Origin of the sequence: Virgibacillus siamensis, from assembly GCF_039522605.1 — a bacterium.
Lineage (GTDB): Bacteria > Bacillota > Bacilli > Bacillales > Amphibacillaceae > Lentibacillus > Lentibacillus siamensis.
In genome coordinates this window covers 545,886-603,556 of record NZ_BAAADS010000001.1, presented here as the reverse complement: position 1 = coordinate 603,556, position 57,671 = coordinate 545,886, and the positions used below count along the sequence as shown (strand labels likewise).

At 42.0% G+C, this 57,671-nt stretch carries 54 protein-coding genes and 1 pseudogene (1 of these 55 only partly in view); 47 read left to right on the top strand and 8 right to left on the bottom strand.

Translation table 11 applies throughout. From position 1 onward, the window contains the following. Positions 1 to 1,392, top strand: partial view of an arylsulfatase gene (locus ABD010_RS02810; RefSeq protein ID WP_343810088.1) — the 3' portion only. The gene continues 162 nt to the left of window position 1, outside the view; only the last 1,392 of its 1,554 coding nucleotides appear in the window; the start codon falls outside the window, past its left edge; its stop codon occupies positions 1,390 to 1,392. A 454-nt stretch (positions 1,393 to 1,846) separates the two neighbouring features. On the opposite strand, the gene ABD010_RS02805 is transcribed toward ABD010_RS02810, so the two are convergent. Together ABD010_RS02805 and ABD010_RS02800 are read right to left on the bottom strand one after the other, a co-directional pair. Beyond that, entirely contained in the window at positions 1,847 to 3,865 is a 2,019-nt protein-coding gene (locus tag ABD010_RS02805) for a fructose-specific PTS transporter subunit EIIC (protein ID WP_343810086.1), read from the bottom strand. A 95-nt stretch (positions 3,866 to 3,960) separates the two neighbouring features. Beyond that, on the bottom strand, positions 3,961 to 5,892 hold the full coding sequence (locus tag ABD010_RS02800; RefSeq protein ID WP_343810084.1) for a BglG family transcription antiterminator: 1,932 nt from the start codon (positions 5,890 to 5,892) through the stop codon (positions 3,961 to 3,963). Positions 5,893 to 6,091: 199 nt separating this feature from the next. Here ABD010_RS02800 and ABD010_RS02795 point away from each other — a divergent pair, with 199 nt between their 5' ends. From ABD010_RS02795 to ABD010_RS02680, 24 genes are all read left to right on the top strand, one after another. Further along, complete coding sequence (locus ABD010_RS02795) at positions 6,092 to 7,081, top strand: sugar-binding protein (RefSeq protein WP_343810082.1); 990 nt, start codon at positions 6,092 to 6,094, stop codon at positions 7,079 to 7,081. After that, positions 7,078 to 8,505, top strand: a complete 1,428-nt coding sequence (locus tag ABD010_RS02790; RefSeq protein WP_343810080.1) for a sensor histidine kinase — start codon at positions 7,078 to 7,080, stop codon at positions 8,503 to 8,505. Before ABD010_RS02795 ends, ABD010_RS02790 begins: the two co-directional genes overlap by 4 nt. After that, positions 8,502 to 9,923: a response regulator transcription factor gene (locus ABD010_RS02785; RefSeq protein WP_343810078.1), complete on the top strand. Its 1,422-nt coding sequence runs from the start codon at positions 8,502 to 8,504 to the stop codon at positions 9,921 to 9,923. The genes ABD010_RS02790 and ABD010_RS02785 overlap by 4 nt, the downstream gene beginning before the upstream one ends. A gap of 125 nt (positions 9,924 to 10,048) precedes the next feature. Next, on the top strand, positions 10,049 to 11,302 hold the full coding sequence (locus tag ABD010_RS02780) for an ABC transporter substrate-binding protein (RefSeq protein WP_343810177.1): 1,254 nt from the start codon (positions 10,049 to 10,051) through the stop codon (positions 11,300 to 11,302). 82 nt (positions 11,303 to 11,384) lie between these two features. Continuing rightward, positions 11,385 to 12,326, top strand: coding sequence for a carbohydrate ABC transporter permease (locus ABD010_RS02775; protein WP_343810076.1), 942 nt, complete (start codon positions 11,385 to 11,387; stop codon positions 12,324 to 12,326). Then, a complete protein-coding gene (locus ABD010_RS02770; RefSeq protein ID WP_343810074.1) occupies positions 12,326 to 13,147 on the top strand; it encodes a carbohydrate ABC transporter permease in 822 nt (273 codons plus the stop codon). Before ABD010_RS02775 ends, ABD010_RS02770 begins: the two co-directional genes overlap by 1 nt. Positions 13,148 to 13,431: 284 nt before the next feature. Beyond that, complete coding sequence (gene manA / locus ABD010_RS02765) at positions 13,432 to 14,388, top strand: mannose-6-phosphate isomerase, class I (protein ID WP_343810175.1); 957 nt, start codon at positions 13,432 to 13,434, stop codon at positions 14,386 to 14,388. A gap of 41 nt (positions 14,389 to 14,429) precedes the next feature. Further along, on the top strand, positions 14,430 to 15,362 hold the full coding sequence (locus ABD010_RS02760) for a Gfo/Idh/MocA family protein (protein ID WP_343810072.1): 933 nt from the start codon (positions 14,430 to 14,432) through the stop codon (positions 15,360 to 15,362). Positions 15,363 to 15,633: 271 nt separating this feature from the next. Beyond that, positions 15,634 to 15,942 carry a PTS sugar transporter subunit IIB gene (locus ABD010_RS02755; protein WP_343810070.1) on the top strand — a complete coding sequence of 103 codons (309 nt, stop codon included), beginning with the start codon at positions 15,634 to 15,636 and terminating at the stop codon, positions 15,940 to 15,942. A 22-nt stretch (positions 15,943 to 15,964) separates the two neighbouring features. Further along, positions 15,965 to 17,263: a PTS cellobiose transporter subunit IIC gene (gene celB / locus ABD010_RS02750; RefSeq protein ID WP_343810068.1), complete on the top strand. Its 1,299-nt coding sequence runs from the start codon at positions 15,965 to 15,967 to the stop codon at positions 17,261 to 17,263. An 86-nt stretch (positions 17,264 to 17,349) separates the two neighbouring features. Further along, on the top strand, positions 17,350 to 17,679 hold the full coding sequence (locus tag ABD010_RS02745) for a PTS lactose/cellobiose transporter subunit IIA (RefSeq protein ID WP_343810066.1): 330 nt from the start codon (positions 17,350 to 17,352) through the stop codon (positions 17,677 to 17,679). A 6-nt stretch (positions 17,680 to 17,685) separates the two neighbouring features. After that, positions 17,686 to 19,074: a glycoside hydrolase family 1 protein gene (locus ABD010_RS02740; RefSeq protein ID WP_343810064.1), complete on the top strand. Its 1,389-nt coding sequence runs from the start codon at positions 17,686 to 17,688 to the stop codon at positions 19,072 to 19,074. A 60-nt stretch (positions 19,075 to 19,134) separates the two neighbouring features. Continuing rightward, a complete protein-coding gene (locus ABD010_RS02735; RefSeq protein ID WP_343810062.1) occupies positions 19,135 to 21,075 on the top strand; it encodes a BglG family transcription antiterminator in 1,941 nt (646 codons plus the stop codon). 85 nt (positions 21,076 to 21,160) lie between these two features. Further along, positions 21,161 to 22,021, top strand: coding sequence for an ROK family protein (locus tag ABD010_RS02730; RefSeq protein WP_390350898.1), 861 nt, complete (start codon positions 21,161 to 21,163; stop codon positions 22,019 to 22,021). A 155-nt stretch (positions 22,022 to 22,176) separates the two neighbouring features. Next, complete coding sequence (locus ABD010_RS02725) at positions 22,177 to 24,132, top strand: BglG family transcription antiterminator (protein ID WP_343810058.1); 1,956 nt, start codon at positions 22,177 to 22,179, stop codon at positions 24,130 to 24,132. A 23-nt stretch (positions 24,133 to 24,155) separates the two neighbouring features. Then, on the top strand, positions 24,156 to 24,608 hold the full coding sequence (locus tag ABD010_RS02720; RefSeq protein ID WP_343810056.1) for a PTS sugar transporter subunit IIA: 453 nt from the start codon (positions 24,156 to 24,158) through the stop codon (positions 24,606 to 24,608). Beyond that, positions 24,609 to 24,893, top strand: coding sequence for a PTS sugar transporter subunit IIB (locus ABD010_RS02715; RefSeq protein ID WP_343810054.1), 285 nt, complete (start codon positions 24,609 to 24,611; stop codon positions 24,891 to 24,893). A gap of 16 nt (positions 24,894 to 24,909) precedes the next feature. Then, entirely contained in the window at positions 24,910 to 26,262 is a 1,353-nt protein-coding gene (ulaA, locus tag ABD010_RS02710; protein WP_343810052.1) for a PTS ascorbate transporter subunit IIC, read from the top strand. Positions 26,263 to 26,371: 109 nt separating this feature from the next. Further along, positions 26,372 to 28,369 carry a transketolase gene (tkt, locus tag ABD010_RS02705; protein ID WP_343810050.1) on the top strand — a complete coding sequence of 666 codons (1,998 nt, stop codon included), beginning with the start codon at positions 26,372 to 26,374 and terminating at the stop codon, positions 28,367 to 28,369. Between the two features lie 73 nt (positions 28,370 to 28,442). Further along, a complete protein-coding gene (locus ABD010_RS02700) occupies positions 28,443 to 28,715 on the top strand; it encodes a hypothetical protein (RefSeq protein WP_343810048.1) in 273 nt (90 codons plus the stop codon). A gap of 67 nt (positions 28,716 to 28,782) precedes the next feature. Continuing rightward, positions 28,783 to 29,049 carry a hypothetical protein gene (locus tag ABD010_RS02695; RefSeq protein WP_343810046.1) on the top strand — a complete coding sequence of 89 codons (267 nt, stop codon included), beginning with the start codon at positions 28,783 to 28,785 and terminating at the stop codon, positions 29,047 to 29,049. A gap of 396 nt (positions 29,050 to 29,445) precedes the next feature. Then, positions 29,446 to 30,195, top strand: a complete 750-nt coding sequence (locus ABD010_RS02690; RefSeq protein WP_343810044.1) for an SDR family NAD(P)-dependent oxidoreductase — start codon at positions 29,446 to 29,448, stop codon at positions 30,193 to 30,195. A 12-nt stretch (positions 30,196 to 30,207) separates the two neighbouring features. Then, positions 30,208 to 30,942 (top strand): SDR family NAD(P)-dependent oxidoreductase, encoded by a 735-nt coding sequence (locus tag ABD010_RS02685; protein ID WP_343810042.1) that lies wholly within the window; start codon positions 30,208 to 30,210, stop codon positions 30,940 to 30,942. A gap of 68 nt (positions 30,943 to 31,010) precedes the next feature. Continuing rightward, positions 31,011 to 31,430 carry a MarR family winged helix-turn-helix transcriptional regulator gene (locus ABD010_RS02680; RefSeq protein ID WP_343810040.1) on the top strand — a complete coding sequence of 140 codons (420 nt, stop codon included), beginning with the start codon at positions 31,011 to 31,013 and terminating at the stop codon, positions 31,428 to 31,430. Positions 31,431 to 31,489: 59 nt separating this feature from the next. Here the strand turns inward: ABD010_RS02680 and ABD010_RS02675 are convergent, their stop codons facing one another. Continuing rightward, positions 31,490 to 32,284: a DeoR/GlpR family DNA-binding transcription regulator gene (locus ABD010_RS02675; protein WP_343810038.1), complete on the bottom strand. Its 795-nt coding sequence runs from the start codon at positions 32,282 to 32,284 to the stop codon at positions 31,490 to 31,492. Between the two features lie 246 nt (positions 32,285 to 32,530). Between ABD010_RS02675 and ABD010_RS02670 the strand changes: the two genes are divergently transcribed. From ABD010_RS02670 to glpX, 6 genes are all read left to right on the top strand, one after another. Next, positions 32,531 to 33,640 (top strand): MDR/zinc-dependent alcohol dehydrogenase-like family protein, encoded by a 1,110-nt coding sequence (locus tag ABD010_RS02670; protein WP_343810036.1) that lies wholly within the window; start codon positions 32,531 to 32,533, stop codon positions 33,638 to 33,640. 31 nt (positions 33,641 to 33,671) lie between these two features. Beyond that, entirely contained in the window at positions 33,672 to 34,961 is a 1,290-nt protein-coding gene (locus ABD010_RS02665) for an MFS transporter (protein ID WP_343810035.1), read from the top strand. A 152-nt stretch (positions 34,962 to 35,113) separates the two neighbouring features. Further along, positions 35,114 to 36,118, top strand: coding sequence for a dihydroxyacetone kinase subunit DhaK (locus ABD010_RS02660; RefSeq protein ID WP_343810033.1), 1,005 nt, complete (start codon positions 35,114 to 35,116; stop codon positions 36,116 to 36,118). Between the two features lie 13 nt (positions 36,119 to 36,131). Further along, the gene (gene dhaL, locus ABD010_RS02655; RefSeq protein WP_343810031.1) at positions 36,132 to 36,788 is read left to right on the top strand and encodes a dihydroxyacetone kinase subunit DhaL; all 657 of its coding nucleotides are present in this window, start codon (positions 36,132 to 36,134) and stop codon (positions 36,786 to 36,788) included. A gap of 183 nt (positions 36,789 to 36,971) precedes the next feature. Next, on the top strand, positions 36,972 to 37,427 hold the full coding sequence (gene rpiB, locus ABD010_RS02650; RefSeq protein ID WP_343810029.1) for a ribose 5-phosphate isomerase B: 456 nt from the start codon (positions 36,972 to 36,974) through the stop codon (positions 37,425 to 37,427). 47 nt (positions 37,428 to 37,474) lie between these two features. Further along, a complete protein-coding gene (glpX, locus tag ABD010_RS02645; protein ID WP_343810027.1) occupies positions 37,475 to 38,422 on the top strand; it encodes a class II fructose-bisphosphatase in 948 nt (315 codons plus the stop codon). A 420-nt stretch (positions 38,423 to 38,842) separates the two neighbouring features. Here the strand turns inward: glpX and ABD010_RS02640 are convergent, their stop codons facing one another. Further along, positions 38,843 to 40,297 carry an NADP-dependent glyceraldehyde-3-phosphate dehydrogenase gene (locus ABD010_RS02640; RefSeq protein WP_343810025.1) on the bottom strand — a complete coding sequence of 485 codons (1,455 nt, stop codon included), beginning with the start codon at positions 40,295 to 40,297 and terminating at the stop codon, positions 38,843 to 38,845. A 226-nt stretch (positions 40,298 to 40,523) separates the two neighbouring features. Here ABD010_RS02640 and ABD010_RS02635 point away from each other — a divergent pair, with 226 nt between their 5' ends. Beyond that, entirely contained in the window at positions 40,524 to 41,168 is a 645-nt protein-coding gene (locus tag ABD010_RS02635) for an SDR family oxidoreductase (protein ID WP_343810023.1), read from the top strand. Positions 41,169 to 41,455: 287 nt separating this feature from the next. Here ABD010_RS02635 and ABD010_RS02630 read toward each other — a convergent pair whose 3' ends face one another. Then, positions 41,456 to 41,812 (bottom strand): SpoIIAA family protein, encoded by a 357-nt coding sequence (locus tag ABD010_RS02630; protein ID WP_343810021.1) that lies wholly within the window; start codon positions 41,810 to 41,812, stop codon positions 41,456 to 41,458. 289 nt (positions 41,813 to 42,101) lie between these two features. On the opposite strand from ABD010_RS02630, the gene ABD010_RS02625 reads away from it, so the two are divergent. Continuing rightward, a complete protein-coding gene (locus ABD010_RS02625; protein WP_343810019.1) occupies positions 42,102 to 43,034 on the top strand; it encodes an LCP family glycopolymer transferase in 933 nt (310 codons plus the stop codon). A 232-nt stretch (positions 43,035 to 43,266) separates the two neighbouring features. Here the strand turns inward: ABD010_RS02625 and ABD010_RS02620 are convergent, their stop codons facing one another. Continuing rightward, complete coding sequence (locus ABD010_RS02620; protein WP_343810173.1) at positions 43,267 to 43,629, bottom strand: SpoIIAA family protein; 363 nt, start codon at positions 43,627 to 43,629, stop codon at positions 43,267 to 43,269. A 479-nt stretch (positions 43,630 to 44,108) separates the two neighbouring features. On the opposite strand from ABD010_RS02620, the gene ABD010_RS02615 reads away from it, so the two are divergent. From ABD010_RS02615 to ABD010_RS02570, 10 genes are all read left to right on the top strand, one after another. Further along, positions 44,109 to 44,576: a hypothetical protein gene (locus ABD010_RS02615; protein ID WP_343810017.1), complete on the top strand. Its 468-nt coding sequence runs from the start codon at positions 44,109 to 44,111 to the stop codon at positions 44,574 to 44,576. Positions 44,577 to 44,685: 109 nt separating this feature from the next. Continuing rightward, positions 44,686 to 45,183, top strand: coding sequence for an SEC-C metal-binding domain-containing protein (locus ABD010_RS02610; RefSeq protein ID WP_343810015.1), 498 nt, complete (start codon positions 44,686 to 44,688; stop codon positions 45,181 to 45,183). A gap of 408 nt (positions 45,184 to 45,591) precedes the next feature. Beyond that, positions 45,592 to 45,720: an IS1096 element passenger TnpR family protein gene (locus ABD010_RS02605; protein WP_343810013.1), complete on the top strand. Its 129-nt coding sequence runs from the start codon at positions 45,592 to 45,594 to the stop codon at positions 45,718 to 45,720. After that, positions 45,717 to 45,953, top strand: a complete 237-nt coding sequence (locus tag ABD010_RS02600; RefSeq protein WP_343810011.1) for a Uma2 family endonuclease — start codon at positions 45,717 to 45,719, stop codon at positions 45,951 to 45,953. Before ABD010_RS02605 ends, ABD010_RS02600 begins: the two co-directional genes overlap by 4 nt. Before the next feature lie 84 nt (positions 45,954 to 46,037). Beyond that, positions 46,038 to 46,184, top strand: a complete 147-nt coding sequence (locus ABD010_RS02595) for a zinc-ribbon domain containing protein (RefSeq protein ID WP_343810009.1) — start codon at positions 46,038 to 46,040, stop codon at positions 46,182 to 46,184. An 84-nt stretch (positions 46,185 to 46,268) separates the two neighbouring features. Beyond that, positions 46,269 to 46,829 (top strand): Uma2 family endonuclease, encoded by a 561-nt coding sequence (locus ABD010_RS02590; RefSeq protein WP_343810007.1) that lies wholly within the window; start codon positions 46,269 to 46,271, stop codon positions 46,827 to 46,829. 609 nt (positions 46,830 to 47,438) lie between these two features. Continuing rightward, the gene (locus ABD010_RS02585; RefSeq protein WP_343810005.1) at positions 47,439 to 48,383 is read left to right on the top strand and encodes a DMT family transporter; all 945 of its coding nucleotides are present in this window, start codon (positions 47,439 to 47,441) and stop codon (positions 48,381 to 48,383) included. Between the two features lie 87 nt (positions 48,384 to 48,470). Further along, positions 48,471 to 48,752, top strand: coding sequence for a hypothetical protein (locus ABD010_RS02580; protein WP_343810003.1), 282 nt, complete (start codon positions 48,471 to 48,473; stop codon positions 48,750 to 48,752). Between the two features lie 80 nt (positions 48,753 to 48,832). Then, the gene (locus tag ABD010_RS02575; protein ID WP_343810001.1) at positions 48,833 to 49,972 is read left to right on the top strand and encodes a plasmid pRiA4b ORF-3 family protein; all 1,140 of its coding nucleotides are present in this window, start codon (positions 48,833 to 48,835) and stop codon (positions 49,970 to 49,972) included. Between the two features lie 459 nt (positions 49,973 to 50,431). Continuing rightward, the gene (locus ABD010_RS02570; RefSeq protein WP_343809999.1) at positions 50,432 to 51,970 is read left to right on the top strand and encodes a BCCT family transporter; all 1,539 of its coding nucleotides are present in this window, start codon (positions 50,432 to 50,434) and stop codon (positions 51,968 to 51,970) included. 110 nt (positions 51,971 to 52,080) lie between these two features. On the opposite strand, the gene chbG is transcribed toward ABD010_RS02570, so the two are convergent. Next, positions 52,081 to 52,785, bottom strand: coding sequence for a chitin disaccharide deacetylase (chbG, locus tag ABD010_RS02565; protein WP_343809997.1), 705 nt, complete (start codon positions 52,783 to 52,785; stop codon positions 52,081 to 52,083). Next, entirely contained in the window at positions 52,782 to 53,519 is a 738-nt protein-coding gene (locus ABD010_RS02560) for a GntR family transcriptional regulator (protein WP_343809995.1), read from the bottom strand. Before ABD010_RS02560 ends, chbG begins: the two co-directional genes overlap by 4 nt. Before the next feature lie 192 nt (positions 53,520 to 53,711). On the opposite strand from ABD010_RS02560, the gene ABD010_RS02555 reads away from it, so the two are divergent. From ABD010_RS02555 to ABD010_RS02540, 4 genes and pseudogenes are all read left to right on the top strand, one after another. Then, on the top strand, positions 53,712 to 55,049 hold the full coding sequence (locus tag ABD010_RS02555) for a 6-phospho-beta-glucosidase (RefSeq protein ID WP_343809993.1): 1,338 nt from the start codon (positions 53,712 to 53,714) through the stop codon (positions 55,047 to 55,049). Continuing rightward, a complete protein-coding gene (locus ABD010_RS02550) occupies positions 55,046 to 55,357 on the top strand; it encodes a PTS sugar transporter subunit IIB (RefSeq protein WP_343809991.1) in 312 nt (103 codons plus the stop codon). Before ABD010_RS02555 ends, ABD010_RS02550 begins: the two co-directional genes overlap by 4 nt. A gap of 16 nt (positions 55,358 to 55,373) precedes the next feature. Next, positions 55,374 to 56,678: pseudogene (locus tag ABD010_RS02545) on the top strand (PTS sugar transporter subunit IIC). Positions 56,679 to 56,696: 18 nt separating this feature from the next. Beyond that, positions 56,697 to 56,999: a PTS sugar transporter subunit IIA gene (locus ABD010_RS02540; RefSeq protein ID WP_343809989.1), complete on the top strand. Its 303-nt coding sequence runs from the start codon at positions 56,697 to 56,699 to the stop codon at positions 56,997 to 56,999. Positions 57,000 to 57,671 lie beyond the last annotated feature (672 nt).

Here is a 57,671-nt window from a genome sequence, read left to right as displayed (position 1 = left end):
GCCCGCTGCTGCCCGAGCCGTGCTTCCCTGTTGACGGGGGTTTATCCGCATCAAGCCGGTGTCGGGGAAATGACAGAGGATAAGGAACATCCCGGCTACCGTGGTTATTTGAAAGACGAATCCGTCACGCTGGCAGAAGTTCTGGGCAATGGGGGGTACCATACGTATTTGGCGGGCAAATGGCACGTGGGGAAACGTGGCCCGATTGACCGCGGGTTTGATGATTTTTATGGAATGCTTGGTGGATTTGGGAGTTTTTGGGACGAGAAAAATTATGTTCGCCTACCAGAGGATCGTCCTAAAAGAAATTATTCAGATGGCGAATTTTACGCAACGGATGCAATTACAGATCATGCACTGGACTTTATTGAGGAGTCACGCGGCGATGACAATCCATATTTTCTCTATCTTTCCTATAATGCCCCGCATTTTCCTTTGCAGGCACCGAAAGAGGAAATTGCCAAATATGAAAAGTACTATGAAAGAGGATGGGACCAAATTCGTGAAGAGCGTTTGGCTCGAATGAAAGAATTACAGTTGGTGGATGAACAAATGCCGCTTTCTCCGCGAGCGGAATACTGGGATCGCGATCGCGACATTCAAGGGACTAATCCTGCATGGGAAACCATTGACCCGGATCGTCAAAAGGATTTGGTGCGACGTATGGCGATTTATGCGGCGATGGTGGACCGGATGGATCAAAACATTGGCCGTGTAATTGAAAATCTTCGGGAGCGTGATGAACTGGACGATACCCTTATTCTGTTTTGCTCCGATAATGGTGCTTGTGCGGAATGGGATCCGTGGGGATTTGATGACTGGATTACGACCTCAAATTTTTTACATCGAAAAGAAGACCTTGACCGTATGGGGGGACCGGACTCTTATCACAGTTACGGATCGGGATGGGCGAATGCCTGCAGCACCCCGCTTCGAATGTATAAGCACTACGGCCATGAAGGAGGAATCAGTACGCCCCTGATTGTACACTGGCCGGAAGAGATGAAGAGAAAGGGCCAAATTGATCATCGCCCTGGGCATTTTATTGATTTTATGGCGACCTTCGTTGATATAGCAGGTGTATCCTATCCAGACGAATTTCAAGGAAATGAGATTCTTCCTATGGAGGGGACAAGTTTAGGAGGTGCATTTCAGGGTGATCCACCGCAATCACGAACATTATGCTTCGAACACGAAGGACATTGTGCCATACGCCGGGACAAATGGAAGCTCGTTAAAATAAAGGAGCGGGATTGGGAGCTTTACGATATGGACACCGATCGTACAGAGTTATTCAACATTGCCGCCGATTTTCCCAAATTGGTTGATGAATTGCGGAATGAATGGGAGGACTGGGCGAAGCGGACGAATGTGGATTGGTGGTCGGATTAAGGTTTTGGATAAAGCATGGATCTGGGATTGAGTTGTTATATTGGGTACTAAGAAGATGGACGAAGGGCCGGGCCCTTCGTCCATCGAGCGACCCAGAGTGAAAATCGAGCGACCCAGAGTGAAAATCGAGCGACCCAGAGTGAAAATCGAGCGACCCAGAGTGAAAATCGAGCGACCCAGAGTGAAAATCGAGCGACCCAGAGTGAAAATCGAGCGACCCAGAGTGAAAATCGAGCGACCCATGATTCTGGGTGCATGTCACTCCTCAAAATTTGTCAAATTATGTCGGAACAGAAAAATAATAGTTTATACTCCCCTAATGAAGGGTTGTAACGATAGTAGTTATGAGAAGGAGCTTTTACTAATCCAGATAGCCCAATTTGAAAACAATATTAGGGGAACACCACAAATATAGAAACTCCCGAATTATTCTCGTAATCCGGGAGTTTCTAATTTATTCAACACTTTCCAGCAATTTATAGGCTTCCCCTTTTGTCGTTACATTAAGCAGTTCTTCACGATAGGATTCGTCCATTAATTTTCGGGACAACATCTGCAGTATTTTTAGATGATCGTCTGCTGCTCTTTCTTCGGGAACGGCAATCATGAAAATCAGTTTTGCCTTACTTCCGTCCATGCTGTTCCAATCAATGCCTTCTGAGCTGATGCCGAATGCAACGGCAGGGGTTTCTACGGCTTTCGATTTTGCATGCGGAATGGCGATGCTCATGCCGAGGCCGGTTGTGCTTTCGTTTTCGCGTGCATAGATTGCTTGTTTGAATATTTCATTGGATGAAATAATCCCTTGTGCATCGAGCATGGCGGTTAGTTCATCGATTGCTTCGTCTTGTGTTTTGCTTGTTAACGTAGTGTTGATTAAGTCTTTCGTCAGGATATCCGTCAATTTTGTAATGGTGATTTCTTTTTGGTCATTCACTGCTTTTTCTTCCTGTTTGTTTTTACCAGCGTCCGGTTCTTTTGCCACAGTGTTATCTGTCGGATGACCAGGTTCTGCTGCTGCATTTCCCTCATCATTCACAGCAATACTTTCTTCATCCCCCTTTGCCGCGCTTGGAACTGGGATTACATCTTTTTTCAGGAAATTGACAAGGAATGCGGTGACGATAGCACCAACAGCTGCTGCGACAAAGAACATCAGGACATTGTCAATAGCACCCAGTACGGCAACAATTGGTCCGCCATGGGCAACATGATCCCCGACACCGCCAAGCATGGCAATGACTGAACCTGTCATGGAACCGACCATAATGCTTGGGATGACACGCAATGGATCCTGGGCAGCAAATGGTATTGCTCCTTCTGTAATACCAAATAATCCCATGGTAAATGAAGCTTTTCCGGTTTCTTTTTCTGCTGGGTTGAATTTACGTTTGTTCATGAAAGTAGCAAGCCCCAACCCGAGCGGCGGAATACAGATAGCCGCTGCAATTGCTCCCATGATTTGATAGTTGCCTTCTGCAATCATGGCCGCTCCAAACAGGAAGGCCACCTTGTTAAATGGTCCACCCATATCAACGGCAATCATTGCTCCCAGAATTAATGCCAGCATAATCGAACTTGCTCCCTGCATTCCTTCCAGCCAGCCTGTCAGTCCTTCAAATATACTGGCAACTGGTGCTCCGATGACAAATATCAGGAGTGCGCCGACAATCAAGGTTGCAATAATCGGAATGAAAATAATCGGCATAACAGGCTGTACCGATTTTGGCACTTTCACTTTTTTAATAGCGAGTGCAATATAACCGGCCAGAAATCCAGCGATAATTCCGCCGATAAAGCCTGCACCTGCTTCACTTCCATAAAAACTTCCATTCGCTGCAATATAGCCGCCGACCATACCAGGAACCAATCCGGGACGATCTGCTATACTTACTGCAATGAAGCCGGCTAAAATTGGCACCATAAAACTGAATGAAGCTGCTCCAATTGCTTCAATATGTTTCCAGAATGAATCATCCGGGATGACGATGCCGCCTTCTGTCTGATTTCCTCCGAGAGCCAGTGATATCGCGATTAACAGCCCTCCGACAACGATAAATGGAATCATGTAGGAGACACCATTCATCAAATGGCGATAAATTTGGTTTTCATTCTTTTTCTTTTCTTTTTTAACTTGTTCAGTTGATTTCAAATCACCCTGGTGAACAGGCACATCGCCGCTGTGAACTTTTTCAATCAGTTGTTTCGGATTGCGGATACCTTCCTGCACACCGACAACGAGTAGTTTTTTGCCGGCAAAACGCTCTTTCGAAATATCTTTATCGCTTGCAATAATGATGCCGTCCGCGTCTTCAATGTCCTGTTCGGTCAGTTCATTTTCAGCGCCGATCGAGCCTTGCGTTTCAACTTTTATGTCGATGCCCATTTCTTCGGCGGCTTGTTGCAGGTTCTCTGCTGCCATATACGTATGGGCGATGCCGACCGGGCAAGCGGTTACAGCTAAAATACGCATCGTTTATTCCTCCTATGATTGATTTTCTTCTATTATAATCCCGATTTTTAGCAAAAAAATAATTCATTTTTACCGGAACGATTGGTAAAAATGAATTATTTATCAAAAATAGCCAGGACATCCGTGGCGTTTTCAACCTGTTTTAACTGCTGAATGATATCCGGTTTTTGGCTGATGGAGGCAATTGTCTGCATGAGCGATCTGGCTTTGTGCTGATCTGTTTTGGATATGGCAAGGAGAAACACAATGGACACGAACTGCTCGCCCCATTCAATCGGCTCCTTTAGGATAGCAATCGATATGACGGATTGCTTTACTGATTCCGGGTTGGCGTGGGGAATGGCAATACCACCGCCAATTTCAGTTGAAGCTGACCTTTCCCTGACAAGCGAACTGTGGATGAATGATTTGTTGACATATCCTTTGTCATAGAGGTTGTGGGCAAGCAGTTCGACAATTTCAAACCGGTGTTCCAAATCAACGTTAATGTAAATCGCTTCTTCATCCAGCAGCTGTTCAATCGCTGTGAGTGCATGTTGCTCCGTAACTGTTTCATCGTCCATCGATTGCAAAAAACGGTTCAACTGTCGTTTGTCCTTTTCTTTTAACAATGGGGAAATCTGAATGACCGGAACCATGGAATTCGGCAAATCCGTTGTAGCAATCACAAAATCCGGTTTGTTTTTGACAAGATAAGCGTTTGTTTCGGCCTTATTCAGGCATGCTTCGATTTCAATGTTCTGATAGGTTTGCTCAAGTTTTGCCTGCAGCAGATGGGACATGCCGATCCCAAATTCACAGACAAGAATAGCGTGCTTCGCGGCGACTGTTTCCTTTCGCATTCGCTCGACTGCTGCCTGGAAATGCAATACCAGGTAAGCGGCCTCATCTTCCGGGATATTTAAATCATATGATTTATTAACTTCTTCCAATGCAAAGACCACCATGCTGAACATGTATGGATACGTCTGCTTGATGTCTGTTAACATGGGATTCGAAATTACCAGACCATGGCGGATCCGGTTGAACGTTGACTCTAAATGTGTGTAGAGCCCTTTCAATAAGATGTCGTCGCTTGAAAAATCCTTCATCACCATCAGTTGCATTTGTGTTGTCAGATGCCTGACCATTTCCATGATTTGTTTCGTTTCCGCTGTGTTTTCCGTACGATTCATGTGCTGGCAGCTTTGTAAATGCCAGGTAAAATAAATATGTTCATTATTCGAGAAGGTGATTCGGAGCGTATCCCCAAGCCGTTTTAACAACCACTCCGTTAACCGGGAAGATTCTGAATCCATCCCCCGCTTTATGGTTGAATTATCCATTGTCAACTGTGAACGATTTCTCGTTCGCTGCACCATAACCAGCGCATGGATAAGTAAGCTCTCCGTTTCCCCTTGTGTCAAGTGTAAGGAAAAGATGTTTTGCAAATCCTTCAGCGCTTTTCGAACAGTACCAATTTCATGGGCGGGGAAAAGTTGCAATACATGGTTTCGATCCGGTGCAGTGACCTTGGCGGAAATTAATTCAGTCAGATGAGCAAGCGCATTCCGTTTATTCAATTCACTTCCCTCGATATGATTGCCGATACGCTGTTTGGACACAAGTTTCAGGTCGTACTGTTGGAGCCAGCGGGCAATCGTGTTCAGGTGATTCCGGACAGTCATTTTGTTGGTATACAATGCTTCGGAAAGTGCGGATAATGTTTCCGGTTTTTCACTGACCAGCAATTGATAGGCAATCAGCAGGACTTGTTCGTTTTCGGATGTGCCGGCAGTTTCTGTTTGGTACATGTGTTTCATTAGCTCATCGAGATCTTCTTTGTCGATTATCAAGCCAACACCAATCCCAGGTTTCCGGCTAATTTCAGCAGATGGATATTTTTTTAAAAGAACATCCAATTGCTTTAAATCATTGCGCACCGTCTTTTCGGAACAATTCAATTTAGAAGTCAATGCTTGAATCCTGATTGGCTCGCCCGGGCTTGCCAGTAATAATTGCATTAATGTTTGTTGTCGTTTGTTCATGTTATTCCACCATCCGTCTATTATGATAGCGGAGAATGGGGTGTAGGACAAATGATTGATGGTGGTGTGTTGGTTGTTGCAAGCAGCTGTTTGTTTAAAAACGAAGACAGATAATTCCTAACCCTCTCCTCACGAAAGCGATATCATGGTAAACTGTATATTACACTTTAGGTCTGTTCCGTATGTGGGGGATTAAATAATGAGCAATTCCAGATTGTTTCTGTATACATTATGCGGGGTTATTTTTTGTATAAGTTTTATAGGTATGATTATTTATGGCTATAAAACGTTTTTTATTGAAACGAAAAAGGTGGAATCGGAAAATTATACTTATCATTTTGCATTGATAGCTGAAGAGGCGGATAACGCGTACTGGCGTTTAATTGAGAAGGGCGCTGAAAAGGCTGCTTCTAAACATGATATTTACCTGGAGTATCTTGCACCGACAAGGGCGGATAATGATAAACTGCTAAAACTTCTGGACCGGATGATATCGGCTAAGGTGGACGGGATCATCGTTCAAGGTGTTGAAGGCGAGCGGTTTGTCGACCTTGTTCATAAAGGTGTGGAACGGGAAATACCGATTATTACAGTGGATACGGATGTCCCGGGCAGTGAGCGTAAGGCATATGTTGGAACAGACAATTATCGGGCGGGAAAGTTAGCTGGTAAAGCTGTTATCCAACATACGACTGGGGAGCAGTATGTTGGCATTGTCATGGGAAGATTTGATGCCATTAACCAGAAAAGGCGATTGGAAGGTTTTAAACAGGCAATCAAAGATGTTCCCCGTATCCATATTGCCGCAATGAATGAATCCAATATTACATCCATTGGTGCTGCGCAGGCGGCATATTCCCTGTTGAAAGAAAATCCATCCATCACTGCCTTTGTGGGGATGAGTGCACTGGATGGAATTGGCATTGTGGAGGGGGTACAGGAGATCGCGCCGGAAAAAAACGTCACCATCATTTCCTTTGATCTCATGCCGGAAACACGCAAATTAATTCGGGAAGGAAAAATTGATGCCACGATCGCTCAATATCCCAGGAAGATGGGAACGAAGGCGGTAAACGTTTTAATGGAGCTGCAGAAACATGATCTGCTTGATAACGAGATGTTCACGGGTACGAAAGTGATTGAAAAAGAGGACTTACATTCTATAAAAAATGATGGTGAGTCAAAATGAGAACAATACGAGGCAAGTTGATTGTTTACTTTTTTGTGTTTATTTTTCTATTTCAGATAACTGCTGTTTCCATTTTTGTCAGCTCCACTGCGTTAACCAATACATATAATGATAGTTTTCAGCGTTTTTTGCTGTTGAATAAACTATCAAACCATGCATCTGAACTCTATTCAACGACAAAATCATTTGTGAATGAACCAAACTCCCAACATTCCAAGGCTTATTTTCAAACAAAATCGAAGCTGGAGGATAATATTGATCAGCTGACCGAATCCTTTTACTATATCGACACGATTGAAATGAAAAATTACATAAATTTGATTGAGACATTTATCCATGAAACCGATCTGACAGTTGGGTTTGTATTACGGGATGATACGGAACAGTACATGAATCACCTGGAAGAAGCAGGACACGCTTCGGACTATATTGCAGAATCAACGCTGGAAATTATTAAGTTGGAGTTGACTGCCTATCAGTCTTTTTATGAAGATTTGCAGTTACGCAATCAAAACTTCCTGTTGTTTATTTTATTTCTGTTCCTGACAACGATTATGCTCGCAATCTTTTTTGCCATGTGGTTTTCAAAAGGAATTACCCGGCCATTGGGGAAGCTTTCTGCAGCGGCGGAGGAAGTCTCCAGAGGTGAACTGCAGGGTGAGCCGGTGAGTATACGAACAAATGATGAGCTGCGGCTGCTTGGTGATACGTTCAACCAGATGCGTTCCAATATTCATCAACTGTTTGAAGAAGTGCAGGATCAGTCAGAGCTTGATCGCCTTGTAAAGGAAATGGAACTTAAACACCTGCAGAATCAGGTGAACCCGCATTTTCTGTTTAATACGTTGAACACCATTTCGAAAATGGCCTATTTGGAGGATGCCAAATCCACTTCCGGTTTAATAGATTCAGCTGCAGCACTATTGCGGCACAGTCTTGGCGAAATTGACCGTAGCATTTCACTGAAAAATGAGGTGAAAATTGTGCAAGATTATTTTCATATCCAACAAGTACGGTTTTCTGAACGGGTCACGTTCCAACTAGAAGTGGACGAATCTTGTCTTGACATTGAAATACCCCAGTTGACATTACAGCCATTGGTTGAAAATGCCTTCATTCATGGAATTGAGGAACAAGAGGAAGGCGGTACAATTTCGCTTGTTATTTTTCAAAGAGAAGCAACTGTTGTTGTGGAAATTCGCGATGATGGTGCTGGGATGGATGAGGACAAAATAGATCAAATCATTTCGCTGACGAAGCAAGAGGATCATATTGGCCATTCCACCGGCATTGGACTGGCTAACGTGATTAGAAGACTGCAGTTGTTTTACCAGACAGACCATATTATCGAAATGGAATCGGAACCGGGTCGTGGAACCGTAATCAGGCTGTTGCTGCCAATGGAGATGGAGGGCTGGAAATGAAGATTCTGATTGCTGAGGATGAATTGCTGGAACGTAAAGCAATGCGTAAATTTCTGGAAGATAACTTTAATGAGCTGGAAGAAATCAGTGAGGCGGCGAATGGCAGAGAAGCGATTGAGCAGGCAGCAATTTTTGAGCCTGATATTATTTTTATGGATATTAAAATGCCTGGAATTAATGGGCTGGAGGCAATTGAAAAGATACAGAACACCCTGCCGTCCATTAAGTTTATCTTAGTATCTGCCTATGATTCGTTTGATTTTGCAAAACAGGCGATGCATTACGGGGTGAAAGAATATATTTTAAAGCCGGGTAAAAAGACGGAAATTGTCGCGTCGATTTTACGGGTGAAAAAAGAACTTGCGTATGAGGCAAAGGAAATGGCCGAAAAAAGAAGTCTGATTGAAGAAAGGTTTATTTCCAAATTGATGCAGCACCAGTCCTTTGATAAAGAGGGATATCATCTGTTGAAGGAATACTTTCCGACGTTTCAATGCGGTTATTTTCTGGTGCTTCAACAGGGTGACCCTGTTGATGAGGCTGACGTGCGAACGAAACTGGACAAGCATATTGAACACCCGTTTATTGTGAACCCCGCTGATGGGAGGGTTACGTGTTGTGTTTTGGCAAGTTCAGCGTTAAACAAGTCGGAAATATTGATGCAGGCACGCAAGATTCAATTGGAATTCGGTGATTGTTTTCTTGGATTAGGTTATGCCTATTCAACGATGGAAAGCCTTTCGAAATCTTACCATGAGGCGCTTACTGCTATGTATCAGCTGACAAGGCAACATAACCGAAAATATGGCTTCGTTGAGGTTACGGAGGAAAAGGATAATCGAATGGATGTCATTGTTCAGCTTCTGGATGAAATGGAAAAAGGCAATGAGCATGAATCTGCACGGTGTTTTACGGAGAACCGGGAGTTATTTTCCCCGGATGATCTTGAAGAACTGTATTTTAATGTGAAGCAATTAATGGAGGAACATCATCTTTCACTGCCGGATTCGTCGATTACGGAATTGAAATCAGACGAATCATGGCAGCAGTTCATTACGCTTTGCTGTCTGACGTTTCAGGAATATTATCAATCCAATCAATTGATGGAAAAGGTAAAGGATTATATTGACGAACATTACAAGGATGGAATTACGCTGGAGGAGATGGCAGAACATGTGGGGTTAAGCCCGAATTATTTTTCAAACGTATTCAAGAAGGCGTTTGGGAATACATTTGTCGAATATGTAACAGAGAAGCGAATGAAAGAGGCCAAATATTTGCTGATGGAAAATGACTATTCGTTAAAGGAAATATGCTACATGCTCGGCTATCATGACCCGAATTATTTCAGCAGGGTATTTAAAAAGCATTACAGCATGTCTCCGAAAAAATACCAGCAGGAAATCTTTAAAAAATGAAGACAATCATAAAAAAGTACAGATTTTGAAGACCTGCCATTATTCTGAAAATTATATAATGTTAATTGACAGCGTTACCAATAAACGAGGGGGTAGGTTTTTTGAAGAAATCATATGGTTTTCTAATGTTGGTAGCATTAGCACTGGTACTTGCTGCATGCAGCGGTTCAGACGATGCAAAAGGAAGTTCGGATGGGGGAGAAAAATCAAACACTGTTGAGATTTTCAGCTGGTGGACTGGTGCTGGTGAAGAAGCTGGGCTGCTTGCGTTAATTGATGCGTTTGAGAAAAAGTATCCGGAAATTAAAGTGGAGAATGCAGCGGTTGCCGGAGGGGCTGGTACCAATGCGAAAGCAGTACTTGCTACCCGGATGCAGGGTAATGATCCGCCATCCACATTTCAGGTACATGGCGGGGATGAATTGAACGAAGGCTGGGTGGCAGCCGGCAAAATGGAGCCGCTGAATGATCTGTATGAAAAGAATGGGTGGAAAGATAAGTTTCCTGAAGAATTAATTGATTTGGTAAGTAAAGATGGAAAGATTTATTCCGTACCGGTAAATATCCATCGCGGAAATGTTATTTTCTACAATAAGAAAGTGTTTGAGGAACATAACATTAAAGAACCAACGACTTTGGATGAGTTCTTTGCTGCAGCTGAAAAGTTAAAAGAAGCAGGCGTTACCCCAATGGCGTTGGGTGACAAAAACTCCTGGCCGGCAACGCAAATTTTTGAAAATACGCTGTTAAGTGTTCTTGGTCCGGATGATTACAAGAAATTGTTTGAAGGGGAAATACCTTGGGATGATGAACGTGTCGTGAAAGCGGCAGAGAAGTTTGGAAAAATCCTTGATTATGTGAATGAAGATCATTCTGCCCGTAACTGGCAGGACTCCGCGCAGCTTGTTGCCGACGGGGAAGCTGCCATGCTGAATATGGGTGACTGGGCAAAAGGGTACTTTTCAAACGACCTGAAGATGAAAACGAATAAAGACTTTGGTTATTTTGAATTCCCTGGAACGAAAGGCGAATTTGCCGTTATTACCGATACATTTGGGCTGCCAAAAGGGATAGAAAATAAAAAAGATGTCAAGAAGTTCCTGACATTTCTTGGTTCCACCAAGGCACAGGATATTTTCAATCCGCTTAAAGGATCGATTCCGGCCCGTACAGATGCGGATGAATCAAAATATGATGCATATGGAAAAGAAGCAATGAAAGATTTTAAAGATTCACGATTGGTACCAAGTCTGGCGCACGGTTCTGCCGCAGCTGCAGGATTCCTGACAAAGGCCAATCAGGCAGTGAATATTTTTGTGACACAGCGTGATGTTGATACGTTTATTAAAGCATTAAAAGCTGCATCATCTGAAATGTAAGTGATTGAACCCTGAGGCTGCCTGAAATTGGGGGCAGCCTTTTAATTTTTTATAAAAGCCTCTCGGAAAAGGGGAATGTTATGTGAGTGAGGCAGTCGGTAAACGAAAAAACAGAAAGAAATTTACAAAAGACCAATGGACGGCATTTGCATTTTTGTTGCCATCCATTATTCTGATACTTGTTTTTGTATATGGTTTTATCGCATGGACCGGATATGTTTCTGTTAGTAACTGGAACACGTTGACACCGGACTTTTCTTTTGCCGGATTGAAAAATTATCTCTTTTTATTCCAGGATTTCCGGTTTCAGGCTGATTTACGGAATACCATATTTTTCACGATTTTCTTCATTGGACTAGTAATTGTCATGGGACTTGGACTCGGGATATTGATCGATCAAAAATTGAAGGGTGAATCGTTTTTCCGCAATATCTTTTTGTTCCCGATGGCGTTGTCGTTTATTGTTACGGGTGTTGTCTGGCAATGGCTGCTGAATCCATCGACAGGGTTTAACCAGTTCCTGAAGTTTTTCGGCATTACCCCGAAATGGTATACGGATACCAATATTCTGGCCGGCTTTGAATGGGGAAGCATCGAATTCGGGGTGCCGGTGGCAATTATCGCTGTCGTCATTGCCGCTGTTTGGCAGATGACGGGCTTTTCACTTGCGATGTATTTGGCAGGTTTGCGTGGCATCCCGGATGAACTGCGTGAAGCAGCAAGAATGGATGGCGCCAGTGAGTTTCAGATATATCGGAAAGTGGTTATTCCGATGCTGATGCCGATTACGGTAAGTGTCATTATTATTATGGCGCATATTTCCTTGAAAATTTTTGACCTGATTTATGCAATGACCGGTTCCGGTGCTAATTTTGTTACGGATGTTCCTGCTGTCTACATGTTTGAAACAACGTTTAAAGGACATTATTATGCAAACGGTGCTGCGATTGCCATTATCATGCTGCTTTTAGTAGCCGTATTTATTGTTCCTTATTTATGGAACAGCAGAAGGGGTGGTCAATAATGACGGCATTCCCGGTTTGGAAAACGATAAAATATGTAGTGTTAATCTTTTTTGCCATTTTGTTCCTGATGCCTGTTTACGTCATTATTGTAACGAGCTTAAAACCACTGGATGAAGTATCATTGGAACATATGTGGGCCCTGCCGACGTCCATCAATTTTAACTCGTATATTCAGGCAATTAAGGAACTGGCACCCAATTTTATGAACAGTGTTTACTTGGTCATTCCGGCAACACTGTTATCTGCATTACTGGGTGCAATGAATGGGTATGTGTTATCAAAGTGGAAGTTTAAGGGATCGGAAACGCTTTTTACGATAATATTATTTGGCATGTTTATTCCGTATCAGAGTATTCTGATTCCGCTGATTCAGTTTTTGCGTACCATCGGGCTGTACGATACGATTGCCGGGCTTGTGCTTGTGCACGTTGTGTATGGGCTGCCGATTACAACGTTAATGTTCCGTAACTTTTATGCAAGCATCCCGGATCAGATGATTGAGGCGGCTAAAATTGATGGTGCCAGTTTTCTTGGTGTGTTCAGACATATCATGGTTCCACTGTCGATTACCGGATTTGTCGTTGTGGCCATCTGGCAGTTTACGAACATCTGGAATGAGTTTTTATTTGCTGTAACGGTGACAACAAATGAAAATCAGCCGGTGATGGTCGCACTGCAGAATTTATCCGGCAGCCAGATTGTACAGTGGAATGTGCAAATGGCCGGTGCGGTTGTTGCGGCATTGCCGACGCTGCTTGTATATATTATACTCGGTAAATATTTTGTTCGAGGGCTGCTGGCTGGTTCGGTGAAGGGGTAGTTTTTTGGGCAGCTAAGAAAGTATAAAATCCTTTCTTACTGCATAAGTGCAACTATGGCTGTCACCTAAAGGCTTGGTGACAACCAAGTTTTCTAAGCGGAATACTGATAGAAAGGTGGAAGTTGCTGATAGATTGATAAAAACCGCATGTTTGGCGCCGATGGAACTGCCGCAAGCCATAAAACTCCGATCTCCGTATGAAGGATCGGAGTTTGGTGTGCTTATGCAGCTTGTTATGATACTATAATTTTAGACATTTACTACAGAATGGTGGCGATCAGATGATATACAATGAACCGATTTTTTTACAGCCGGTATTACAGGAACGTATATGGGGCGGAAGCAAATTGAAGACGGACTATAACTATGACATCCCTTCCAATCAAACCGGCGAGGCGTGGGTCATTTCCGCGCATCCCAATGGTCCTAGTGTCATTGAAAATGGTCCGTTGCAAGGGCAGACACTGGCAGATGCATGGAACGAGCATGGCGAACTATTTAATAAAGCAGCGGACAACCTTGAAGCATATCCGCTGCTTGTTAAATTACTGGATGCCAATGCAGATTTATCTGTGCAAGTACATCCGGATGATGCCTATGCGCGTGAGGTGGAAGGGCAGCCGTATGGAAAAACAGAATGCTGGTACGTGCTGGATGCGGAGCCCGGCGCGGAACTTGTGTTAGGCCATCATGCGTCAAACGATGAGGAATTGAAGCAAATGATCGATAGTGGAGAATGGGACAAGCTGCTAAGACGTATAAAGGTTGAACCGGGAGATTTTGTTTATGTGCCAAGTGGTACGATTCATGCGATTGGCAAGGGAATTGTTATTCTGGAAACCCAGCAGAGTTCGGACATTACGTATCGTGTGTATGATTATGACCGGATGGATGCGGAAGGTCGGAAGCGGGAATTGCATTTGGAGAAGGCGAAAGAGGTGACTTCGGTTCCGCACCGGGATTTTCCTAGCATGTCTGAGGAAGTCGTCACGGGGGATATGAACATAAAGAAATTGGTTGAAAACGATTATTTTGCGGTAAGCCACTGGAATTTGGACGGGCATGCACATGTTGAGTTAACAGAGGATTTTTTGCAGGTCAGTGTGATTACAGGCAGTGCGGAGATAACGGTTGACGGACAAGCTTATCCTATTGAAAAGGGAAATCATTTTATTTTACCGAATGGGGTAAAGGAATATGAGCTTAATGGTGAGGCGGAGCTTATTGTGTCGCATGTGTGATTTCAATGGTGACAAATTTAGGGTAGTGGGGGATGATTAATTTGGTGAAACCCAGAATCGGTATGGTAGGACTGGGTGGTATTGCTCAGAAAGCGTATTTGCCTATTCTTTCAAACGAAACAGATTGGACGTTTACAGGTGCATTTTCGCCCAATGAAAAAAAGAGAAAGGCAATCTGCGGCCAGTATCGCATCCAGGACTTTGGCAGTTTACAGGCATTGGCCCAGGTGTGTGATGCTGTGTTTGTACACAGTTCCACTGTATCACATTATGAAGTGGTTTCGGAACTGCTTCATAAAGGACTGGATGTATATGTTGATAAACCACTGGCTGCATCCATCCAAGACGCGGAAAAATTGGTCGAGTTAAGTGAAAAAAAGGGACGAAAGCTTATGGTTGGATTCAATCGTCGTTTTGCGCCAATGTATGTGCAGGCAAAGGAAAAAGCGAATAATACAGCATGGGTACGTGTTGAAAAACATAGAACGGATAGTGTCGGCCCTTATTCTTATGGGTTTACCATGTTGGATGATTATCTTCACTTAGTTGATACAGCGCGTTGGCTGGGGGACGGGAATCTTCGTTTGCTTTCTGGAAAAATTCATACGAACGATGAAAATCAACTTCTATATACACATCATACATATGAAACATCCCAAAACTTGGCTTTTACAACAGCTATGCATCGAAAAGCGGGAACGAGTTTGGAACAACTGGAACTGGTAACAAACGGAAGAATTATCCGTGTAAAGAACATGAATACAACGGAAATTGAACAAGATAATGCCATATCAACAACATTTTCCGCTTCATGGGACTCCTCCGTAAAGCAGCGGGGTTTTGAAGGGGCAGTCCAGCATTTCATAGATTGTATCCAAAATGATAAGCAACCCGTTGTTGATGGAATGGAAGGGTTAAAGTCACAGTTAGTTGTTGAGCAAATGTTAAGCAGTAATGAGATAAATGTATATTAGTTGATGCATATAATCCGCTCCGGAAATATACTTCGCTTTCACTTTCGAGCATAAGTGCGACATCAGCTCAATAAATTATTTTCCTATAAGCAGCCGCTGGTTTACAAAAACCGGCGGCTATTTACATGTCGAAAGTGCATGTCCACCTTATCATTATTTTATATAGTAACTATTTCCTATAATCAACGGAAATACATTGTGTCTTCATGAAAGCGTTTTTAATTTATAATGAAATTAGTCTTAGATAAACAAACCAAAGGGAGGAACTATTATGAAGCAAATTTTATTGGCATGTTCATCAGGAATGTCTACAAGTCTATTAGTTAAAAAAATGGAGGAGGAAGCTGAAAACAGAGGGATTGAAGCGAAAATTTGGGCAGTCGCGCAGGACAAGGCCGTTAAAGAACTTGAAAATGCGGATGTGCTTCTGATCGGACCACAAATGCGATTTATGAAGAAAAAATACGCCAAAACGGCTGATGAAATGGGTACACCACTTGATGTGATTGATCCTGTTGCGTATGGGCGTGTTGATGGAAAAGCAGTTCTCGATCATGCCCTCAAACTGATTGACGGTTAAACTTTAATAGGGGGAGAGTATAATGAACAACAAGTTCATGGAGTTTCTTGAAAATATGTTGATGCCAATTGCGGATAAAATGAACAACAATCGGTATTTGACCGCATTGCGTGACGGCTTTATGGTAGCATTGCCGTTAATTATTTTTGGTTCTATTTTTGTTGTCCTGGCAAATTTGCCATTTTTGGATAAATTGATTGGTGAAGATGCCTTTGCCGCCTATCAGAGTGCACTAGGTCCGGCATCTGCTGCAACACTTAGTATAATGGGTGCTTTTGTTATTATAGGAATAGGCAGCAAACTTACTGAATCGTATGATATAGAGGGGATCTATGGAGGTGTTGCGGCTTTAGCGGCATTTCTTATTCTGACACCACAGCAATTTGAAGGTGTTTCTGGTGTCATTCCAACCTTTGTACTTGGGGCAGAAGGGATGTTTCTTGGTATTTTCACAGCTTTCATTGCTGCGGAACTTTACCGGTTTTTTGTACAGAAAAATTGGACGATAAAAATGCCTGCTGGTGTCCCTGATGCAGTCTCCAGGTCATTTAGCGCTTTGATACCCATTACAATGACGCTTATCGTGTTCTTAATCATTCGGATTATTTTCAGTTTCACATCATTCGAAACGGTTCAAAATTTTATTTATACCATCATCCAGGAGCCATTGACTGCCTTGGGGAGCAGTTTGCCGGCGACCATTTTGGCGGTTCTCCTGATACAGGTGTTCTGGTTCTTTGGATTGCACGGACAAATCCTTATCAATTCGGTGTTTGACCCGATCTGGTATGCTTTGAATGACCAGAACCTTCAAGCATTCCAGGCTGGTACGGAATTGCCGAATATCGTGACGAAACAGTTTATCGATACGTTTATTGTCGGCATGGGCGGATCAGGTATGACGCTGGCAGTTATCATTGGTATCTTTCTGATTGGACGAAGCCGTCAACTGAAGGAACTGGGCAAGCTCGGTGGACCTCCGGGGATCTTTAATGTGAATGAGCCGGTTATTTTCGGTTTACCGATTATCATGAATCCGCTGGCATTGATTCCATGGCTTTTGGCACCGGTTGTTATCACACTTATAACGTACTTTTCAATGGCGACAGGCCTGGTGCCGAAACCAGCTGGAATTATTGTTCCCTGGACGACCCCGGTTGGATTGAGTGGATATCTGGCTACCGGAAATGCCTGGCAGGGGGCTGTATTGCAGTTTTTTAATATGTGTGTTGTATTTGCGATATGGTGGCCATTCCTGAAAATACTTGATAAAAATTATTATGAATCTGAGAAAAAAGAAGGGAACAGTGAAGCGAGCTAACCATCATCACATAATGGTCTTGTTTTCTGCAGCAGGGCCTTGAAAGCTGGTATCGGAAAATTTATCGTCTTCAGGGGTGAAAACATATGGAAACGAACACGAACACTATAACAGAAACCGCATTCCAAATAATCTTATATGCTGGCAACGGAAAATCCAGTGCAATGGAAGCGATACAGGAAGCAAAAGAAGGGAACTTCAAGAAGTCGGATCAACTGATGGAGAATGCAGGTAATGAGCTTAATAAAGCCCATGAATTTCAGACGACGTTATTACAGGGGGAGGCCAATGGCGATGAATCATCATTAAACCTGATGCTCGTTCATTCGCAGGATCATTTGATGACGTCCATGACCGTTCGCGATCTTGCGGTTGAAATTATTGAAATCTATCGAAATAAAATCGAAAGGCGGTAATTGTGAATGACAAACACGTATTCATTTCCAAACGGATTCTGGTGGGGAAGTGCTACATCCGCCACTCAAATTGAAGGTGCTGCAGGCGAGGGTGGCAAAGGAAAAAATATATGGGATTATTGGTATGAAACTGAGTCGAATCGATTTTTTGATCATGTCGGACCGGAGACGACCTCGGATTTTTACCATCGCTATAAAGAAGATATAAGACGAATGAAGGAAATCGGTCATAATACATTCCGGTTGTCGATTTCATGGGCACGTCTGATTCCCGGCGGCAGTGGTGAGATTAATCAGGAAGCTGTGACATTTTACAATCATGTGATCGATGAGTTGCTGGAAAATGATATTGAACCGTTCGTCAATCTGTTTCACTTTGATATGCCGCTGGAATTGCAGGAAAAAGGCGGATGGGAAAACAGGGAAGTTGTGGAAGCGTACGCCAACTATGCAGGTGAATGTTTCCGTCTGTTTGGTGACCGGGTAACGAAATGGTTCACGTTCAATGAGCCAATTGTACCTGTTGAAGGCGGTTATTTATATGATTTTCATTATCCAAATGTTGTCGATGCAAAACGGGCATTTCAGGTTGCCTACAATACAATGGTTGCGCATGCCAAGGCGGTTGACGTTTTCCGCAAACATGAGGTGCAGGATGGTCAAATCGGGATTATTCTTAATCTGACCCCATCCTATCCAAGGAGTAATAATCCTGCAGATTTGAGGGCATCACGGATAGCTGACCTGTTTTTCAATCGGAGTTTTCTGGATCCGGCTGTTTTGGGGGAATACCCGCAGGAACTGATGGATATTTTGCATGAACACGGGCATTTGCCGCAAACGGAACCAGGTGATTCGGAATTGTTGAGGGCAAATACGTCAGATATGTTAGGTGTCAACTACTACCAGCCGCGCCGTGTGAAGGCAAAGGAGAATTTGCCGAATCCGTATGGACCGTTTATGCCGGACTGGTTTTTCGACATTTATGAGATGCCGGGCAGAAAAATGAATCCATATCGCGGTTGGGAAATCTATGAAAAAGGTATTTATGACATTATGATCAATTTAAAAGAGAATTACGGTAATATTCCATCATTTATTTCGGAAAATGGTATGGGCGTGCAAGATGAAGAACGGTTTATCGAGAATGGAGAAATTCAGGATGATTACCGTATTGATTTCATCCGCGAACATCTTAAATGGCTGCATCAGGCAATTGAAGAAGGCTGCAATGCCAAGGGCTATCATCTTTGGTCGTTTATGGATAACTGGTCCTGGATGAATGCCTATAAAAATCGCTATGGCTTTTTCTCGGTTGATTTGGAAACAAAAGAACGGACAGCCAAGAAAAGTGCATATTGGTTCAAATCCGTTTCTGAGAACAATGGGTTTTAGGAAAGGATATCACGAAAGCCAGCTTAGGAATTAAAACGTTTCGATGATAAGGGGAAAAACATGATGCTGAATGCCAGAATGAAACATATATTGCAGAAATTAATGGCAATAGAATCGCCAATAACGGGTGCGTATCTGGCTAATGTTAATCAAGTTACCGCACGGACGACCAGGAATGATGTGAAGCATTTGAACGCGATTGTATCGGAATATGGTGCTGAAATCCATACGGTTATGGGGAAGGGCTATCAGCTGGAAATCATAGATGAAGAATTGTTCCGGCATTTTCTCAGGGATATTTTTAATGAAGAAGCGCCATATGACAGCCTTGTTCCCAGTATGCCGGAAGAACGGATGGCATATTTGATTAAACGATTTTTACTCAGTAACAGTTATTTAAAAATGGATGATTTGGCTGACGAAATTTATGTCAGCAAATCAACCATTCAAAACGATTTGAAGTATGTTAAGGAAGTATTTGCTGATTACGACATCTATTTGGAGTCCAGGCCCAATCATGGTTTGAAAGTTATTGGTGATGAACTGAAACTGAGGTTTTGCATGTCGGAGTACGTCTTTGACCGGAGTGATGAAATAAGCGACAAACTGCCGGCTGATCTCTTTCCTTCTTTTCATAAAAAAGATATGGATCATGTGCTTGGCATCATTGTAGATGAAATCAAAACACATGACATTACATTATCCGATATTGCGATTAACAATCTATTGATTCATATTCTTATTGCGTATAAACGGATTAAGGATGGGTACCATATTTCCCTGTATTATGCGGATTTTGAGGAAATTGCAGAACAGAAGGAATTTCAGGTGGCCGGACGGATTGTGAAGAAGGTTGAACATGTATTACATGTAACATTTCCGGAAGAGGAAATTGCGTACGTGGCGATTCACTTACTTGGAACAAAAATGGTATCCGTAACGGGCATGCGTGATGAAAAAAGCATCGACAAAGTCATCAATCCTGATACCTATCAGCTGGTCGGCGCTATCCTGGATAAAATAGAAGAGAAAATGAATTTGAAAATAAAACGTGATAAAGAATTGACCATTGCGCTCGGTTTGCACTTGAAGCCTGCCATTAATCGTCATAAATATGGAATGAATATCCGGAATCCGATGCTGGAGGAAATCAAACGGAATTATCCGCTGTCCTATGAAGCTGGGATAATCGCTGGACTGGCGATTGAAGAACATACCGGATCCGGAATCAATGAAAATGAAATTGGTTATTTAGCGCTGCATATCGGGGCCGCCATGGAGCGGCGTAAAATGGAGACAGCCCCGAAGCGCTGCCTGATTGTCTGTGCATCCGGATTAGGAAGCGCCCGCCTGCTGTATTATAGGATTAAGTCTAAATTTGAAGGAAAACTTGAAGTCGTCGGTACTACGGAATATTATAAATTGAAACAATGTGATGTAACTAAAATTGATATGATCATCAGTTCCGTTCCGATACCTGAGGAATTTTCCGTACCGGTTCTGGAAGTGAATTCGGTTCTTGGCAATCAGGATATCGAGCATATTGAAGCGTTTATTATTGAAAATGAACGATCTATTTATGATTATTTTCAGCCGGAATTGCTCCATTTAAGAAAGGATTTCAACTCCAAAGAAGCTGTACTGCGTTTTATGTGTGACTATTTGGAGGAAAAATCAATGGTTGATCCAACTTTCCTGGATAACCTTTATGAACGGGAAAAGTTTGCCACAACCGCGTATGGGAATTTAGTAGCTATCCCCCATCCGATTTCACCCGATTCGGATGAAACCTTTTTATCTGTCTGTACATTGAAAAACCCAATTAGCTGGGGAGATAAACCAGTTCAATTCGTATGTGTATTGAGTGTCAAACGAAACAGTACGGAAGATTTGCAGTCCATGTATGATCTTCTTGGAAAAATCATTGATAGCCCATCCATTGTGCAGAAACTGATTAAAACAGAATCGTATGAGGAATTTGTCAACGTGTTATTGCGGTGAGGGCAAGCTGTCAGGTTTGATATATATGGGCCGGCAGCTTGTTTTTGGTATAATGAAAACGATTAGGGTGGAGGGGTGACAAATGCTGATAGGCGGTATCGAAGCAGGCGGAACGAAATTCGTTTGCGCTGTCGGTGATGATCATGGAAAAATTGTTGATAAAATCACGATTCCTACAGAAGGACCTGATGAAACATTTCAGGAAGTGAAGAAGTTTTTTAAAACGTATCCGATCGAGGCATTGGGGGTTGGCAGTTTCGGCCCGATTGACCTGAACACAAAACATGAAACATATGGAACCATTTTGAACACACCAAAGACTGAATGGAAACACTATGATTTGCTGGGGCGTTTGAAGGCCGATTTCCCGATTCCGGTTTATTTGGATACGGATGTAAATGCGGCGTGTCTGGGAGAATACTTATATGGCGCAGGAAAGAATGCCGACAGCACTTTATACATAACTGTTGGTACAGGAATTGGCGCCGGATTTGTTTATCAGGGAAGCACGTATCAGGGAACAAGCCATCCCGAGATGGGGCACATATTCATTGAGAAGCGTGGCGATGACCGGTTTACAGGAAGCTGCCCCTACCATGGCAGCTGTTTGGAAGGATTGGCTTCAGGAACGGCGATTGAAGAGCGGTATCAAGTACGAGGCGATTTGCTGCAGGAGAATGAGACTGTCTGGGAACTTGAAGCACATTATCTGGCCCAGGCGATTGTGAATTATATTATGGTTTTATCCCCTGAACGCATTATTCTCGGCGGTGGTGTTATGAAGCAGGAGAAATTGTATGGAATGATCCGGGAAAAAGTTCGGGAGATGGTCAATGATTATGTTGCGATTGATGATGTTGAAGAATTGATTGTGGCACCGGAGTTGGATGATGAGCAGGGGGTTAAGGGTGCTATTGGATTGGTTTTTAGAGATGAAGATGTATAAGGTTACGGGATGACTCCAGTATATTATTACTGGAGTTGTTTTATTTAGGTTGAAATTATAAAGGTGTGAAATAATTCCGATTTGAAAACGAAGGAAGTTACATATCCACTACCTTTTGATAGCGGTTACAATAAAGATGTAGCGAGGTGAAGGTAATGCTGAGTCCCCGGCAACGGAATATCATCAATCATATGCTGCAGGACAAAGGATTTATCACAATTAAAAAGCTTGCAGGTATTTTTCAAGTTAGTGAACGTAGTATTCAATACGATCTTGAGACTATTGAGTACTATGCTGAATCACTTGAGGCCCAGGTGATTCGGAATAAACGGTTAGGTGTGCGATTAATTGCTTCACCAGCACTTGAACAGCAATTTTCAGATGACAATGAAGACAGTTCACTACACGTTCATTTATCGCCTGAAGAGCGCAGAGAAAAAATCCTTATCACTTTATTTGAGACGCTGAAACCTGTGAGTTCCAATCAATTTGCAACGTTATTGTCTGTTTCGCGTCGCACAATAGTGGATGATCTGAAGGAAGTGCAGAGCTGGTTATTCGAGCATGGGCTGGATCTGGAATATTTACAGAATAAAGGATTCCGAATCAAAGGAAGTGAGAAAAGCTTTCGGGAATCGTATGTGGAAGTATTGACCCAGCATTATCAGTCAGGAGTTTTTCCTTCTGAACTGCAATTTTTAAGTTCCAGTGAGATTGCCTTGATTAATCGTTCAATTGATCGTGCATTGGATGGAAAGCAGCACAACATTGTGCAGACAGCAAGGGATGGATTGGTCTTTCATTTAGCGATTACCATTCACCGGATTCGGAACAATTTTCAAATAAACATGCCTGAACAGGAATTGGCAAAAATGCGTCGTGAACCTGAATTTGGGGTTGCAAAACGTATTCAGCAGGCGGTGGAAGAAAAGTTTTCATTGGAATTTCCAGAATCTGAAACCGGGTATATTACACTGCATTTGCTCGGGGCTAAACCGGCTGACCTGGAACCTTCTGAGGATATACAGGAGCACAATACGCTTACGGATACGTTGAAAACCTTTATAAGGCATGTCAGTGGTTATATGGGTGTAGATTTGAATAATGATTTACAACTGTTAAAAGGCTTAACGGTTCATTTAAAACCTGCTATTTACCGATTGCGATTTAATATGCGCAATGAAAATCCTTTAAAACAGGAAGTGCAGAAAAGCTACCCTAATATAATTGCTGCGGTTCAATCAAATGTAACCCTGCTGGAAAATGCTTTTGGCGTTCACTTTAATGAAGATGAGCTGGCTTACATTGCCATGCATGTTGGTTCGGCGATTGAGCGTAAATTTGAGAAAACCCGGTATGAGTTGAGAGTTGTGCTTGTTTGTGCAAGTGGAGTGGGGACATCACAGTTATTAAAAAGTAAAATTGAGAACTACTATCCTGAACTAAACGTGTACGATTCATTTTCCGTTTATGATATTGAGAACGATTATTTTGCAGCGAATAAGATTGATTTGGTCATCTCAACGATACCGACGCCTGAATTTCCTGTACCAGTAGTCAAAGTATCACCTTTTTTGACGAAAGAAGACCGTAATAAATTGAATTCTATATTGAATTCGGAGCGTGAAAAAGCAATTGAAAAAGGCTTGTCAAGTGGACCTGCATTAAATGAATTATTATTGGCAGATTCCGTAAAGTGGAATATCGAAGCATCAAATGTGGAGGAAGCACTCCGGCAAAGTGTTAAGCCACTAATTGCGAAAGGGATTGTCACTGACGAATATGAAACGGCCATTATCGAGCAGTTCCGTGTTAATGGGCCATATATGGTTATCGATAAAGGAGTTGCACTTCCACACGCAAAACCGTCCACTGGTGTGCGTGAACCGGGATTCAGCTTTATTCGACTTAAACATCCAGTGACATTCGGGCATTCTGTAAATGATCCAGTCTTATTTGTGATTTGTCTGGCTACAACCGATGCGCATATCCATTTGAATGCTCTCCGCCAACTTACCATCATGTTACAGGATCATGATGGGATGGAACGATTATTAAATGGAGATGAACATATGCTTCTTGAACAGGTGAATCAGGTAAGTCAACTATGAGATAAGAAGAGGTGAAAGAACTTTTGCTTAACAATGTATTAACGGAAGACAAGATTCTGCTTCAAAATAACGTGAAAAATTGGGAGGAAGCTATCCAAATAGCTGCCAAACCACTGGTGCCTGAATTTATCAAACAAGACTATGTGCAGGCAATGATTGAGAATGTAAAGGAACTCGGACCATATATCGTTATTGCGCCTGATATAGCGATTGCACATGCCAGACCCGATGGCAACGTTCATAAGGTAGGGTTAAGTTTATTAAAGCTTGATGAAAGTATTAATTTTGGAGAAGACAGTCATTATGCAGCGCTGGTGTTTGTGTTGGCGGCTGTTGATAATGAACAGCACTTGGATTTGTTATCCGAATTGGCAAATGTATTAAATGACAGTGAGAAAGTGAGCCAAATTAAACATTGCTCATCTTCAAAGAAAATTGTGAATATTATTAGTAAAACTCATAAGGAGGAATTTTAAATGAAATTTTTAGTAGTGTGTGGTCACGGATTGGGAAGCAGTTTTATGGTTGAAATGAATGCAGAACAGGCTTTAAAAGAACTAGGTGCTCCAGACAATGTAGAGGTCGATCACAGTGATTTAGGTTCAGCGGCTTCCGACATGGCAGACATTTTTATTACAGGAAAAGATCTGGAGGATAATGTAGCCAGTCTAGGAGAACTGATTGTGCTGAGTAATATCTTGGACAAAGATGAATTGAAAGGTAAGCTTAAAGCGAAATTGGAAGAAAAAAATATTATTTAAAAGGGAGTGACAAGTTATGGATGCACTATTATCCATTTTAGTTGATATTCTCAGTCAGCCTGCTGTATTGGTTGCCATCATTGCTTTTATTGGACTTGTTATGCAGCAGAAGTCAGCGGCTGACGTAACGAAAGGGACAACGAAAACGCTCCTCGGTTTTATCGTGTTAAGTGCTGGTGCGGGAGTTGTATCAACTTCATTAACCCCATTTGGAAAGATGTTTCAGGAGGCTTTCGGTGTACAGGGAGTTGTTCCAAACAATGAGGCAATTATTTCAATTGCACTGGAGAATTATGGGTCAACTGCTGCATTGATCATGGTTTTTGGCATGCTTATAAACATTTTTATAGCACGTGTTACGAATCTGAAATATATTTTTCTGACAGGTCATCACACCTTTTATATGGCTGCTTTCTTAGCAATTATTCTAACAGTGGCCGATTTAAATGGCACGATGCTGATTGTAGTTGGATCAATTGCTTTAGGGCTGATTATGTCAATGTTTCCTGCTATGGCTCAGCCGGCAATGCGTCGGATTACCGGAAATAATCAGGTTGGACTGGGGCATTTCGGAACAATCAGTTATATTTCATCAGCTGGAATCGGAATGCTTTTTAAAAAAGGATCGAAATCTACCGAGGATATTAATTTCCCTAAAGGATTGAGTTTTCTTAGAGACAGTTCTGTAAGTATTTCTCTTACAATGGTAGTTATTTATATTATTGCAGCGTTATTTGCTGGTCACACATTCGTTGAAGAAAATCTAAGTGGTGGTACGAACTATATCGTGTATTCGCTTATCCAGGGTGTGACATTTGCTGCCGGGGTGTTTATTATCCTTTCCGGTGTACGGTTAATCTTGGCCGAGATAGTACCGGCATTTAAAGGGATTTCCGAAAGACTGGTTCCAAATTCCAGTCCGGCACTGGATTGTCCAATTGTTTTTCCGTATGCACCTAACGCAGTATTAATTGGATTCTTTTCCAGTTTTATAGCTGGTGTTATCGGAATGTTTGTCCTGTTTATTACGGGCGGTGTTGTCATACTGCCAGGAGTTGTACCGCATTTCTTCCTGGGTGCTACATCGGGGGTGTTTGGTAATGCCACTGGCGGTGTAAAAGGAGCGGTGTTCGGTTCATTTGTGAATGGTATAATCATAACCTTCCTGCCGATTCTATTTTTGCCGCTGCTCGGTGATCTCGGAAATGCAGCCACAACATTCTCCGACACAGACTTCCTGGTTGTAGGAATTGTATTAGGCAACATCGGAAAATTCCTTGGTCAATTTGGTATTATCCTAACAATAGTTGCTGCAGGTGTTATCGCTATTTTGGTCAAAGCAAAAGTTGGAAAGCGACAGCCTGAATAAAATAAAACTTCATGATACGGGTGGTATGATGTCGCAATAATCATTTATCTGATGATTGCTGTTTGCCACCCAATTTTTTTAAATTCATACAAAAGAAAGGGGAATATCTGTGAATACTTCCGTTTCATCTATTTCCGAATTGTCGATTAATACGATAAGAACGTTAACATTGGATAGTGTGGAAAGGGCTCAACACGGGCACCCTGGTATGCCGATTGGGTCTGCTCCAATGGCATATACGCTATGGAAGCAATTTATGAATATCAACCCAAGTGATCCAAATTGGTTTAACCGAGATCGCTTTATTTTATCAGCGGGACATGGGTCAATGTTATATTACGCACTGTTGCATCTAGTTGGTTTTGATGTAACCATTGACGATTTGAAAGGATTCCGTCAATTGGGAAGCAGAACACCTGGACATCCTGAGTTTGGAATGACTCCCGGTGTTGAAGTTACAACCGGCCCACTAGGCCAGGGTTTACCTTCTGCCGTTGGGATGGCGCTGTCAGAGAAATACCTTGCAGCAACCTATAACAAACCTGACATGCCAGTGGTCGATCACTATACGTATGTTATATGCAGTGATGGGGATTTAATGGAAGGTGTATCCTATGAATCAGCCTCATTTGCCGGCCATATGAAACTGGGAAAACTAGTTATGTTATACGATTCAAATGGGGTAAGTTTAGATGGCGATTTGGATGCATCGTTTTCTGATGATATTCAAAAGAGATTTGAATCGTTGGGGTGGCAATATCTATATGTAGAAAACGGCAGAAATATTGAGGAAGTTGCGCAACAAATCAATGAGGCTAAACAGGAAAGCACAAAGCCTACAATTATTGAAGTGAAAAATGTAATTGGTTATGGACTGGAAGAAATTGAAGGAACACATAATGCTCATAGTGACCCGGTTGGACAAGAGGCGGTTGACAAAGCAAAAGCATTTTACAATTGGGATTATCCTGAAACATTTTATGTACCAAAAGAGGTATATGATGATTTCAGCAGTATACAGGAAAATGGCAATAAGAGGCAAAGAAAATGGGACAAGCTTTTCGATCGATATAAAGTAAACCATCCTCAAGAAGCTGAAGAGCTATCACGGATTATGAAAGGGGAGCTTCCCAAAGTTTGGGATGCCGGCTTTACAGAATTTAAAGTTGGGGAAAAGCTAGCCACCAGAGTTGCCGCCAGTGGTATTTTAAATGATCTTTCCAGCAGCTTGCCCGAATTAGTTGGCGGTTCAGCAGACCTTGTTTCTTCCAATAAAACCGTACTAAAACAATATGGTATTTTAAATAGTAATCATTACAGCGGCAGAAACATCTGGTTTGGGGTACGTGAATTTGCCATGGGAGCAATTGCCAATGGTATGGCATTACATGGATTGCGACCTTTTGTAAGTACATTCTTTGTCTTTTCCGATTATGTGCGCCCGTCGATACGGCTGGCAGCTCTTATGGGATTACCTGTTACGTATATTTTTACACATGATAGTATTGCAGTCGGTCAGGATGGCCCGACTCATCAGCCGATTGAACAATTAGCTTCCTTCAGAGCAATGCCAAATCTTACATTAATACGTCCGGCAGATGCTAATGAAACGAAAGCGGCATGGAAAGTGGCAGTACGAAAACAGGATAAGCCCACTATGCTGGTCTTGGGAAGACAGGGTGTACCTGTATTGAAGGAAACCGAGCTGCTTGCTGATTCAGGAGTTGGGAGAGGCGCTTACGTTTTATCAACTGCTAAACAGAGCCCAGAAGGTATTTTGATAGCATCAGGTTCTGAGGTTCACTTGGCGTTGGCTGCGCAATCAAAACTTGCTGAGGAAAATATTAACGTAAACGTGGTCAGCATGCCTTCGTGGGACATGTTTGAAGAGCAGGAGCAGGAATATAAAGATTCAGTGTTGAATCCAGTGTTGAAAAAGCGGCTAGTCATCGAACTTGGGTCAAAAATCGGTTGGAGAGAGTATGCTGGAGAAAATGGCAGCGTTATGAGCGTTGATGAATTTGGTGAGTCTGGTCCAGGCGAGGGGGTTGTAGAGAAATATGGGTTTACAGTAGATAAAGTGGTGGGGCGATTTAAGGAGCTTTAGGCAAAACCATTTTAATGTGTGTAATACAAAGAGTAGCCACTGCTGATTGATAGGGAATTAGCAGTGGTTTTTCGTGTGGGAATTAGTGTTATATTTGTCTGCGATTTTAGATATTAAAAACTCGGACTTTGTCCATGAAAAAGCCGAATGGAAAGGGTTTGAGAGACTTTCTTATACCTTAATGGAATCAAATGAAAAAGACAAAAAATTCATCTTAACCTTTTTGAGAAAAGGTAATATTATAAAATTGGTTACGGTTAGTGGGTTTGGACACGACAATATGGATTTCCGTGTCTCAGAAGACCAAAATTCATCAAATAAACTGCTTGAGTTAAAAAACGATTGAAGGATCGTTATAAATGATAATTTTAGGGTATAATATAAGTAATAAAAATAAGGGGGGAGAATATAAAATGTCAGTAACAAATGGTGTAATGGCACGGGGTGATTCAGAGATGAAAGCTGATAAATTTCATCACAGAGAAATCGTTTGGAATGACGTGGACACCAAATATACTATTCATAATGTTCCCTCTATCTTCTTTGATAAAGATGATTATTATTATACTTCGGAAGTATCCACAAAACTTATGGTATTAAAAGAACTAATGGAAGAGAAAAATATTCCAAATGAAATAGATTTTAATGACATTTCGGATATTAAGATTAATGACAGTTGAAAATGTCCGTTTGTTTCGGGAGTAAATGCAAAATAAAAAAAGAGGCCTATAAAAATGAACACTTGCTTCGTGCAGGTGTTCATTTTTGTTTGTTCAACCATTTTTTGTGAATGTTGCATTGTATTTGTATTTAAGCAGTTTATACTTTTCAATCTCTACATCTATCCTCTCTCTTTAAGAGAGAAAGCATCCTCATTGTTATTCATAAACGATTCTGATATAATTTAATATGAAATAGTTAGATATCTAATTAAATTCACAGTACAATAAAACTGAATATGTACAGGCAGCTAACAATGATTTTTTATAAACGCCAGTACTGCTGATATTTATTTTTTTCTCAAAGCAAGGTGTGAAAATTTCATAATAATTTTTCAAATAGAAAGGAAGGATTATATGAAGTTACAAGACAAAGTTGGAATCATAACCGGAAGTGCTTCAGGAATTGGCAGAGGTATGGCACTCGCGATGGCAAAGGAAGGTGCCCATATCGCCATTGTGGATATTAATGAGGAAAAAGGAAATGAAACACTTGCTGAAATCAATCAGTATGCGGAAGGAATGCTTTTCATAAAAGATATTTCCGTTAAAGAAAATGTGCGGGAAATTGTTACGGATGTTGTGGAGAAATTCGGCAGGCTGGATATTTTGGTGAATAATGCGCATGCCTCTAAACAGGCGCCTTTCGTTGAAACAACCGAGGACATGCTTGATTTATCGTTCAATACCGGTTTTTATCCAACCTTCCATTTCATGCAGGCGGCATACCCGGAACTGAAGAAATCGCAGGGTAAGGTTATAAATTTTGCATCCGGGGCTGGCATTGATGGACAGGCTACACAAACTTCTTACGCTGCTGCCAAAGAAGCAATTAGGGGAATTTCGCGTGTAACAGCTAATGAATGGGGACCGGATGGCATTAATGTCAATTTGATTTCCCCGATTGCTTTAACGGAAGGTGTGAAGGCCTGGAGTGAGAGTGCTCCAGAAATGTATGATGCAATGGTTAAAAATATTCCACTGCGCCGGCTTGGCGATCCGGAACAGGACATTGGCCGGGCAGCTGTATTCCTGGCAAGCAGCGATTCTGACTTTATAACCGGTCAGACGATTATGGTTGATGGTGGAACAATTAAATTACATTAAGGGGTGAGTTTGATGGGAAAATTGGATAATAAAGTGGCAATTATTACTGGCGGGGCTTCCGGAATTGGTGAATATATGGTTGATTTATTCAGCCGGGAAGGTGCGACTGTCATTGCTGCTGATATTAATGAGGAAGCACTGGAAGCAGCAAGCGAGAAAGAAAATGTCCATGGAATGAAACTAAATGTAGCGTCAGACGAGGAGTGGAAAGCTTTTGCCAAAAACGTGAAAGAACGCTTCGGCAGTATTGATGTGCTTGTCAACAATGCCGGAATTTCATCTGAAAAACCATACACCGACATTAATGTTGATGACTGGCAAAAGATGCTGACCATTAACGGATTCGGCCCATTTGCCGGGATGAAGCATATTGCACCATACATGGCAGAACAGGAGAAAGGTTCGATTGTGAACATCTCTTCGTACACGGCGCAAATCGGACAGGGCTTCAATCATTACTCTGCATCTAAAGGGGCAGTAAGAGCAATTTCCAAGGCGGCGGCAACGAACTTTGGCAACCAGGGTGTCCGTGTCAATGCATTGTTCCCCGGGATTGTGGAAACGCCGATGACAACAACATTAAGCACGTCAAAAGGTCTGCTGGATCAGCTTGTACAGGCAACACCACTGCAGCGGCTGGGCCAGCCTGAGGACATTGCTAAAGCAGCATTATTCCTGGCGTCAGATGATGCAGCTTTCATTACTGGTGCAGAATTGGTCATTGACGGTGGATTTTCAGCACAATAGTTTGTATGATAAAAAGAGCTCCTGACATGGTTGGGAGCTCTTACTTATAGAAAGCAGGGATTGATTGAATGGAAGAACCAACTATTTTTCAAATAATCAACAATATGGATAAAGTAACCAATAACCTGATAGTACAATGGAATAAAGTATTTGATGAAGATCTTGGCGTTTCTCATATTCTTGTTCTAGGTCATCTGATGGTACATGGCAACAGCCGGCCCTCTGATATTGCCAAAGAGTTGGGTCTGACTCCTCCCACCCTGACACATTTATCGGAAAAACTCGTACAGAAAAAATTGGCGCTACGAATCAGAGACGAATCTGACCGGCGTATTGTTAATTTGGGGATTACCGATGAAGGGATTGCAACTGTTCAACGGGCAAACCAAAAAGGGGTGGAGCTCCGGAAAAACTTGTTTGAGAAGCTGACCGAGGAAGAAAGAGAACAGCTGTTGTCGATTTATGAGAAGCTGGGTCGTTCGGTTTGAGTTGTGGGACTGGTTTCTTGTCTCAACTTGGTGGACAAGGAACCTGTCCCTCTGTTCCATTATAGCGAAGCTTCGCTGGGCAATGTCGGCGTTATTAAATCAATGTTTTTTTGTTTTAATCGGTTCGCAATATCTGAATCGACAGGGTTATCCGTGATTAGTGTGCTGATGTCTTCTGGGGTGGCAAATACAGCGCTGGATGATTTGCCAATTTTAGAACTGTCAACAATTGCTATGGTTTTGCTCGCTTTTTTAACCAGCTCTTTTTTTAATGACACTTCATAAAGATTAAAATCAGTTAATCCGTTTTCCACTGAGAAGCCATTACCGGATGTAAACAGGATATCTACATTTACATGATCCAAAATACTTAAACCTAATGTTCCTTCAATAGATGTGGAACGATTTGTGACGACACCGCCGAGCAGAATAACAGTGAGGTCCGGATTTTCTTTCAATTCAAGGGCTGTGAGCACCCCGCTGGTAACAACCGTTAATCGGATAGGCTGGTTTTTTATATAACGGGCTAATTCCAATGCTGTAGAGCTGGCATCCAATAAAATACACTGTTTTTCTTCAATAAACTTAAATGCTTTTTTTGCTATTTGTATTTTTTCTTGTTTATTTTTCTTTTCCCTGGCTGAAAAACTGGTCTCATTTTCCGATTCATCGTTAAGAATTGCCCCGCCATGTGTTCTGATCAGCAGTCCCTCTTCTTCCATTTTATTTAAATCTGTTCTAAGAGTTGCTTCGGACACCCCAATATGCAAAGCTAATTCTTTCACTGTAAACCGTTTTTTTTCATATAGGATATTCATAATTTTGTTTCTTCTTTCACTCACAAACATTTTCATAAACGTCCATCCTTATTTTTTATGTTACCTTTATGGTATTTCATTTATTATAATTTATCAATATTTTAACTTAATTTTTCATTTATTATTGTTTTTGTATACAAAATTATAATTTCAAAAGTATTTAAAAATATTATTGACAAAATAATAAGAAATGATAAAATACAAGAAAGTGAATGAAACCGGTTACAAATTTTCTTTGTGGTTGGTTTTTCATTTTTAATACGATGAAAAGGAGAATTATTCATGACTGAAACACTTGATAAACAGCATGATTACCTGAAGGTAGTTCCGGAAACGATGAAGGCAGTAGTAGCATATGGCCCGAAAGATTACAGATATGAAGAAGTGAAGACACCGAAGCTGGAGAATGATAAAGAGATACTCGTAAAAGTCGAAGCTTGTGGCATTTGCGCCGGAGATATTAAGGCTTATGACGGAGCGCCCAGTTTCTGGGGAGATGAGCAGCAGCCTGCCTACATAAAGGCTCCGATGATTCCCGGACATGAATTTATTGCGCGAATTGTGCAAAAAGGCGACGCTGTAACCGATTTTGAAATTGGTGATCGGGTGATATCCGAGCAAATTGTTCCGTGCTGGGATTGCCGATTCTGCAATCGCGGTCAATATTGGATGTGTGAAAAACACGATTTGTACGGTTTTCAAAACAATGTAAACGGCGGCATGGCAGAATATATGAAGTTCACCAAGGAAGCGATTAATTATAAGGTTCCTGAAGATATGCCGATTGAAAAGGCTATCCTGATAGAACCTTATGCCTGCAGTTTGCATGCGGTGCAACGTGCTCAAGTACAAATCGGCGATGTCGTTGTTTTATCCGGTGCAGGCACGCTTGGCCTTGGGATGCTTGGAGCAATTAAAAAATCCGGCGCCTCCAAAGTGGTCGTCCTTGATTTGAAAGAAGACCGGCTGGAACTGGCAAAACAATTCGGAGCAGATCTTGTTCTGAATCCAAGCGAAGTGGATGTTGTCCAAGAAATTAAAGATATGACGGAAGGTTACGGCTGCGACACGTATATTGAAGCTACAGGCCATCCGAAATCGGTGGAACAAGGACTTCATGCAATCAGAAAACTGGGACGTTTCGTTGAGTTCAGTGTGTTTGGAGAACCTGTCACGGTGGATTGGAGCATTATCAGTGATCGAAAAGAATTGGATTTATTAGGTTCCCATTTGGGTCCATATTGTTATCCGCTTGTCATTGAAGGTATTTCCAATGGTGATTTGCCAACAGACAATGTTGTTACGCACACACTGGATTTGCAGGACTTTGAAAATGGTTTTGAACTAATGAAGAAAGGCGAAAACTCATTAAAAATTGTTTTAAAACCATAATTCGTTCCATAAACAAGGGGGAAAGGATAGGATGAAGGATTTAACGCAGAAGGATTCGTCATTTTTAGATAGAATTGGTGTTCCTTCCCATTTAGCATGGGGATACTTTGGTGTCATGATTTTTATGATGGGGGATGGGTTGGAGCTAGCATGGATAAGCCCATACCTGGTTGATCAGGGATTGACGGTTCAACAGGCGGCTTTTTTAACAACGTGCTATGGCGTAACCATCGCGCTTTCAGCCTGGTTATCCGGTGTATTGGTTGAAGCGATTGGACCCAGGAAAACCATGTTGTCAGGGTTGATTTTATACCTCATTGGTCATTCCCTTTTCGTTGGCCTGGCTATTCCGACGCTGAATTACGGGTTAATGATTCCAACGTACGCAATCAGGGGCTTTGGCTATCCGTTGTTTGCCTATGCATTTCTGGTGTGGGTTACGTATCGTACACCGCAGCATCAGCTTGGTAAGGCTGTAGGATGGTTCTGGTTTGTATTTACTGGAGGCTTAAGTGTTTTAGGTGCTTATTATTCAAGTTTCTCGATAAATTTCTTTGGACATATTGCGACCCTTTGGACAGCGGTTTTGTGGGTGCTTCTCGGGGCATTCTTTGCACTGGTTGTTAACAAGGATAAGTTCGAATTAACTAAAGAAAAATCTGATGATTCTTCCAAATTCAAAGAGTTGCTAAACGGTATTACAATTGTGAAACGAAAGCCAAAGGTTGGTATTGCGGGTATTGTACGTGTTATCAATCAGGCTGCACAATATGCTTTTCCGTTATTCCTTCCCATTTATCTGGCGGATCAGGGAGTAAGTACAACCGTGTGGCTTAATATTTGGGGGACCATCTTTATATCCAATATTGCATTTAACCTGATCTTTGGATACATCGGGGATTCATTAGGCTGGCGGAATACTGTGAAGTGGTTTGGAGCATTTGGCTGTGGTATTTTTACCCTGCTCCTGTTCTATCTGCCGCAAATTTTTACTGGAAATGTGTTCGTGGTCGGCGCTATCGGGTTGCTTTGGGGAGCTTGCTTAGCGGGGTTTGTACCGCTATCAGCCCTTACACCTTCATTGGTTGGTGATGGTGACAAGGGAGCAGCGATGTCAATATTAAACTTGGGTGCCGGGCTTTGTGTGTTTGTTGGCCCAGCGCTCGTAACATTATTCTATGATTTGGTTGATACACAGGGAATGATGTGGATCCTTGGTGGTCTGTACTTTGCAGCTGCAATTATGGCCGGTTTTCTGAAGCTGCCGGAAGAAAGCCACAAAGAAAAAACAGCTGAAGATGGAGCGCATTCTGTGGTATAACCATTAGCTCTCTTAATTGAGAGCTCTTTCTCTGTGCTGGTAAGAAGGGGAAAATAAATGTATCGTCATGAAAAAGCCAGTCCAAGTATGCAACCTTTACCGGAACTAAATACACTGCAGGCTTAAAACGTATTATACGAGGAGTGGAGTCGATGAAGAAATTAATTAATGATCCGAAAAACGTCGTCGAGGAAATGGTGGAAGGCTATGTAAATGCACATCCGGATTACATAAGGCAATTGCCGGAGAATAATCGATCATTAGTTTCCGTGCGCGAGACAAAAAAAGATAAAGTTGGCATCTTGATTGGTGGGGGATCCGGGCATGAACCTGCTTTTATGGGATATGTAGGCGAAGGTATGGCGGATGGTGTTGCGGTTGGAAACATATTTGCTTCCCCTTCCCCGCAGCCAATTTTAGAGGTTACCAAAGCCATTGATAAAGGGGCTGGGGTTGTATATTTGTATGGAAATTACGCTGGGGATGTCATGAACTTTGGAATGGCTGCGGAAATGGCGGATATGGAGGAAGACATCGAAGTTGGAGCGGCATTGGCATCAGATGATGTAGCTTCTGCCCCTGTTGACGAGAAAGAAAAACGCCGCGGAATAGCGGGGGAATTCTTTGTTTATAAAGCAGCTGGTGCTGCAGCCGATTTCGGATACAAGTTGGAAGAAGTTGTGCGAATTGCTGAGAAGGCAAATGAAAATACACGCTCCATGGGTGTTGGGCTCACCCCTTGTTATCTTCCGCAAACAAACGAACCAAGTTTTCTAATCGATGAAGACGAAATGGAAATCGGCCTTGGTCACCATGGGGAGCCTGGAATCGAAAAGGGAAAGCTCGAAACGGCTGATCGTGTGGCAGACAGATTAGTAGAGGATATTTTAAATGATATGGACCTGGAAAAGGGAGATGAGGTGGCTGTCCTTGTAAATGGATTGGGATCCACTCCTAAAATGGATTTATATATTATTTATCGCAGGGTCGATCAAATCTTAAAGGAACAAGGAATCAAAATTTATCGTTCCTATGTAGGTAATTATATTACTTCTTTAGAAATGGGAGGATGTTCCATTACATTAATGAAGCTGGATGATGAGTTGACGAAAACAGTTGATCATGCTGTTGATTGTCCGATGTTCGTTCAAAAATAAGGAGGTGCGTCACATGGAATTTACATCTGCAGACCTTAAGAATTATTTTGATGAAGTTATTGAGATGATAGAAGAGGAGAAGGATTATCTTTGCGAGTTGGATCGCAAACTTGGCGATGGTGATCATGGTGTAACGATGTCGATTGGATGGCAGGCTGCAAAAGAAATGATCGATGGGGATCTTAAAGACGAGGATGATTGTGGAAAAATCAGCATGATCGTCGGAAAGACATTTTTAAATGCAGTTGGTTCTTCGGTTGGACCGTTATATGCAACTGGATTAATGAGGGGAGCCAAAACCGTTAAAAAGAAAACTGTTCTTAATGATGACGATCTAGCTGAATACTGGCTGGCCTTCGTAAATGGTGTTCAGGAACGGGGGCAGGCAAAAGCAGGAGATAAGACAATGATGGACACCCTTGAGCCTTTTGGGGAAGCATTCCAGGTAAAATTTGAAAGCGCCAATGAATTCATTCCAGCTTTTGATCATGCTTTAGGCTTTGCCAGGAAAGGAATGGAATCAACCAAAGAAATGATTTCCCAAAAAGGCCGATCCAGCAGATTGGGCGAACGGTCAGTCGGTTTTCAGGATCCGGGCGCGACGTCTGCATATCTTATGTTATTGACTTTTTTAGCATATGTGAAAAATAAATCAGCACAAGTCAGTTAACATTCGAGCCATAAAGATGTGAAAAGTTAAAAAAGGAATCGGATAACGCACAGTTTCTGGTTCCTTTTTCTTTAATGATAATATACGAAAATAAATGAATATAAATGAAAGTATATAATTGTTTTAAAATGATAAATGATATAAGATGAAAATATACGAAAGGGATGAAGAGGAGGAATATGAATGAAAATCGGTATCGGCAGTGATCATAACGGCTTTGAATTTAAAGAGGAAATCAAAACGTTTGTGAAAGAAACAACCGATCACGAGCTTGTAGACTATGGTTGTCGAGCCTGTGATACGGTTGATTACCCGGATGTTGCCTTTGAAGTCTCTGAAGCAATCAGCAACGGAGACCTGGACAGGGGAATATTGATATGTGGTACTGGTATTGGTGTTTCAATTGCGGCTAATAAATATCCGGGTATTCGTGCTGCACTTGCACATGATACGTACGGTGCGGAACGAGCGCAATTGAGTAATAATGCACAAATTATCACTATGGGTGCACAGATTATAGGCGTAAATGTTGGGAAAAAGGTAGTGGAGGCTTATTTAAACGCTGAATGGGCGGAAGGCTCCAAACGTAAAGTTGATAAAATAATGAAGAAGGAAAAAGAATTTGTCGCGTATGAGTAAATTCTGTTATTCTATATTTTGCTAAATCAGAGGGGGGATCATTTTCGATGGAATTATTGTTATTGGATTTTTTAAAGGTAACTGAATCTGCTGCACTCGCCGCAAAACAATGGGTTGGCAGAGGGGATAAACTTGCTGCAGATGAGATTGCAACGAAAACAATGCGTGAACAGCTCAATGACATCAACATGAAGGGAAAAATCGTCATTGGAGAAGGTGAAATTGACGATGCCCCGATGCTTCATATCGGTGAAGTGGTAGGTAATGGATCAGGGCCGGAGTTAGATATTGCGGTTGACCCAATCGAAGGAACAACCCCTACGGCCAATGGACAGGATAATGCGATGACAGTAATCGCAGCTGCCCCGAAAGGAAGCCTGCTTCACGCCCCTGATATGTATATGGAAAAACTTGCTGTGGGAAGTGAAGCGAAGGGAAAAATAAATATTGACGCTCCTATCATTGAAAATTTGCAGACTGTGGCAGAGGCAAAGGGTAAAAAAGTCCATGAACTAAATGTTCTCGTACAAGACAGACCCCGTCATCAGGAATATATTGATACAATTCGGCAATCAGGTGCCAAAGTACATTTATTTAAAGATGGAGATGTTATTTACACCATATCAACATGTATGAACAGCTTGGATATGGATTTGTTTCTCGGAGTTGGTGGAGCACCTGAGGGTGTATTGGGAGCCGTTGCCGTAAAATCCCTAGGCGGTGAAATGCAGGCAAAATTGAGACCAAGAAATGAAGAGGAAAGGGCACGGTGTAAAGGGATGGGATTAAAAGTTCCAGATAAGACATTGAAGCATGACGATCTGGTAAAATCCGAAAATTGTTTTTTAGTTGCTACCGGGATAACAAATTGCTTCTATTTAAAAGGCATTGCATCCAATAACATAACATATTCCATCCTGATTGGCGGTAAAGACCGGCAAATGCGTTATGTGGAAACCCAGCATTCCAAGGAGAAAGTCTATCAACCTAGTTGAATCAGGTAGTGTCTGGAATTCTTTTTGGCAGATACAAAAGTATAAAACTTTCTTACTGCATAAGTGCAACTAATGCTGTCACCTAAAGGCATGGTGACAACCAAGTTTTCTAAGCAGTTAAGAAAGTATAAAATCCTTTCTTACTGCATAAGTGCAACTATGGCTGTCACCTAAAGGCTTGGTGACAACCAAGTTTTCTAAGATTTCGCGGAAGGGCAGTTGAAAGGTTTCTGCATTTGGTATGTGCGTTTTTTATTTGGAACAATGCAGATCCTCATCCAGTAGTTTACCGTGGTGAGGACCTGCATTATTTTTTCTTTACCGGGATGAAATCTGTTTCCAGGGGACACTTTCGTCCCGTTAAAGAATATAAAATGTGCTATCCTTGCTCAGATAACATCCTTGGATTTGCTATGTTTTTTACCCTTGGGTCATGTTCAGGACGGTAACTTTTTCACGGGTCATCGATTCAATGCTTTTGCGAATGCCTTGTACGCCTACGCCTGAACTTTTGACCCCGAGGAATGGAAAATGATCTGGACCACGCTCGGTCTTGCCGTTAATTTGTACGGAGCCAACTTCCAATTCATTGCCGATGTGAATCGCCTTCTCCATATTTCTTGTGAAAATGCTTGCCTGCAGTCCGTATTCCGATTCGTTGGCAATGTGAATTGCTTCCTCCACGTTTTTTACGCGAATTACCGGAATGACCGGTCCGAATGGTTCTTCCCAGGCGACATCCATATCTTTTGTTACGCCATCAAGCAGCGTTGGATAAATCAGGTTTCCGTTGCGGTGATTTCCTTTTACAAGTGCAGCGCCTTTTTCCAGTGCATCCTCAATTAATCCCGTTACATAGTCGGCAGCTTTACTGCTAATTAGTGGAGTAACATCAGCATTATCTTCAGGTGCGCCGACTTTCAAGCCTTCCATCTTTTCTTTTATTTTCGAAAGCAGTGCATCCGCGGTTTCATCCTGGACAAGAACGCGTTTGATTGCTGTGCAGCGTTGGCCGGAATACGAGAACCCGCCGCTGACGATATCGGCTGCTGCTTTGTCAAGATCTGCATCTTCAAGTACGATAGCAGGGTCTTTGCCGCCGAGCTCGAGAATGACCGGAACCATGGATGCTTTTTGGGAAATGGATTTGCCGGTTTTGGATCCGCCTGTAAAATTAATGAGGTCAATCTGTGGGTGTGTAATTAGATGATCGCCGATTTCCGATCCTTTTCCCGTCACAAGGTTGACGAGTCCTGACGGAAGTCCTGCTTTGTCGAGCGCTTCTACCATAAGTGTTCCGCCGATTGCTCCTTGTGTCGCAGGCTTGAAAACGACCGCATTTCCTCCCATTAGCGCCGGGGCAATTTTTGCTGCTGAGAGATTGACCGGATAATTAAACGGTGAAATGGCAAGCACAACGCCGACAGGATTCCGGTTCACCAATGCAAATTTATTGGCACTCCCCGCGTTGAAGCTTCCGCCGTTAATCAATTCACCGTGCAGACGTTTTCCTTCCTCGGCAGTATACTTGATAAAATCAGCAGTTCGAATAACTTCTTTTTCCGCTGAGGCGAGTCCTTTCCCAACTTCCTTCATGATTGTCGCTGCAAGCTCATCCTTCATCTCAAGCAGCTGTTCCGCCCAAGCGTACAGCAACTGTGCACGTGCAGCAAACGACTTCCGCGCCCAATTCTGTTGTGCATCGTTTGCACCTGCGATGGCAGCATTCACTTCATGTTCCGTCATCGCTTGTACTTCACCCACGTTATCGTTGCCAGACGGGGATTCGATCCCAATCAATTTTTCTGATGTGCTGTCTTTCCATTCTCCGTTTAACAAAAACGGGTATGCTTTCATCGTTTTTAGCTCGTTCATTACATCAATCCTTTCTAGTTTTTAGAGGGTTGTAAAACATCATATATTGGAAAGCGCTATCAAATCAACAGAAAAATTAAAAATAAATGAATTTTTTAAAAATATAGAGGTGGATGAAGCCTGTCATAGGTTGGGGAAGCGTAACTCGTCACCAATGATGTTTACAAGCTCCTATTTACGGCAACAGCACTATTACATGATTTTTTTATGAAAGGGTCGATACAGAATGAAAGTATTGGTAGCAGGAGCAAATGGGCATACCGGTCAATTATTGATACAGTTTTTGCATGAAGCAGACTATGAGCCATATGGAATGGTTCGTAAAGAAGAGCAAAAACAACGCATAGCGGAATTGGGCGGTACTCCGATATTAGCCGATTTGGAAAGTGATGTTGGACATACCGTAAAAGGAATGGATGCGGTTATTTTTGCCGCTGGTTCGGGCAGCAGTACAGGGCCTGACAAAACGACCGATGTTGATCGCGATGGCGCCATCAATTTAGTGAAGGCAACTGAAAACTTTGGCATTAAAAAATTCATCATGTTAAGCAGTATTGGTGCAGGACGCGATCTGAATCAGATGGCACAGGATAATGAAAACATGAAGCATTATTTGAAAATGAAGCGAGAGGCTGATGAATATTTAATGAGCACCGAGCTGGATTACACCATCGTGCGCCCAGGCGGTCTGACACATGACCCGGGCACAAGCAAAATTAAAGTGGCAGAAGAAGTGGAATTTGGTAATATTCCGCGTGCCGATGTAGCGAAAACAATGATTGCAGCGATTCAGGAGCCGAATGCATTCCATAAAGCGTTTGAAATGGTTTCTGGTAAGGTGCAGATTGAGGAAGCGTTGAAGAGTTTATGATGTGTAGATTTGATGGTTAGAGCCTTGCTCTGATGAGAGTTCGCACGTTTCGTCGAGAGTTCGCACGTTTAAAAGGGAAGTTCGCATGATTCGGCGAAAGTTCGCACGTTTGGAAGGTAAGTTCGCATGTTTCAGCGAAAGTTCGCACGTTTAAAAGGGAAGTTCGCATGTTTCAGCGAGAGATCGCACGTTTCAACGGATGACGGAGGGAGCAACCTCCAATATTGGAAAAAGAAGCATGGAGAAGGAGCGGATAATATAAATCCGCTCCTTCTCTATTTCTGCCTTTAATCTTCACGAAGCCATTCTCTGGCTGTCTCCAGTTCCTCCAGCGAATACTGGTTTATTTCAACACCTGGTATAAATTTTTCAATTTTCTCGTCAAGGCTGACAAATGTTTCATCTGCCACGATGGCGCTTTTGCCGATGCTTTTCAGATACGTAACAATCTTCATAGCTTCCAGCAAAGCTTTTGGCGTGTTGCCATCAATATTCTTGAAAATAAATAAGATGTTGACAGGTTCCTCCTGAAGTCTCTTTGTATTTAAGGAATTCTTGAATTTATGCAGATCGTTCTGTGTCGCTGTGCCTTGTGTGGTTACTTCCAGAATTTCGCCTTTTTTCTCTCCTTTAACTTCCAGCATCTTTTTCACCCTTTCATATTTCCCTTTGCTAATTGCATACCACTCACAGTATGGAGTGAAACGTGGGAGGCGTGTGGATGGGTTTTGGCAGCTAAGAAAGTATAATACTTTCTTACTGCATAAGTACAACTAAGGCTGTCACCTAAAAGCTTGGTGACAACCAAGTTTTCTAATGTTAATGGAATTGTGTAAAATAATGTCGTAACCTAGGTTATTTTCCATTGCTCTATCCATGTTAAAATGCTTTAATAGAATGGTAGGAATTTTTTAAAAGAAAAGGAAGTTTTGCATGGTAACACGCCAGGAGAAACATAAACCAAAAAGAAAGAAATGGCTATGGATTACATTATCCGTTCTGCTCGTTCTGATCATTGGCGGGTGTGCGTATGCATATTCCATCTATCAAAATGTGAAAAGTACCGTCGATAATGAGCTTCACAAGCCGGTAGAAGGTATTGATGTGAATGTTTCCAAAAAGAAAGTAGAGGACAAGGAACCGATCAATATTTTGCTGCTTGGTGTGGATGAGCGGCAGCATGATAAAGGCCGTTCGGATACGATGATTGTCATGACGCTGGATCCTGATAATAATCAGATGCAGCTGGTGAGTATTCCACGTGATACCAGGACAATGATTGTGGGAAAAGGATTCCAGGATAAAATCAATCATGCGTATGCATTCGGCGGCAGTGAGATGTCGGTGGCAACGGTCGAAAACTTTTTGGATATTGATTTGGACTATTACGTTCGCATGAATATGGAAGGTCTAGCGCAACTGGTGAATTCTGTTGGCGGCATTACGGTTAACAATGACCAGCAATTTTCACAGGGTGGCTATACATTTGATACTGGACAGCTGCAATTGAACGGTGATCAGGCACTGGCGTATGTGCGGATGCGTAAGGGCGATCCACAGGGCGACATTGGCCGTAATCAGCGGCAGCGTCAGGTTATTGAAGGGGTTATTGATAAAGGCGCCGGGCTGAATGTTGTCGGGCAGATCGATAATATCATGAATGTGCTTGGCGACAATATGGTCACTAACATGCAATTTGAAGATATGCGCAATCTGGCGATGAACTACCGCAGCGCACGCAAGAATATCAGCACATATCAAATGGTTGGCAACGGTACAAGGATTGATGATATTTATTATATGATCATGCCGGAAGAAGAGGTTGCCAAGGCGCATAAGATGATTACGGAATTTGGCTCAAAGTAGTGCGGAAAAATGGATAAATGAAAGGCCTGTACTTGGTGGAGTGCAGGTTTTATTTTTGGGACTATCATCTGAATATTCAGTGTAGGATTGTCCGATCGGGCGTATTAATGAGGGCTGCTATATGCAGATCTGGTCGTAGAATGACTGGGTTAGGCTTCGTATGTCTGGAATGGGGAAATTATTAGATGGACAAAGGGCCGGACCCTTTGTCCATCAATCCTGAGGTATGTTGTTATTCACGAAGCCATTCTCGTGCCGCTTCCAGTTCTTCCAGTGGATACTGGGAAATGCTTACACCTGGTATAAGCTTTTCAATATTTTCGTTTAAGCCTACAAATGATTCATCCGCCACGATGGCGCTTTTTTTTATGCTTTTCAGGAGGGTTACCATTTTCCAGGCTTCCAGCATAGCTTTTGGCGTGTTTCCATCAATGTTTTTGAAAATGAATAAAATGTTGACGGGCTCCTCCTGAAGTTTCTTAGCCTTTAAAGCATCTTTGAATTTTTGCAAGTCCGACTGTGTCGCTGTTTCTTGTGTGATCACTTCCAAAATTTCACCCTTATTTTCACCTTTAATTTCCAGCACACTATTCATCCTTTCCATTTTTTCTTTTGTGTACAGCATACCACTCAATATGTGAAGTAAAACGTGGCATTGAAAGAGAAATGATAAGCTGGTTATTTAATACCGTGCTTTTCTTTAAGTCTACTGTTGACTTTTTAGCTATAAAAACCGGGAAAGAGATGTATTTTTTAAATTTACAGAAAAGTGCTTAATTTACGTTTAAATTTGCGGTATAATAGTAGTATTAATTGATGCTTGTCTAATTTATGGATGTTATCGCCGAAAAGCTGGATGAGGACTTACAATAGATTTACGGAAAAATTTATAAATTGCCTTCAAAATTGTCTTTTGACTGACTCTTGTAACGAATAATGCGCTTTTTGGCGAATGAACGCAAAATATAGGCGTGCGATTCATAGGAAAATGGGATTTTACGGATTAGCTATTATTCATAAATAAGGGTATATTAATGGTGAAGTAAACATTTAAAAGAAGAGAGGGGAAGAGATATGGATGATCGGTTAAAGCAAGTGCTTAGCCAATTGACGGATCTGAATACTGGTATGGTTGATCTTAAAACAGATGTAGGTGATTTAAAAACGGGTCAAGCAAGACTGGAAACAGATGTAGGTGATTTAAAAACGGGTCAAGCAAGACTGGAAACAGATGTAGGTGATTTAAAAACGGGTCAAGCAAGACTGGAAACGGATGTAAGTGGTTTGAAAACGGGTCAAACGAGATTGGAAACAGATGTAGGTGATTTAAAAGCTGGTCAAACAAGATTAGAAACAGAAGTAAGTGATTTGAAAACGGGTCAAACAAGATTGGAAAATGGCTTTGATAACCTTCAAAAGAATTTGGTGAGTAGCTTAGGTGATTATACTGAACGAATCATTAATCATATTGATGACAATACAGAAGCGTTGAATAAAAGATTGTTCAAGGCGGAATCAAAAATCGAAGGAATGCGGAAATAGCCGGGCAGGATTTTTGATGATGATTGGCCTGCCTGTGACAGGCAACCTGTTCCCGTTAACACGCAATAACGTATTTTATTTTCAATAATTTTTGATAGGGGCGTTAAAAATGAGAATAGTTAATCCGGCTGATATATTAAGAGGAGAAACATGTAGCTATATTGATGTTTTTGGAGACTCCCAGATTCTTGCTATTGCAGACAATCAGAATTCAGCTGTGCAATATTATGTTGTTGATATGTATTGTATGAATCCCGCCTGTAAATGCGATGATGTTTTTATTCAGTTTATAAAAAATGAAGAACGGGTCAATTATGTGCGTGCCGATTTCACCGTTTTGTTTTCCTTAAGAACGAAAAAATATGAGATTAAGGAAATAGCAGGAGTTTCCGAACAGGAAGTAAATGATGTTGTTATGAAAGAAGTGAGAAAAGACAACGAAATGGTCAACATGTTAAAACAACGTTATAAAAAAATGAAAGAAGTTGGACGGTATGTGTTGCAGGGAGAAAACAACATGGCGGATAGGGAAGAAGACAAGCCTAACCGGAATGATGCCTGTACATGCGGAAGCGGGAAAAAATATAAGAAATGCTGCGGTGCTTAGGATCTAGTGTGTGAATCCGTGATAAGCATGTGGCTTCGCAAATTCTACTATTTCTATATTGTATGCCCACCTCACCATTTTCGAAAATCCTCTTAAAATAACATTAACCCTTCGACAACAAGCTTAAACATATTAATATTAGCAGTTTACTAAATCTCGATAGTATAGTATTCAATCGACTGTTGCTGCAATTATCGGATTTTTTTCAGGATGTATATTTGACCAGCCAATAGGGATGTGAAACGATTGATGTTAGAATACGAACAACAATCGAAATAGATCCTCATTGTGCCTTTCATCATAGAGAATGGGTGACAAAAAAATGCCAGCGGTTCTCAATAAACGGCAAGGGGAAAACAATGGCATGAGGAGTCTGTTCCTATGCTTTAAACAAAAAGAGGTGGGTATATGATTTTAGAATTTAAAGTAACATTGAAAGATGTCGGAGTACCAGTGTGGCGCAAAATTCAGATTGACGAAAATACAGATTTTGCTCAGTTTCATCGGGTGTTGCAGATGAAAATCAAAGCTCCATGACATACAAGGAATATTTAACATGGAGTGATGAAGTTCGTTGTGAAGTTTTGGATGGTCAAATTATTAGTATGGCTCCATCACCGCTACCCGAACATCAGGAAATCTCCATGCATTTGTCCATTGAAATTGGCTCTTACTTAAGAGGAAGATTATGTAAAGCTTTTGCTGCACCAATTGATGTTTATCTTATGGAAGATGCTGATAACAAATATATACCCAAAGGGAAATCATAAAGGGATTGGAAGAAAATGCACGTATAGACCAAAAGAAGTGAATCCATTCATGAAGTACTTAAAGGAGAAGCACCCCAGGATTCTTTGTTGAAATGCTGGGAATGTGGTGATCGCTTCACATTTTCAGTAGGCGAGCAGCAATTTTATAAGCAAAAAGGATTCGTCCATCCCAAAAGGTGCCCGGAGTGCCGTAATAAAAGGGATATGCAAAAATTCGGGGTCTTTGAGTGAATTAATCAGGAAAATGGCTTAGCTTTTAATCATATTTAGGGTATAATGATGGTAAAGCGTTAAAAAATAAGGAGGGTGTTATAAATGGGTTTATTGCATGACAGGCATAGCACCTACGAAGATTTCAAAAGGGCAGGGGAAAATACAGATGAAATATTGGAGTATATTGATGGCGTCATTTATATGTCCCCATCTCCAAGTATAAGGCATCAAAAAATCTCCTCGTATTTGCACGGGGAACTTTATAACGCCCTCAAGGGAAAGAATTGCGATGTATTTTCCGCTCCGACTGACGTATTATTTGATCATACGAATGATGATGCAAAGAAAAAAGTTGTTCCGGATTTATTTGTTACTTGCAATCCGGATAATCTCACAGAAAACGAATACGTCGGGCCTCCTGAATTCATTATAGAAATTGTAAGTCCCTCAAGCAGATCACACGATATGGTGACCAAGTTGAACCTTTACATGAATAATGGGGTCAGCGAATATTGGATTGTTGACCCAGTTAAAAATCACATTATGATGTATGTCAAAGATGAAAATAATGAGGTGCAATTTGATTTAGTTAATAGTGGCGGCGTGGCTATTTCCAAGACGACTCGATCTTTTGAGATTAGCCTGGATCGGTTGTTTCGTTGAATGGATTCAAAACAAGAAGGATGATATTAAATATATTTAATATTATCCTTTAGATGTTCGTTCTGGATATTGAATGGTGTTGTACCTTTTAAAAAACAAGAACAGCTACATCGCTTAATACAAACGGCTATTCTTCTATCAGAAAAACGGTGTTTGCGGGCTGATTCGTACAAATATACTGCTGCCTTTCCTTCTATTTATAGATAGCGCTCAAAATCCCCCAATCCAGACTGAGTAAAGCTAAGTTTGCCAGGATCTCTCCGCCTTGTATACCTCTTAAATCTTTAGCGCTAGTATGACATCTTCAAGCTCGAAGTACTCCACTTTCATTATTTTACTGAGTTTATCCAAAGCTTTACCGTTTGCTTTAACTGCTTTTTTGGCAGATAAAAAAGTATAAAACTTTCCTATTGCATAAGTGCAACTGAGGCTGTTCCCTAAAGGCTTGATGACAACCAAGTTTTCTAATAACGTGCCTGGATTCTTTCTTTTCGATTTTAGCTTGTGGTTTCTTTTCTTCAGGAAGGCTCCTAATTGGACAACTACATATAATATCGTTACATTATGTAATGGTGCAAAAAGTTCGGAAGTAATATGGAGTGAGATGAGTTGGAAAATATATTCAGGAAGAAATGGATGGTCGTTTGTACGGCGGTGTTTTGTTCGGTTTTATGGGGCAGTGCATTTCCGGTGCTGAAGGTCAGTTACGATGAGTTGCAGATGGCGCAGGATGATACGATTGCCAAGATTGTATTTGCCGGAGTGCGGTTTTTATTGGCTGGTTTAATTCTTCTTGCTGGACTGCTTATATTTAACAGGGACAGGCTGCGTGTTACCGGAAAACAGTTTATGTTTTTAATTATTTTCGGAATTATTCAAACGGCACTGCAGTATTATTTTTTCTATAATGGTCTTGCGCGGGTATCGGGCATGCAGGGTGCGATACTGATTTCAAGCGGGACATTTTTTACCATTGTGCTGGCGCACTTTTTTTACAGTGATGACCGGATAACGGCGAAAAAGGCGTTTGGACTGATTGCCGGGTTTGCCGGGATTGTTGCTGCGAATTGGGGACAGGATTTCGAGTTGAGTTTTCGATTTACTGCGGAAGGATTCATGTTGCTGGCTGCTTTGACCAGCTCAATTGGCACGATTATGGCTAAAGAACTAGCAGTGGGGATTCACCCATTTACGTTAACAGGATGGCAATTAACGATTGGGGCAAGCCTTATGCTGATGATTGGTGTTCCGCAATTGGGTGATCATGCGATAACTTTTACGCCCTTAGGCTGGGGACTGCTCCTTTATGCAGCACTGCTGTCCACGACTGCGTTTGCTTTATGGTATTCGATACTGAAGTTTAATAAAGCCGGGGAAATCAGCATGTTTAAGTTTATCACGCCGGTGTCTGGGGTTATTTTGTCCGCAATCTTTATACCTGGTGAAAGATTGACAGTGAAAATAATGGGCGCGCTGATGCTGGTCGCGATTGGAATTATTGCTGTGAATTATACTGGTGCAAGGCGGAGAAGCCGTGGTATGAGAAGGTCATAGACAGTTTTTTTTCTGCATTTTGCAATATGTTATGATATTGTCATCAAGTTCGATACTGCATTAATAGTTTTGAAAGGTTTGAGATAGATGGGAAAAAGTAAAAAGCATGCGACATGGGCCGAAGCTAAAAAACGATGCCGATTAAATCAAGCTGATATTCAAATGGCAAAAGAACTTGGCATGAAGCCGAAAAGTTTGCTGAAAAATATTCCTTCTCAAAATCAGCAATGGAAAGCACCTGTCAAAGTCTGGGTTCGGGACCTGTACGAAAAAAAGTTCGGCAGGATACTTGCGACGGAAAATAAACAGCCGGCGAAAAAAGCAGTCAAAACTGATCATGACATTTCGGATGAGGAGTTGCCTTTTTAATACAAGGTTGGAAGCAGATATAAGTGATTTAAAATCGGATGGGAATGTGTTTCTTCGTTCCAGATACAGGAGGCTCAAATATGTTCATACACTGTACTAATAAAATGCTTGATAAATTAAATGTACAGCCTGAAACAGATACTGAACAGGGAGATGGGAATGGGCTTTTTTCCTGGCATGCAAATATTACACGAATTAATGGCAGGCAGTCAGCTGTTTTCATGAATAATAACAGTCAATATGTAATTGTGTTATTTGGTTTAAAGGCAAAGGATTTTTCCAGGATGGATTCTCTGTTTAAACAGGCTATTCGTATGGTTTGGCGTGAAGAAGGAATAAAAGAAATTTTAATTGATGATTATCTTGCCCGGGCCGGCGGGGTACAATTTGGCAAAACAAAAAATCGCAGTTTCGTTGCCAGGTTAAACAGATCTTGTAAAGAAATGACAATATTTGAAAAGGAAATTAACAGTGAACAGTTGATTCAGTCAGGCTTAAGTATACAAACGAGCAAATTGTTGGCCGGTGACGGAAAAGGGGGTTATATCCATCCGAATGAGGTGTTATATGAGGGATTGCAACAATTATACGGTGGGGGAATTTTCAGTGTACGAGCAGTGGAAGTCAACGTGCAGTTGATGCTGGAAACGAGAGAAGTCTGGCGTCGAATGGTTATTCCGCTGAACCGGACGTTTCCTCAATTACACAAAATATTGCAGGAGGCTTTCGGTTGGTGGAATTCCCATTTGCACGAATTTTATGTGTTTGAAAGACTGCAAAGAGAAGCTGGTCTCTCCTACAATCATCCAGGTTTGATGTCAGATGGAACACAGGCGTTAGTCAATCTTGTCAGCAATCAGGAAGCATTTGACTATCCAGATGAGATTCCAATGCAGCTGGAGGCCGGTATCAAGCTGTCGGAGTATCTTCCGGCAGCCAAACAGCTGATCTACGTTTATGACTTTGGTGATGATTGGCGTCACCGAATCGATGTGATGGATGTGATCGAAAGCTATCCTTCCAATCATCCTGTCTGTCTTGATGGAACAGGGGAAGCACCACCTGAAGATGTTGGCGGGGAAGGAGGATATGCGGATTTCCTTGCGATTATGGACAATCCGGAGCATCCTGACCATGCGCATATGAAACGATGGGCAGGATCACAGTTGTATGAAGCGTTCGATTTGAAGCGAATCAATCGGATTTTAAAGAGATTATAGTTATATCGGTCAGGACTAAGATTATTATGCAATAGTTTCTTTTAGGCAGTTAAGAAAGTATAAAATCCTTTCTTACTGCATAAGTGCAACTATGGCTGTCGCCTAATGGCTTGGTGACAACCAAGTTTTCTAATCATATTCAATCTTTTGTGATGCTTTTTCTTTTAAGAATGGCTCTTCTTTGTCGTGTGGAAAAAATACAGGAATTCAAAAAGACGATCTTTAGCTGATTGTCTTTTTTTTATGATATAAACAAATTCCGGTTTAGTAAAAATAGTTTTTGACTTATTTACTACAGTCGCATATAATTGTTCGCTGGTTCGTTATTGAAAGGGCAAATTATCATTCATTTGTATACGTATAATTAGGGAAGCGTGTGGTGCTTGGGGTGTCGTAAAAAAAGTTGAATAAAAAAGCAGTAAAAATGGAAAGATATTGTGAAATTTTAGGAGGAAAGTAATGGAGACACCTACAGATAAAAAGAATGGGTTGGATTGGATTGCATTTAGTGTAAGTGGTGGTTTACTTGTTTTATTTATCATCGCTTCACTTTTTAACGATAAATTAGTCGGGCAGTGGATCAATGATTCATTCTCTTTTGCAGTAAAGTATTTTGGAGCTTATTGGGAATTATTATTGTTGGCAACATTTGTAATTGGCCTAGTGTTGGCATGTACAAGGTATGGCAGGGTTAGGCTAGGAAATATGGATAAGCCGGAAAATGGTAATTATCGGTGGATCGCAATGATTATGTGTACGCTTCTGGCAAGTGGCGGGGTTTTCTGGGCTGCAGCTGGGCCAATGTATCACTATTTGACGACGCCGCCGCTGTTTTCAGGTGTGGAAAAAGGATCAATGGGGGCTGCATTCCCCGCTATGGCACAGAGTTTTTTACACTGGGGATTTTTAGCTTGGGCGATTTTGGGAACTCTTACGACAATTGTGCTCATGTATGCACATTATCACAAGGGTTACCCGCTAAAGCCCCGTACGCTTTTATATCCAATCTTTGGCAGTAGCATTTACAAAAAAAGTTTTATTGGATCCCTGGCAGATATCGTATCAATTGTGTCGGTTGCAGCCGGAACGATTGGACCGATTGGTTTTCTCGGCTTACAAGTCGGGTATGGACTTCATGCCATCTTTGGAATTCCGGATACGTTTGTTACCCAGAGTCTGGTGATTATTTTGTTAGCTGTGATTGCTTCAATTTCCGCAGCGACTGGTGTTGACCGTGGAATCCAATGGCTCAGCAGGATGAATGTTGGCTTGGCAGTCATTTTGATGGTGGCCATGCTGATTCTTGGCCCAACTTTGTTCATCATTGATTTATTTTTGGGTTCCGGAGGTTTTTACATTGAAAATTTCCTGAGCATGAGTTTATACAGGGTTGACCAGAGCTGGCTTGGTTCCTGGACTATTTTTTTCTGGGGATGGTTTATCGGTTATGGACCAATGATGGCGATATTTATCAGCAGAATTTCCCGAGGGAGAACAATACGGGAACTGATTATTGCTGTCTCCATTATCGCGGCGATTGTGAGTAACTTCTGGTTCACGGTTGTTGGCGGATCGGGGATATTTTATGAAATGCAAAATCCCGGTTCTGTTTCTTCTGCGCTCCAGGAAAACGGTATGCCGGCAGCGGTAAATGCAATCATGAGCCAGATTCCATTGGGTATTGCATTGTCCATCGGATTCCTTCTTTGTACGATAATCTTTGTGGCGACTACCGCAGACTCGATGTCCTATACGGTTGCAGTGACATTAAGCGGCAAGGATGAACCTAATCGTTTCTATCGTGTTTTCTGGGCGCTTATGTTTGGATTCGTTGCCGTTTCATTGCTGGCGATTGGAGAGGGAAGCATTGGTGCTTTGCAAAACTTTATTGTTGTAACAGCCGTCCCCGTTTCCTTACTGCTGCTCCCGTCACTTTGGGATGCACCGAAAATTGCTATGAAAATGGCAAAAGAACAAAATATTGTTGAAAAGAAATAAGATAAGGCTACCTGCTGCGTGCAGGTAGCCAAAAATATGCAAATTAGGGTCCGCTCGTGCAGTGCCTGATCCGTCAATGACGGGAGATGGGTTCTCAAGCGTACCTTTTTCTATACCAGCCTTTCAACCCAATCCGGAAATGTTAAGCGGGACAAGATCTCCAGTTCCTTCTTGCGTTTTTCGTTATAGGAACTTACTTCCATTAACCTTTTATCCACTACTGCAGGGTGAGTCATGACCTCGACTGAGTCAGTCTGCAATTTTTTCAGGTTATCAAAAATAGTTTCATCAACACCGTCCCCGTAGAAGCCAAGCCACAGTTGTTCGGTAAGCAGCAGCTCCGGATATTCCTGGAGAGAGTCGACGTAACGTACGGGAACCTGATATTCTGCTGCCAATTTGCTCACAGTATTTTTCAGCGGTTCCCACCCGTGCACATGATGGTGACTGTCGATATGATGGAGGGACAATCCGGTTTTTAGAAATGCTTCAATTTGTGCACGCCATTCTTTTTCTACTTCGGCGGGATTTGGTGCTTCCATGTCGGCAAATGAATTGTTGTACTTAAAATGACCGTCATTCCCCAACAAGCCTGGCACCTTGTCACTGATTGGTTTTCCCCATGTCAAGACCAGGTGGATGCCGCTGGCTAATGTGGGGGTGTTTTTTGCCTGCCTGACCGCGTAGGGAACGGTATGACCATTCATCATCATTGTGGTTGATTGGACAACCCCTTCTGTATGTGCCCGGATAATACCATCCGTTACACCTTTTGTTAAGCCGAAATCGTCCGCATTAAAAAGTACACGCATCATTCATCATCCCCCTGATTCGGATAGTTCCGTTCGATCATGAAATTCGTTTTGTCTCCTCGGAAATAGGAACGGGAATACTCGACTTTATTTCCATAGCCGTCTTCTGCGATGGTTTCAATATAAAAACACGGCAAACCGGGTTCACACTGCAGATGGGAGCCAAGCCCTTCGTCGGCAAGGGTTATTTCAATATGTTCCGTTGTTTTAGCGATGTGGATGCCATATTCTTCGTTCAATGCCCTGTACAGTGATGTTTCGGCATGCTGTTGGCTTATTCCAGGTGCAGTACTCCATGGAATGAAGGAAATTTCATATTGTGTTGGTTCATCATTCGCTTTGCGGACCCGCTCAATGCGCTGCACAGGATCGTTTAATGCGACAGGAAATGCCTGCTGCAGTGCTTCATCTGCTGGAACTACCGAGATACTGATTAGTGCGATTTCCGGTTTTTTTCCCTGTACTTTCACCTGGTCGCTGTAGCGGTGAACTGTATTAGACAGCGTTTGTCTGACTTTTTTGTCCGCGACAAATGTACCGCTTCCCTGCTGTCTTGTTAAATAACCTTCCAGAGTCAGTTGGTTCAGTGCTGTCCGTATCGTTGTCCGGCTCGTATTAAAAGTTTGGCAGAGTTCATGCTCGGTAGGGATTTTTTTTCCGGTCCCGTATTCACCGGATTTAATTTTATTTAGGATTTCCTCTTTAATAAATGCATGTAAAGATCTTTTTTTTTCCATGACTGGCGCCTCCAATTTGTATAGTTTTATTTTACAACAGGATTTAGGTAATAACAACTAAATAAAATGTAACTACAATTATTAAACATTGTCTGGACATTCATTTATTTGTATGATACATTTTAATCAGCCTCATAATTGTAAGATTATTTTGAAAGGGAATTTAATGCACAAATGGAGGAGATGAATGCTATGTCATTGAAAGTTGTGATTATCGGCGGTGGATCAAGTTACACACCAGAGATAATCGAGGGGCTTATAAAACGATACGAAACATTTCCTGTATCTGACGTTGTCCTGGTAGATGTTGACGCAGGAAAAGAAAAGCTGGAAATTATCGGCGGATTGGCTGACCGGATGATTGAAAAATCGGGAAAACCGATCCGGCTGTCATGGACGCTTGACCGGAAGAAGGCATTGGAGGGTGCTGATTTTGTATCCACACAAATTCGGGTTGGCGGTCTGGAGGCACGTGAAAAGGATGAACGGATTCCGCTCCGCCATGGATATGTCGGACAGGAAACCAATGGTGCCGGCGGTATTTTTAAAGCATTCCGGACGATTCCAGTACTGCTTGATATCGCAAAAGATGTGCATGATATATGTCCACATGCCTGGATTATCAATTTTACCAATCCAGCCGGAATCATTACGGAAGCGGTGCTGAAGCATTCTCCGCATCAAAAAGTGATCGGTGTCTGCAATATTCCATTTAATATGCGGCATTCTACGGCTGAAATACTGCATGTAGCGCCGGCGGATGTCAAAATTGAATTTGTCGGAATGAACCATTTTGTATTCGGAAAAAAAGTGTATGTAAAAGGAGTTGACCGGACCCGGGAGGTATTGCACAAATTGGCGGATGAAAAACTGGATTATTCGCCGGCTAATATAGTCAGTCTCGGCTGGTCCAAAACATTTATTGAGTCAATCGGATTATTGCCGAATCCATATCATCAGTATTATTTTCAGACGAAAAAGGTGCTGGAAAAAGATGTACAGGCATTTCAGGATAATGGAACACGGGCTGAGGTGGTGCAGGAGCTGGAAAAATCACTGTTTGCGTTATACAGTAATCCGGATTTAGCAGAAAAGCCGAAACAGCTGGAGGAAAGAGGAGGTGCTTTTTACAGTGATGTTGCGTGCAGTCTGATGGATTCCATCTATAATGACAGGGAAGATGTGCAGACGGTTAACACGTTAAATCATGGTGCGATACCGGATTTGCCGGATGATTGTGTTATCGAAGTGAACAGTGTGATTACGAAGCATGGTCCGAGGCCGATTGCATCAGGCAGGCTTCCGCGGGTGATATGTGGTATTGTCAGTCATATGAAAGCATTTGAGGAATTGGTGGTTCAGGCAGGTGTGACGGGTGATTATAGCGATGCGTATGCGGCAATGGTGATGAATCCGCTCGTTGCTGATGAAGCAGACAGTAAGGTTTTGCTGGATGAATTATTGGAGGCGCATCGGGAATTTTTACCGCAATTCACATCTGAAAATTTAAAAAGGGGTGTACAGTCATGAAAAAAATAATGCTCGTTTGTTCGGCGGGAATGTCAACAAGTTTATTGGTAACCAAAATGGAGAAAGCCGCGGCTGAAAAAGATGAGGAAATCACTATTTTTGCCGTTTCGGAAGCTGAGGCAAGCAATCATTTCGATGATATTGATATATTGCTGCTTGGTCCGCAAGTACGGTTTTTAAAGTCAAAGCTGGAAAAACGGCTGGCTGATTATAACGTTCCGGTACAGGTGATTGAGAGTATTGATTATGGAACGCTTAACGGGGAGAAAGTGTTGAATAGTGCAATGGAAACGCTCGTAAATAAATGAAGGGGTGTGTTATCCGATGAATAGATTTATAGACTTTATGGAAAAGCATTTTGTGCCAATAGCATCACGAATAGGGTCACAACGGCACCTTGTAGCAATTCGGGATGGCTTTGTAACAATTATGCCGTTGATGATTCTTGGTTCGATGGCAGTGCTGATCAATAATTTGCCGATTGGTCCGTATCAGGATTTTCTGACATCGTTGTTTGGGGGAGATATCTGGAAGAAATTCGGCGGCAATCTTTGGGAAGGTACGTTTCAGGTAATCTCGATTTTGGTAGCGTTTACGATTGCATATCAACTGGCGAGATCTTATGACAAAGATGCTCTGTCATCGGGAATCGTCTCGGTTGCTTCATTGATTATCCTGATGCAGCCCATTGCGGAAGGTGCCGGATTGCCGATTATCTGGGCCGGTGCTCAGGGATTGTTTGTTGCGATTATAACGGCACTTGTTTCAACGGAGATTTTTACACGGCTCACTGGGAGTAATCGGCTGCGGATTAATATGCCGGAGGGAGTACCGCCGGCTGTATCGAAATCGTTTGCTTCCCTTTTCCCTTCCATGATAACGCTTGCAATATTTGCGTTGTTTGAAGTGGTTCTGCTGGCGGTTAATGTACCGGATATTCATCAATAGTTTTATGAACTTATTCAGGCTCCAATCTCGAATTTGTCCAATACATTATTCGCGGCCATACTGATTGCCTTACTCATTCATCTTCTATGGTTCTTTGGATTGCATGGATCCAATATGATGGAACCGATCATGCAGGCGGTTTATTTACCGGCAATTGAGGCAAATGCTGCAGCGTTCAAAGCAGGTGAAGCCATCCCATATATTGTTACGAAACCATTTTTCGATGCATTTATGTATTTAGGCGGAACAGGGGCAACGCTTGCACTGATTACGGCTGTATTTATTGCAGCGAGAAGTCACAAACACTATTATCAGGTTTCCAAATTGTCGGTGGCGCCGGGACTGTTTAATATAAATGAACCAATTTTATTTGGCTTCCCGGTCGTTTTGAATCCGATTTTATTGATTCCGTTCATTGTAACGCCAGTTGTTTTAACGATATTCAGTTATGTTGTTATTTCGATAGGGATTGTACCAAAAACTGTCGCGTTTATTCCATGGACAACACCGCCCGTCATCGGAGGATTTCTGGCCACTGGATCCTGGCGCGGTGCAGCACTTGCAGCCGTTAACTTTGTGATTGCGGTTGTGGTATATGTGCCATTTGTGAAGATCGCAGCAAAAAGCTATTTTGATAAACAAAAGAATAACGATTCAAGTACAGATTCAGAATCAGCATAAATCAGGGAGATGACTACATTGGAAATGGAACACGTAATTATGGGAATCATTATGCACAGTGGTGACGCTAAAAGTAATGCGATGGAAGCAATCCAGCATGCGAAAGCAAATGAAATGAAGAAAGCTGAGCAATTGCTGGAACAGGCCGAGAAAGAATTACTGGAAGCACATGGGGAGCAGACCGGTTTAATACAAAAGGAAGCTCGCGGTGAAAAAACAGAACTGTCACTGCTGCTTGTCCACGCACAGGATCATTTGATGACCGCGACAACGTTTAAAGACCTGGCAAAAGAATTTATCGAGTTGTATGGGAGGTTGTAGGGGGATGCGTGTCATTTGCCCAGATTCGGCAAGTGATACGTATCCTTTTATGTGTGGTATAAGCGTTTCGAAAAGGAAGGAATGGTCGAGTTTATAGAAAACGGCTATGAATGATACACCTAACTTACACTCCTATGTAAATTGCAAAACCTGCCATAATATAATTTTTTTCTGGTATGTAAGACAAATTTCCCGGGAAATAATTAACCTTTAAAAAATAAAATAGAAGGAAAACTGCATAAACTGGGTGATTCAAATTTTTCATTTAAAAAAGCTGGAAAGAAAGTGTTTTTTTAGACGAAAAAACGAATTAAATGGTAAATTCTGTCGCTCCGGAAATATACTTCGCTATCTCTAGTGTCGTTCGTCTTTTGAGCTAAATTTTTAAATTTGTTCCAGCCTCGCTTCGTTCTAAGCAGATCAGAAAAAATCTTTCTTACTGCATAAGAGCAACTAAGGTCGTCACCAAAAGGCTTGGTGACGACCCAGTTATCTAATTGCTTAGGACACAATAAAATTTAATACTTGTGGATAACTATATATTAATGAAAAGCCACGTCCAGCTCCAGCGCCCAGCAATAGCAGAGGTTTTGATGGGACGAGCTTTAGCGCAGTCCCAAACTTCACACTTCCTCACTACGATAAAGAAGACTTGCCGATTGGTGAAACCAG

Excerpts from the sequence above, each read along its gene's own strand:
- ABD010_RS02605 (WP_343810013.1), top strand. The coding sequence starts at position 45,592 with ATGATTTTAGAATTTAAAGTAACATTGAAAGATGTCGGAGTACCAGTG.
- ABD010_RS02685 (WP_343810042.1), top strand. The coding sequence starts at position 30,208 with ATGGGAAAATTGGATAATAAAGTGGCAATTATTACTGGCGGGGCTTCC.
- ABD010_RS02670 (WP_343810036.1), top strand. The coding sequence starts at position 32,531 with ATGACTGAAACACTTGATAAACAGCATGATTACCTGAAGGTAGTTCCG.
- ABD010_RS02660 (WP_343810033.1), top strand. The coding sequence starts at position 35,114 with ATGAAGAAATTAATTAATGATCCGAAAAACGTCGTCGAGGAAATGGTG.
- ABD010_RS02800 (WP_343810084.1), bottom strand. The coding sequence starts at position 5,892 with ATGAACAAACGACAACAAACATTAATGCAATTATTACTGGCAAGCCCG.
- ABD010_RS02630 (WP_343810021.1), bottom strand. The coding sequence starts at position 41,812 with ATGCTGGAAGTTAAAGGAGAGAAAAAAGGCGAAATTCTGGAAGTAACC.
- ABD010_RS02740 (WP_343810064.1), top strand. The coding sequence starts at position 17,686 with ATGACAAACACGTATTCATTTCCAAACGGATTCTGGTGGGGAAGTGCT.
- ABD010_RS02555 (WP_343809993.1), top strand. The coding sequence starts at position 53,712 with ATGTCATTGAAAGTTGTGATTATCGGCGGTGGATCAAGTTACACACCA.
- chbG (WP_343809997.1), bottom strand. The coding sequence starts at position 52,785 with ATGATGCGTGTACTTTTTAATGCGGACGATTTCGGCTTAACAAAAGGT.
- ABD010_RS02725 (WP_343810058.1), top strand. The coding sequence starts at position 22,177 with ATGCTGAGTCCCCGGCAACGGAATATCATCAATCATATGCTGCAGGAC.
- ABD010_RS02715 (WP_343810054.1), top strand. The coding sequence starts at position 24,609 with ATGAAATTTTTAGTAGTGTGTGGTCACGGATTGGGAAGCAGTTTTATG.
- ABD010_RS02680 (WP_343810040.1), top strand. The coding sequence starts at position 31,011 with ATGGAAGAACCAACTATTTTTCAAATAATCAACAATATGGATAAAGTA.
- ABD010_RS02755 (WP_343810070.1), top strand. The coding sequence starts at position 15,634 with ATGAAGCAAATTTTATTGGCATGTTCATCAGGAATGTCTACAAGTCTA.
- ABD010_RS02795 (WP_343810082.1), top strand. The coding sequence starts at position 6,092 with ATGAGCAATTCCAGATTGTTTCTGTATACATTATGCGGGGTTATTTTT.
- ABD010_RS02590 (WP_343810007.1), top strand. The coding sequence starts at position 46,269 with ATGGGTTTATTGCATGACAGGCATAGCACCTACGAAGATTTCAAAAGG.
- ABD010_RS02665 (WP_343810035.1), top strand. The coding sequence starts at position 33,672 with ATGAAGGATTTAACGCAGAAGGATTCGTCATTTTTAGATAGAATTGGT.
- ABD010_RS02625 (WP_343810019.1), top strand. The coding sequence starts at position 42,102 with ATGGTAACACGCCAGGAGAAACATAAACCAAAAAGAAAGAAATGGCTA.
- rpiB (WP_343810029.1), top strand. The coding sequence starts at position 36,972 with ATGAAAATCGGTATCGGCAGTGATCATAACGGCTTTGAATTTAAAGAG.
- ABD010_RS02695 (WP_343810046.1), top strand. The coding sequence starts at position 28,783 with ATGTCAGTAACAAATGGTGTAATGGCACGGGGTGATTCAGAGATGAAA.
- ABD010_RS02600 (WP_343810011.1), top strand. The coding sequence starts at position 45,717 with ATGACATACAAGGAATATTTAACATGGAGTGATGAAGTTCGTTGTGAA.
- ABD010_RS02580 (WP_343810003.1), top strand. The coding sequence starts at position 48,471 with ATGGGAAAAAGTAAAAAGCATGCGACATGGGCCGAAGCTAAAAAACGA.
- ABD010_RS02805 (WP_343810086.1), bottom strand. The coding sequence starts at position 3,865 with ATGCGTATTTTAGCTGTAACCGCTTGCCCGGTCGGCATCGCCCATACG.
- ABD010_RS02570 (WP_343809999.1), top strand. The coding sequence starts at position 50,432 with ATGGAGACACCTACAGATAAAAAGAATGGGTTGGATTGGATTGCATTT.
- ABD010_RS02620 (WP_343810173.1), bottom strand. The coding sequence starts at position 43,629 with ATGAATAGTGTGCTGGAAATTAAAGGTGAAAATAAGGGTGAAATTTTG.
- ABD010_RS02745 (WP_343810066.1), top strand. The coding sequence starts at position 17,350 with ATGGAAACGAACACGAACACTATAACAGAAACCGCATTCCAAATAATC.
- ABD010_RS02675 (WP_343810038.1), bottom strand. The coding sequence starts at position 32,284 with ATGAAAATGTTTGTGAGTGAAAGAAGAAACAAAATTATGAATATCCTA.
- ABD010_RS02560 (WP_343809995.1), bottom strand. The coding sequence starts at position 53,519 with ATGGAAAAAAAAAGATCTTTACATGCATTTATTAAAGAGGAAATCCTA.
- ABD010_RS02690 (WP_343810044.1), top strand. The coding sequence starts at position 29,446 with ATGAAGTTACAAGACAAAGTTGGAATCATAACCGGAAGTGCTTCAGGA.
- ABD010_RS02550 (WP_343809991.1), top strand. The coding sequence starts at position 55,046 with ATGAAAAAAATAATGCTCGTTTGTTCGGCGGGAATGTCAACAAGTTTA.
- ABD010_RS02635 (WP_343810023.1), top strand. The coding sequence starts at position 40,524 with ATGAAAGTATTGGTAGCAGGAGCAAATGGGCATACCGGTCAATTATTG.
- ABD010_RS02735 (WP_343810062.1), top strand. The coding sequence starts at position 19,135 with ATGATGCTGAATGCCAGAATGAAACATATATTGCAGAAATTAATGGCA.
- ABD010_RS02640 (WP_343810025.1), bottom strand. The coding sequence starts at position 40,297 with ATGAACGAGCTAAAAACGATGAAAGCATACCCGTTTTTGTTAAACGGA.
- ABD010_RS02785 (WP_343810078.1), top strand. The coding sequence starts at position 8,502 with ATGAAGATTCTGATTGCTGAGGATGAATTGCTGGAACGTAAAGCAATG.
- glpX (WP_343810027.1), top strand. The coding sequence starts at position 37,475 with ATGGAATTATTGTTATTGGATTTTTTAAAGGTAACTGAATCTGCTGCA.
- celB (WP_343810068.1), top strand. The coding sequence starts at position 15,965 with ATGAACAACAAGTTCATGGAGTTTCTTGAAAATATGTTGATGCCAATT.
- ABD010_RS02610 (WP_343810015.1), top strand. The coding sequence starts at position 44,686 with ATGAGAATAGTTAATCCGGCTGATATATTAAGAGGAGAAACATGTAGC.
- ABD010_RS02780 (WP_343810177.1), top strand. The coding sequence starts at position 10,049 with ATGTTGGTAGCATTAGCACTGGTACTTGCTGCATGCAGCGGTTCAGAC.
- ABD010_RS02575 (WP_343810001.1), top strand. The coding sequence starts at position 48,833 with ATGTTCATACACTGTACTAATAAAATGCTTGATAAATTAAATGTACAG.
- ABD010_RS02615 (WP_343810017.1), top strand. The coding sequence starts at position 44,109 with ATGGATGATCGGTTAAAGCAAGTGCTTAGCCAATTGACGGATCTGAAT.
- ABD010_RS02770 (WP_343810074.1), top strand. The coding sequence starts at position 12,326 with ATGACGGCATTCCCGGTTTGGAAAACGATAAAATATGTAGTGTTAATC.
- ulaA (WP_343810052.1), top strand. The coding sequence starts at position 24,910 with ATGGATGCACTATTATCCATTTTAGTTGATATTCTCAGTCAGCCTGCT.
- ABD010_RS02790 (WP_343810080.1), top strand. The coding sequence starts at position 7,078 with ATGAGAACAATACGAGGCAAGTTGATTGTTTACTTTTTTGTGTTTATT.
- dhaL (WP_343810031.1), top strand. The coding sequence starts at position 36,132 with ATGGAATTTACATCTGCAGACCTTAAGAATTATTTTGATGAAGTTATT.